This is a genomic window from Thermogemmatispora onikobensis (genome assembly GCF_001748285.1).
In the GTDB taxonomy this organism is placed as follows: domain Bacteria; phylum Chloroflexota; class Ktedonobacteria; order Ktedonobacterales; family Ktedonobacteraceae; genus Thermogemmatispora; species Thermogemmatispora onikobensis.
In genome coordinates, this window is the sequence record NZ_BDGT01000038.1 from 1 (window position 1) to 52,565 (window position 52,565).

Annotated in this window: 38 protein-coding genes and 1 riboswitch; of the genes, 26 read left to right on the top strand and 12 right to left on the bottom strand. The window is 59.6% G+C overall.

The window, feature by feature from the left end; translation table 11 throughout:
• Complete coding sequence (locus BGC09_RS15935; protein WP_084658995.1) at positions 1-846, top strand: ABC transporter ATP-binding protein; 846 nt, start codon at positions 1-3, stop codon at positions 844-846.
• 13 nt (positions 847-859) lie between these two features.
• Positions 860-2,632 carry a permease-like membrane multi-spanning protein gene (locus BGC09_RS15940; protein ID WP_069805140.1) on the top strand — a complete coding sequence of 591 codons (1,773 nt, stop codon included), beginning with the start codon at positions 860-862 and terminating at the stop codon, positions 2,630-2,632.
• Between the two features lie 134 nt (positions 2,633-2,766).
• Here BGC09_RS15940 and BGC09_RS15945 read toward each other — a convergent pair whose 3' ends face one another.
• The 3 genes from BGC09_RS15945 to BGC09_RS15955 are packed head-to-tail and all read right to left on the bottom strand — an operon-like array spanning position 2,767 to position 7,259.
• Complete coding sequence (locus BGC09_RS15945; protein WP_141727815.1) at positions 2,767-3,978, bottom strand: YncE family protein; 1,212 nt, start codon at positions 3,976-3,978, stop codon at positions 2,767-2,769.
• A gap of 57 nt (positions 3,979-4,035) precedes the next feature.
• Positions 4,036-5,229 carry a WD40/YVTN/BNR-like repeat-containing protein gene (locus BGC09_RS15950; RefSeq protein ID WP_141727816.1) on the bottom strand — a complete coding sequence of 398 codons (1,194 nt, stop codon included), beginning with the start codon at positions 5,227-5,229 and terminating at the stop codon, positions 4,036-4,038.
• A 17-nt stretch (positions 5,230-5,246) separates the two neighbouring features.
• The gene (locus BGC09_RS15955; protein ID WP_176728950.1) at positions 5,247-7,259 is read right to left on the bottom strand and encodes a copper resistance CopC/CopD family protein; all 2,013 of its coding nucleotides are present in this window, start codon (positions 7,257-7,259) and stop codon (positions 5,247-5,249) included.
• A gap of 279 nt (positions 7,260-7,538) precedes the next feature.
• Between BGC09_RS15955 and rnc the strand changes: the two genes are divergently transcribed.
• From rnc to BGC09_RS15975, 4 genes are all read left to right on the top strand, one after another.
• The gene (gene rnc / locus BGC09_RS15960) at positions 7,539-8,261 is read left to right on the top strand and encodes a ribonuclease III (RefSeq protein ID WP_069805147.1); all 723 of its coding nucleotides are present in this window, start codon (positions 7,539-7,541) and stop codon (positions 8,259-8,261) included.
• Between the two features lie 325 nt (positions 8,262-8,586).
• Entirely contained in the window at positions 8,587-9,009 is a 423-nt protein-coding gene (locus BGC09_RS15965; RefSeq protein ID WP_069805149.1) for a cobalamin B12-binding domain-containing protein, read from the top strand.
• A 7-nt stretch (positions 9,010-9,016) separates the two neighbouring features.
• Entirely contained in the window at positions 9,017-9,979 is a 963-nt protein-coding gene (meaB, locus tag BGC09_RS15970; protein ID WP_218104069.1) for a methylmalonyl Co-A mutase-associated GTPase MeaB, read from the top strand.
• Positions 9,980-10,085: 106 nt separating this feature from the next.
• Positions 10,086-11,501: a DEAD/DEAH box helicase gene (locus tag BGC09_RS15975; RefSeq protein ID WP_084658996.1), complete on the top strand. Its 1,416-nt coding sequence runs from the start codon at positions 10,086-10,088 to the stop codon at positions 11,499-11,501.
• A gap of 121 nt (positions 11,502-11,622) precedes the next feature.
• Here BGC09_RS15975 and BGC09_RS15980 read toward each other — a convergent pair whose 3' ends face one another.
• Positions 11,623-13,842, bottom strand: a complete 2,220-nt coding sequence (locus tag BGC09_RS15980; RefSeq protein WP_069805151.1) for a serine/threonine protein kinase — start codon at positions 13,840-13,842, stop codon at positions 11,623-11,625.
• Positions 13,843-14,357: 515 nt separating this feature from the next.
• Between BGC09_RS15980 and BGC09_RS15990 the strand changes: the two genes are divergently transcribed.
• The 4 genes from BGC09_RS15990 to BGC09_RS16010 all read left to right on the top strand — a co-directional run bounded on the left by BGC09_RS15990 (position 14,358) and on the right by BGC09_RS16010 (position 21,918).
• Positions 14,358-16,412: a DUF790 family protein gene (locus tag BGC09_RS15990; RefSeq protein WP_069805155.1), complete on the top strand. Its 2,055-nt coding sequence runs from the start codon at positions 14,358-14,360 to the stop codon at positions 16,410-16,412.
• Positions 16,413-16,496: 84 nt separating this feature from the next.
• Positions 16,497-18,461: a serine/threonine-protein kinase gene (locus tag BGC09_RS15995; RefSeq protein ID WP_069805157.1), complete on the top strand. Its 1,965-nt coding sequence runs from the start codon at positions 16,497-16,499 to the stop codon at positions 18,459-18,461.
• A 182-nt stretch (positions 18,462-18,643) separates the two neighbouring features.
• Positions 18,644-19,492, top strand: a complete 849-nt coding sequence (locus BGC09_RS16000) for an FG-GAP repeat domain-containing protein (RefSeq protein ID WP_069805159.1) — start codon at positions 18,644-18,646, stop codon at positions 19,490-19,492.
• Between the two features lie 1,055 nt (positions 19,493-20,547).
• Positions 20,548-21,918 carry an AI-2E family transporter gene (locus BGC09_RS16010; RefSeq protein ID WP_069805163.1) on the top strand — a complete coding sequence of 457 codons (1,371 nt, stop codon included), beginning with the start codon at positions 20,548-20,550 and terminating at the stop codon, positions 21,916-21,918.
• Positions 21,919-21,937: 19 nt separating this feature from the next.
• Here BGC09_RS16010 and BGC09_RS16015 read toward each other — a convergent pair whose 3' ends face one another.
• Both BGC09_RS16015 and BGC09_RS16020 read right to left on the bottom strand, forming a co-directional pair.
• Positions 21,938-22,600, bottom strand: a complete 663-nt coding sequence (locus BGC09_RS16015) for a potassium channel family protein (protein WP_069805164.1) — start codon at positions 22,598-22,600, stop codon at positions 21,938-21,940.
• A gap of 11 nt (positions 22,601-22,611) precedes the next feature.
• On the bottom strand, positions 22,612-23,130 hold the full coding sequence (locus BGC09_RS16020) for a potassium channel family protein (RefSeq protein WP_369695693.1): 519 nt from the start codon (positions 23,128-23,130) through the stop codon (positions 22,612-22,614).
• Positions 23,131-23,312: 182 nt separating this feature from the next.
• Between BGC09_RS16020 and BGC09_RS16025 the strand changes: the two genes are divergently transcribed.
• Positions 23,313-24,359 (top strand): lipid II:glycine glycyltransferase FemX, encoded by a 1,047-nt coding sequence (locus BGC09_RS16025; RefSeq protein ID WP_069805168.1) that lies wholly within the window; start codon positions 23,313-23,315, stop codon positions 24,357-24,359.
• Positions 24,360-24,694: 335 nt separating this feature from the next.
• Positions 24,695-24,937 carry a PLD nuclease N-terminal domain-containing protein gene (locus BGC09_RS16035; protein ID WP_069805172.1) on the top strand — a complete coding sequence of 81 codons (243 nt, stop codon included), beginning with the start codon at positions 24,695-24,697 and terminating at the stop codon, positions 24,935-24,937.
• Here BGC09_RS16035 and BGC09_RS16040 read toward each other — a convergent pair.
• Positions 24,934-25,584, bottom strand: coding sequence for a GNAT family N-acetyltransferase (locus tag BGC09_RS16040; protein ID WP_084658997.1), 651 nt, complete (start codon positions 25,582-25,584; stop codon positions 24,934-24,936). The genes BGC09_RS16035 and BGC09_RS16040 overlap by 4 nt on opposite strands.
• 209 nt (positions 25,585-25,793) lie before the next feature.
• Positions 25,794-25,903, top strand: a riboswitch (SAM riboswitch).
• Between the two features lie 498 nt (positions 25,904-26,401).
• Here BGC09_RS16040 and metX point away from each other — a divergent pair.
• From metX to asd, 4 genes are all read left to right on the top strand, one after another.
• The gene (gene metX, locus BGC09_RS16045; protein ID WP_069805176.1) at positions 26,402-27,550 is read left to right on the top strand and encodes a homoserine O-acetyltransferase MetX; all 1,149 of its coding nucleotides are present in this window, start codon (positions 26,402-26,404) and stop codon (positions 27,548-27,550) included.
• Positions 27,551-27,672: 122 nt separating this feature from the next.
• Entirely contained in the window at positions 27,673-28,998 is a 1,326-nt protein-coding gene (locus tag BGC09_RS16050) for a homocysteine synthase (protein ID WP_084658998.1), read from the top strand.
• A 55-nt stretch (positions 28,999-29,053) separates the two neighbouring features.
• Positions 29,054-30,535 (top strand): aspartate kinase, encoded by a 1,482-nt coding sequence (locus BGC09_RS16055; RefSeq protein ID WP_069805178.1) that lies wholly within the window; start codon positions 29,054-29,056, stop codon positions 30,533-30,535.
• 52 nt (positions 30,536-30,587) lie between these two features.
• Positions 30,588-31,655: an aspartate-semialdehyde dehydrogenase gene (asd, locus tag BGC09_RS16060; RefSeq protein ID WP_218104070.1), complete on the top strand. Its 1,068-nt coding sequence runs from the start codon at positions 30,588-30,590 to the stop codon at positions 31,653-31,655.
• 141 nt (positions 31,656-31,796) lie between these two features.
• Here the strand turns inward: asd and BGC09_RS16065 are convergent, their stop codons facing one another.
• Complete coding sequence (locus BGC09_RS16065; protein ID WP_069805180.1) at positions 31,797-33,146, bottom strand: S53 family peptidase; 1,350 nt, start codon at positions 33,144-33,146, stop codon at positions 31,797-31,799.
• A 411-nt stretch (positions 33,147-33,557) separates the two neighbouring features.
• Between BGC09_RS16065 and BGC09_RS16070 the strand changes: the two genes are divergently transcribed.
• From BGC09_RS16070 to mdh, 3 genes are all read left to right on the top strand, one after another.
• Positions 33,558-34,610 carry a CHAP domain-containing protein gene (locus tag BGC09_RS16070; RefSeq protein ID WP_084658999.1) on the top strand — a complete coding sequence of 351 codons (1,053 nt, stop codon included), beginning with the start codon at positions 33,558-33,560 and terminating at the stop codon, positions 34,608-34,610.
• 503 nt (positions 34,611-35,113) lie between these two features.
• Positions 35,114-36,043, top strand: a complete 930-nt coding sequence (locus BGC09_RS23135) for a CHAP domain-containing protein (RefSeq protein ID WP_084659000.1) — start codon at positions 35,114-35,116, stop codon at positions 36,041-36,043.
• Positions 36,044-36,431: 388 nt separating this feature from the next.
• The gene (mdh, locus tag BGC09_RS16080) at positions 36,432-37,358 is read left to right on the top strand and encodes a malate dehydrogenase (RefSeq protein ID WP_069805186.1); all 927 of its coding nucleotides are present in this window, start codon (positions 36,432-36,434) and stop codon (positions 37,356-37,358) included.
• A 110-nt stretch (positions 37,359-37,468) separates the two neighbouring features.
• Here the strand turns inward: mdh and rsmI are convergent, their stop codons facing one another.
• Positions 37,469-38,236: a 16S rRNA (cytidine(1402)-2'-O)-methyltransferase gene (rsmI, locus tag BGC09_RS16085; protein ID WP_069805188.1), complete on the bottom strand. Its 768-nt coding sequence runs from the start codon at positions 38,234-38,236 to the stop codon at positions 37,469-37,471.
• A 1,069-nt stretch (positions 38,237-39,305) separates the two neighbouring features.
• Between rsmI and BGC09_RS16095 the strand changes: the two genes are divergently transcribed.
• The 3 genes from BGC09_RS16095 (at position 39,306) to BGC09_RS16105 (ending at position 43,136) form a co-directional block, all read left to right on the top strand.
• Complete coding sequence (locus BGC09_RS16095) at positions 39,306-40,688, top strand: helix-turn-helix domain-containing protein (protein WP_069805192.1); 1,383 nt, start codon at positions 39,306-39,308, stop codon at positions 40,686-40,688.
• Between the two features lie 407 nt (positions 40,689-41,095).
• The gene (locus BGC09_RS16100; RefSeq protein ID WP_069805194.1) at positions 41,096-42,034 is read left to right on the top strand and encodes a hypothetical protein; all 939 of its coding nucleotides are present in this window, start codon (positions 41,096-41,098) and stop codon (positions 42,032-42,034) included.
• Positions 42,035-42,083: 49 nt separating this feature from the next.
• Positions 42,084-43,136 carry a hypothetical protein gene (locus BGC09_RS16105; RefSeq protein WP_069805196.1) on the top strand — a complete coding sequence of 351 codons (1,053 nt, stop codon included), beginning with the start codon at positions 42,084-42,086 and terminating at the stop codon, positions 43,134-43,136.
• 58 nt (positions 43,137-43,194) lie between these two features.
• Here BGC09_RS16105 and BGC09_RS16110 read toward each other — a convergent pair whose 3' ends face one another.
• Complete coding sequence (locus tag BGC09_RS16110) at positions 43,195-44,571, bottom strand: helix-turn-helix domain-containing protein (protein WP_084659002.1); 1,377 nt, start codon at positions 44,569-44,571, stop codon at positions 43,195-43,197.
• A 491-nt stretch (positions 44,572-45,062) separates the two neighbouring features.
• On the opposite strand from BGC09_RS16110, the gene aroC reads away from it, so the two are divergent.
• Positions 45,063-46,226, top strand: coding sequence for a chorismate synthase (gene aroC, locus BGC09_RS16115; RefSeq protein ID WP_069805200.1), 1,164 nt, complete (start codon positions 45,063-45,065; stop codon positions 46,224-46,226).
• A 93-nt stretch (positions 46,227-46,319) separates the two neighbouring features.
• Here aroC and BGC09_RS16120 read toward each other — a convergent pair whose 3' ends face one another.
• A complete protein-coding gene (locus BGC09_RS16120; RefSeq protein ID WP_069805202.1) occupies positions 46,320-46,817 on the bottom strand; it encodes a Fur family transcriptional regulator in 498 nt (165 codons plus the stop codon).
• A 311-nt stretch (positions 46,818-47,128) separates the two neighbouring features.
• On the opposite strand from BGC09_RS16120, the gene fdhD reads away from it, so the two are divergent.
• The 3 genes from fdhD to BGC09_RS16135 all read left to right on the top strand — a co-directional run bounded on the left by fdhD (position 47,129) and on the right by BGC09_RS16135 (position 50,796).
• Entirely contained in the window at positions 47,129-48,010 is an 882-nt protein-coding gene (gene fdhD, locus BGC09_RS16125) for a formate dehydrogenase accessory sulfurtransferase FdhD (protein ID WP_218104071.1), read from the top strand.
• Positions 48,011-48,044: 34 nt separating this feature from the next.
• Positions 48,045-49,493: a tRNA uridine-5-carboxymethylaminomethyl(34) synthesis GTPase MnmE gene (gene mnmE, locus BGC09_RS16130; protein ID WP_218104072.1), complete on the top strand. Its 1,449-nt coding sequence runs from the start codon at positions 48,045-48,047 to the stop codon at positions 49,491-49,493.
• Between the two features lie 61 nt (positions 49,494-49,554).
• Positions 49,555-50,796, top strand: a complete 1,242-nt coding sequence (locus BGC09_RS16135; protein WP_069805206.1) for a hypothetical protein — start codon at positions 49,555-49,557, stop codon at positions 50,794-50,796.
• A 139-nt stretch (positions 50,797-50,935) separates the two neighbouring features.
• Here BGC09_RS16135 and hisS read toward each other — a convergent pair whose 3' ends face one another.
• Positions 50,936-52,234, bottom strand: a complete 1,299-nt coding sequence (hisS, locus tag BGC09_RS16140) for a histidine--tRNA ligase (RefSeq protein WP_069805219.1) — start codon at positions 52,232-52,234, stop codon at positions 50,936-50,938.
• Positions 52,235-52,565 lie beyond the last annotated feature (331 nt).

The following is a 52,565-nucleotide window of genomic DNA, read 5'->3' on the forward strand; positions in this document are numbered from 1 at the left end:
ATGTACTCCGATTCTCGACAGTTTGCTGTGGCCAATCCTTTTGGACAAGGAGTAGGAGAAGTACCGCAGGAAGCAGCGATTGTCGCGCGTGATCTCGTGCGTGTTTTTGGCCAGAAGGTAGCGGTCAATCATCTCAACCTGGTAGTGAGGCGTGGCGAGTTCTTCGGCTTTCTCGGTCCCAACGGAGCCGGTAAATCGACCACTATCAAAATGATGGTGGGCTTGCTGCGTCCGACGGCGGGTCAGGTCTGGGTGGCTGGTGTTGATGTCTGGCAGAGGCCGCTGCAGGCCCGGCGCCTTATGGGTGTTCTGCCTGAGCAGCTCAACCTCTATGAGCGTTTGACCGGGCGTGAGTTTTTGACTTTCACCGGTCATATGTATGAGCTGCCGAAAGAGGAGGTCAAGCGGCGCTCCTCCGAGCTGCTGCACTTGTTGGCCTTAGAGGACGATGCTGATAAGCTCATCATTGACTACTCGGTTGGCATGCGCAAGAAAATTGCCCTGGCGGCGGCCCTCATCCATAATCCCCAAGTGCTTTTCCTGGACGAGCCATTTGAGGGGATCGATCCAGTTAGCTCACGAGTGATCCGCGATATCCTGCAAGATCTGACCAGACGAGGGACAACCATCTTCTTTTCCTCCCACATTATGGAGCTGGTCGAGCGCCTCTGCTCGCGTGTAGGAATCATCAATCAAGGGGTGCTCGTAGCGGAAGGTACCTTACAGGAGTTGCGTGCGCGAGCGAGTGGCGCCGCAGATATGCCACGTGACGCCACTCTTGAAGACATTTTCTTGAACGTGATCGGGGTGCGCAACGAAGAACATAACCTGAGCTGGCTCGAGTAAAGAGGAGTCTTGTATGTCATCTCGCCAAAACACGAGCAGCCTGAGTGAATTCAGACTTGATTCGCATAAGCTTCGTTGGCTGCTTTGGCTGCGTTGGCGCCTCTTTGTGCGCGGCCTGACGCGCAATCCGCAAAGCGCCATTTCATTTGTTGTGGCGGCCCTGTTCTTGGCTCTGTGTTGCGGCGGCTCAGCCTTTGGTCTGACCATGGCCTATCGTCTGATGGCTCCGCCGGGCAATGTAGAGCTGCTCTACGTGTCGCTGACTGTGATCACCTTCTTCTGGATTCTCCTGCCTGTCTTCCAGTACGGTCAGAACGAGGGCCTGGACATCTCAAAGTTGCTCCAATTCCCCCTGACACGTGGGGAAATGATGGTTGGCCTCCTCATTGCTCAGTTTATTGATTTGCTGAGCTTTGGGCTGCTCTTGTGGCTGGCTGCCATTATTCTGGGCTTCACGCTCTCCCCCGGGCTGTTGCTTGTGAATATTGTGGCCATGCTCATCTTTTTTGGATTTGCTGTAAGCTGCAGCCAGCTGGTGATGGCCCTTCTCTCAGGTCTCCTGCAGAACAGGCGCTTCCGTGACCTGAGTTATATGATTGTTATCCTTGGTTTTGCCCTCTTTTACATTGCTCAGCAGTTCTTACTGCGTGGCATCTTTGTCCAGAACTTCGCAAAGGGGTTAATGCAGCGTCAGTATTCCCACTATCTGGCCTGGTTCCCTCCCGGTTGGATCGCCCGCGCGATCGAGGCTGGCCTGGGTGGCAACTGGCTGGCCAGTCTCGGCTGGCTGCTGCTGGCGCTGTTCCTCACGCTGATCTTGCTCTATCTCTGGCTGTGGGTACTAGAGCGGGTTGTTACGCAGCCTGAAGTGGGAGGAAGGAACCAGGCCGGACGTAGGTCGCAGCGAGTGGCGCCTGTTGTTTCTGGCTCTGGCCTGATGCCGCCTGCTACCGCAGCGGCAGCGATCCCGACTCTTGCCCAGGGCCAGACCGGAGCCGCCTCCTCCTGGCTCGCACGTTTCCTCTCTCCTCAGACGCTGGCCATTGCCGCCAAGGATCTACGCTACTTCCGGCGCGATCCCCAGCTGCTGGGACAATTGATCATGCCCCTGGTCGTGGCCTGTGTGGCTCTAGTGGCCCCTTTCCTTGGCAGGGATGGCGTTCGCGTCACAGGAAATGACTGGTTCTTTCTCTTCTATCCCCCTTTCATTGTCTTCCTCTACCTCTCTATGCTCTCGATCAACGCTCTAGGGCTGGAGCGCAAGCCGCTGACGGTCCTGCTCCTCTATCCGATAAAGCCAGAGCGTCTCTTCTTTGGAAAAAACCTGGCTGTTCTTGTGCCTGGCATGATTCTCCTACTGGCAATGCTGCTGTTTGAATGCCTCTTTCTAGGCCTGTGGCATCTCTTGCTACCGTTCCTGGTGTCTGGATTGGCAAGCATGGGCATTGTGCTCGGTTGGGGAAACCTGACCTCTGTCTTCTTCCCTCAGCCTGTGATCCAGAGGCGCGGCATGCTGGTGTCAGGCTCCGCCAGCTACAGTGGAGCCGGCTGTACGCGAGGTCTGCTCCAGCTGCTGATCCTGGCTATTACCGTGATCTCGCTGGCGCCGGTCATCCTGGCCATGATCCTCCCGATCTGGTTCAACATGACCTGGATCTGGATTATCAGCATCCCTGCCTCGCTGGTCTATGGTCTCGCTTTTTATCTCCTCCTCACGCGCTTTGTGGCTGCTCCGGCTCTGCTGCGTCGGGGACCAGAGATACTGGAGGCTGTGGTCCGCGATTAGGTAGGAAGGAGAAGCTGTTGAGAGGGCGAGCCGGGTGAGGGGGGGCAGTTGCTGCCGGGTAGCTGCCGGGCCGTCTCCTGCCTTCTTCACGAGAGGGGAGACGACCCGGTCTTCCGGGTCCACCTCGGCCTTAGTTAGCCACTCCGAGACTCGTCCTTGGGCTGCTGTCGCTGTCCCTGTCCCGAGCGCTGACGCAGCCAGAAGAAGAGTATGGGCGCAATGATCACAAGCCCGGTCAGGGTGTAAAGGGCCACCGTAATGAAACGATTGCTTGACTCTGTTGTGGCTGGAGTTGTCCCCAGGGCGGGAGGGTAGAGGCCAGTAATGATGAAATGTGGTGAGCCACCGACGTGGAAGACCTTGACGATCTGGCGCGCTGGTACGTCGAGCATAGCTACATCGCCGTTGGCCAGGGCCACAAAGCCAAACTGGCCATCGCTGGTGATGGCCACCGCCTGGGGGGCTGCGCTGAGCGTGAAGCTGTGGTCTGGCTCCGCTGGCGGTGGACTGCCTGGGACAATTGGGGCCAGGACGGCGAGCTGTCGGCTCGTCTTGTCTGGCACGTAGATATCGCCCGTGATGGCGTCGTAATCCATAGTGCCGAAGTCACCACCCCGGAAGAGCGTCGGATAGATTTCGCGCGTCCCCAGGTTGACCGCAATGATCGTGTGCTGGCGTGTGCTGACATAGGCGATGGAGCCGAGCGGAATGGTAATGGAGAGCGGCCCCTGGGGAACAGCGACAGTGGCCAGGCGCTGACCAGAGGAGTTATAGACTGCCAGGGCCTGGCTCTCCGAAACCCAGAGCTGGTTGCCCGTGCCGCCCGAGATGCCACTCCCGACTACAGCTACTGCCAGACCAGCGACGTTGCTCGCCGCGTGTATCGTTCTCAGCAGCCCACAATTCGCAGGATTGAGCACACTAATGAGAGAGGCCTCGGGACCAGCAGCATAGAGCAGATTGGCCCCTGGATCAAAAGCCATGAAGGAAGGTGCGCCGGGCACATGGGCCGAGCAGACCACCTGTCCTGTGCGGGCTGCGATCATGGTGACTGTGCCAAGCGTGGGCTGAGTCACGTAGAGGAAGCGCCCATCCAGACTGAGATAGGCCATGTGGGGATCTCCCGCCAGGCGGATCGAGGGCTGGACCTGCTGCTTGACAATGTCGATCACGCCGATACCGTTCCCCCCACCAACGACGTAGGCCAGGTTGGGCGCTCCCCCGTCAGCTCTGGCCGTGGGCAGCTCTGCTAATCCTGGAAGAGCAGCGAGGCTCAGGACCGCCAGTAGCAACAATGAGAGAGACCTCAAAAAAGCTGATCCTCGTCCGACAAATGACATCCGCATAGTGCCTGTTCCTTGCTTGGCTTGGCTTGATAGAGCGGCAATGGCTCAGCAGGCTTATCAGGTGCTGGCTGGGGTCAGCGACTGCCAGTGCGCTCCGTTTCCCTGGCCGCTGAGCACGTAGACCGCCGTTGGGTAGGAGAGCGAGAGATAGAGCTGGAAAGGATCAGCTGGATCGACAGCCAGCTCGCTCAAATTGCCGCGGATCGTTGGCAGGCTGGTCCAGCTCTGGCCGTCATCGGTGCTGCGGTAAATGCTAGTGGCGGTTTCGCCGTAAAGTACGTGTGGGTTGCTGGGTGCAGCGACCAGGGAAGTCAGGAGAAAGAAGGAGCGTGCGCTCGCGTCGCGGGTAGTGGGTGTAAAGGTACGGCCTCCGTCGCGCGAGATATACATGCCAGCATCGCCACTGGCATAGATCGGCTGGTTGGGGCCGGCGGTCGTGGCATCAAAGATGCCGCCTTTGATGCCAGCAATCAAGCGCCAATGGACCCCACCGTCGCTACTCAGGGCCATCCCCGCGCTGCTATAGACCAGCAGGTGACCGGGCGCTCCCGGCAGTGGTAGCAGACCGCTGATCACGGAGAAAGGCAACGTCCCGGCCTCGCGGAAATGGCTGCCGCTATCGTGGCTGACAAGCAAGCCATGCTCCTGGCGCTCCGAGAGGTAAATATAGACCTCGTCGGGACTGTCGTTGCCGGCGGCGGCCAGGAAAATAGTGGTTCGCGTCAGACTGGCGCTACTCACCATCAGGTGCCAGGTCCTGCCCTGATCCTTGCTCATATAGAGGCCCGGCGTGCCACGAGCATTGCTCACGCTGGGATAGGTCAGCACGTAGAGGCGCTGGGGATCGCGGGAGCTGACCGTGAGCGAGTAGGTCATGAGGTCCTCCATGATTTGCCCCTGGCCACCAGCGACCTCCTGCCAATGCTGGCCGCCATCTTCCGAGCGGAAGAGGCCATAGTGCGTGGCCAGGAGCAGGACGTGAGCAGGAAGAGCAAGCAGGGAATGCACATGGTTGGCGGCGCTTCCAAAACCATTGCCCGCTGTGACGACTGTGGGGGTTGAGGACGCTGAACCTGAGCCGCTGCCCGGCGGGTTACAGGCCAGCAGGCCCGCTGGCAGCAGCCCGAGCAGCAAGATAGCCAGCGCCATTGGTCCGATGTTCCGCCGCAGGCGTCGCCGTGGGCCGTTCCCAGCACCTCCTCTCTCTCTCTGGGAGCGGCCTCGATACCATTCAACCAATACAACGGCCATGCTCTTTCGTTTCCTCGCTAGAAAGGAGTAAAAAACTTGATCTGTGCCTCGTGCAGCTTATTGTCCAGCGTCCTGACCTGGATGCGGGCTAACCAATCGCCGCTCATGGTCAAGTCACCGTGACCGCTAAAGCTACCGTCAGCGGCTGGCTGGAGGTTCAACACCTCGGTACCCATATCCATATCGAGCATATTCAGGTAAAGGGTCACGCCGATCTGGGTCGCGGGACGCTGCGTTTGGCGATCGCTAACCTTGACGGTAAAGGTATTGGTCCCGAAGCGGTTCGGCGAGATGGTCAGCGTCACCGTAAAGCGACCGTCGCTGGTAGTAGCGCTGGTCGTCAAAGGCTTCGGAGTAGCGGTAGAGCTGGCCGTGGGAGCTGTTTGATTGAGCGCCGTAGTAGTAGGGGTCAACGTCCCAGCGAAGATATTCATCAAGCCGACGCAGATCAGCACTCCCACGCCAAGCAGCGGCTCCCAACGTAGCACAGTCATCAGGCGAGCAGTCAGCCTGGTCAGGCGCTTCTCTCGCAGCTTCAGCTGGCGTGTCCAGCGTCTCTGCTGAATGGCGGTCTCAGAATCATCGGGAGCCTGTTCGATCTGCTGCGCTATCGGATGCGCCTGTTTCTGCTCCAGGCGTTCAAGGCCGTAGGCATATTTGCCATATTCTTTTTTCAAGCGGGGACGCAGGAGCAGCACATGGAAAGCACTGGTCGCCAGCAAAGCGGCCACCAGCACAATCTTGATCAGCAGCGCCCGCCCGTAGGCCGTCGTAATCAGCTCCGCAGGGCTGGTCAAATGGAACGAGGCGCTGAAGGGACCGGTGACAGTCAGTAAGACCACGCCGGCGATCGCCCACGGAGAATAGTAGGGCAGAACTGTGGTTAAGGATTGTGCGCGCAGTGGAGGGGCATGCTGCTCTAACAGAGGCAGATAGCATGTGACAATATAGAACATGCCCCCGATCCAGAAAGCCGAGCCGAGCAAGTGCAGCCAGTCAATCAGCACTGAAAAGAGGAAGATGTTGCTGCTTACCGCAGCGGCGTGGCTGGAGAGCGTCATGGCTCCAAAGAGAGCCAGGCCGAGCAGCAGATTCAGCCAGGCGCAGGCGCGCTCGAAGGGTGCGGGAAGCCGGCGGGCCAGGAGCTGGTAAAGCGCCACCGCCAGGGCGAGCAGGATGACCACCTCGCGCCCCAACCAGAAGGTGCCAAAGCGGCTGCTGGTGACCATACTCAGCAAGAGGGAGGGAGCCAGGGCGCCGCTCCATTGACCGTTACTCAGAAAGAGGGCCTGGCCGATGAGTACGCCCAGGTTGGCCACCAGAAGCAGCAGGAGAGTGGGTACAGCAAAGCGGCGGCTGAAGCGTGAAGGCATCGCCTCTACGAGAGAGGCCGCCACGGGGTCGTCGCTGTTCTCGCCAGAGGGAACCGCTTCCAGCACAAAAAAGCGCCACAGCTGGGCGCCGACCCAGAAGATCGCTCCCAACTCGCTCACGGTCACCGCAACCAAATTGAACAGCCCGACGGCATCGATTTGTCCCGTATAAAGACTGCTGGTATTGCCGCCCCCAAGCAGGTCCTGGCCGGGAGGGGGAGCGTTCCCGTTCAAATGGGGCACCGTCCCGTTGGGTTCGACAATGGTAAAGAGGAACGAGCCGCGAAGGACATGCCCATCGACGTTAGAGACGCTGCGCCAGACAACCACGTAGACGTCAGGGGGCAGGTTCGCTTTTAAGCCGAGATCAAGCTCATGGTGATCGCTGGACGAAACATGAGCATCTCCTGCATCGACGCGCTGATTATGACTATTGACCACGGCGGCGCTGCTCAGGGCCGGATTCAGATCCTCGCTAAACCAGAGGCGAACCTCTCTCGGAGCGGTCCGCAAGAGGGCATCCTGCGAGGGATCGGAGCGCAGGAGCACAGCGTGAGCTTCAGCTGTTCCGGGCAAGAACAGGAAGAGAGCCAGAGCCACCAGTGCCGCTACCGTTGTCGGGCGCCAGCGGGCCGGGAGGCGCAAATTCTTGCTCATCAGCATTGTCCTGTCCTCAGCTGTATAGGCATGATCATAGCCTTGCTTGGCCTCTCCTTACTACCTACTCTATGGATACGCGAACAGAGCGGGAAAGATCCTAGTCAAGAGGAAGAAAAGAGATCTTCACTACCCCTGGTCAGTTCCCATTGTCCGATGATTACCACGGGGTGTCAAGAGACAAGGGGCGTCGCTGCGGCCCGAAGGCGTGTCCAGAAGCGTCGATCTGCAAGAGGGAGGCTCGACGCCTGCGGCTCAGGTAAGCTATAATAATACTGTATGACGGAGAGCACCAGCGATCTTGCAGAACTCGAAGCTCGATTACAGATTACCTTTCACGATCGACGATTGCTGGAGCGCGCGCTGACGCATCATTCCTGCTGTCCTGAGACGGCCATTCGTGACTCGTACGACACGCTGGAATTTCTAGGTGATGCGATCATCAGCGCCCACGTCGTGGAGTATATTTATCGCAACTTCCCGGAGGCCTCCGAAGGAGAAATGACCTCGCTCAAGTCGGAGGTAGTCAGCCGGCGGGTGCTCTCGCGCATTGGACGTCAACTTGGCCTCTTTGATTTCGTGCGGGTCGATACTGCCAGCCTGCGCACCTTCAATGAACGCTCGCGAGATTCTCTGTGCACTGATGTCCTGGAGGCGCTGGTCGGGGCCATTCACATCGATCAGGGGCCGGAAATCGCCCGTGAGTTCGTAGCCCGTTGGATTCTGCCAGTTGTCAAAGAGGTGCACAGGCAGCTCTTCAATAGCAATCCCAAAGGACGCCTGCAAAATATCGTTCTCCAGCGCTCCGGCTGCCTTCCTCGCTATCGTGTCCTGGAGGAAGGTGGCAGCCGGAATGACCGCACCTTCACCGTCGGGGTCTTCGAGCATGATCTGCTGCTCGGTGTTGGCACAGCTTCCAGCATCAAGGAAGCGGGGCGTCTGGCAGCGCTCGACGCTCTCCGCTCGCTCCAGCAAGAGAGGCCTCCCGAGACCCCGGCCTGAAGGAGGCATTGGCTCCACACTTGTGGCCTTGCTCCCATTGACTGGCTGCCTCGCTCAGTCAGGCAGGCTGAGCAGACGCGGCAGCTTGCAGGGACTGGTGGCCCGGTGTAGAATGGTAGTGCTCAATTGGAGATAGGTGAGTAGCGTACCTGGGGCCTGGTCCTGGGCGGCTTCCGCTACGGCGCGGGGGCTTCCTCCTCGGCCTGCACGGCTACAAGCTGAGCGCGAGCAGTCTGGGCTGCTGTCTCTGCTCTGTGGCCAGGCTGCCGGGCCATAGGGGGGCCAGGCGCAGGTCTCAGTGAGGTTGGACAAAGGAGTCACCTTTATGGCTGCAACTCGTCCCATTCGCGTGTTGGTTGCCAAACCAGGACTGGATGGGCATGACCGTGGCGCGAAAGTGATCGCCCGTGCCCTGCGCGACGCAGGCATGGAGGTTATCTATACGGGCATTCGACAAACGCCAGAGATGATTGTTGAAGCTGCCATTCAGGAAGATGTCGATGCCATTCTTTTGAGCATCCTCTCCGGCGCCCACATGGCCCTCTTCCCCCGCATTATGGAGCTGCTGAAGCAGAACGGCGTCACCGATGTCCTCGTGGCCGCCGGGGGCATCTTGCCCGACGAGGACGTCCCCGCGATCAAAGCAATGGGAATCAAGGGGTGTTTTGGGCCTGGAACCCCCATTGAGCAAATCATTCAGTTCGTGCGTGAGAACATTCACCCTGAGCGTCTCCAGGTAGAGGTGTAGGTGCGGCTTGCAAAACCAGCATCACAATCTGATCGAACGTCTTCTGAGCGGCGACCGGCGCGCGCTGGCTCGTATGGTGACCCTTATCGAAAATGGGGTAGCTGGTACGCGCGATGCTCTGGCTGAGCTGCATCGACACGCCGGACGCGCTCACATCATAGGCATCACGGGGGCACCGGGGGTAGGCAAGAGTACCCTGGTGACGCAGCTCACGCGCGAATTCCGTCGTCGTGAGCAACGTGTAGCGGTGATCGCTGTTGATCCCACCAGTCCGTTCTCTGGCGGCGCCTTGCTTGGCGATCGTATTCGTATGATGGAGCTGGCGGGTGATCCGGGCGTCTTCATTCGCAGCATGGCCAGTCGTGGCAGCCTGGGCGGTCTCTCTGCCGCTACGCGCGATGTCGTGCGCGCGATGGACGCCGCTGGTTACGACCCGATTCTCATCGAGACCGTCGGCACTGGACAGGCCGAGGTTGAAATCATGCGCGCCGCCCATAGTGTCATGGTGGTTTGTGCTCCTGGCCTCGGCGATGAGGTCCAGGCTCTCAAGGCCGGTATTCTGGAGATTGCCGACCTATTTGTCGTCAGCAAGAAAGATAAGCCGGGTGCCAACCAGACTGCCGCCGAGCTGGCCATGCTCTTGAGTCTGGCTCCCGATCGGCGCACGGCGGCCTGGCGCATTCCGATTGTCCTGACCAGTGCTCTCAAAGGCGAGGGGATTGATCAGCTAGTAGATGCTCTGGAGCGTCATCGCCGCTTTCTGCAAGAGAGTGGCCTGCTCCAGCAGCGCGCCCAGCGTCAGATCCGTAGCGAAATCGAAGCGCTAATCCTACAAAAGGTGCTCCAGCAACTTGAAGAGGAGATCAGCCCTGGTGAGTGGCAGCGCCTGCTGAGCGAGGTCGGCGAGCGAGCGCGCGATCCCTATAGTGTTGCACGCGAGCTAGAGGAGCGTCTCGGCCTGGTGCGCTAAGTGTCGCACCAGTCATCAGGGAGTCAGGCAACCGCAGTGGTGAAGGAAAGAGGCAGGGGCCTCAGATGGGAGAAGCAGCGGGAGAAAAGAGAGGAGAAGAGCAGGCATGGTTGTAATCGATCTACGCGGACGTGATCTTGTCTTGCTGCCACCTGCCGACTGGGGCGCCTTATCGATGGACGAACTGCGGCGGCGCCTCTTTGGGCCGCACCTGCCGGAGCGGGTGGCGGCCCAGCTCGGGCGTGATCGTCGTCATGGCTTCTTGCGTACGCTTCCTATCCATCTCACAGCCGTCAAGCAGGCTTTGAGTCAGCAGAGAACCCCTTTTCAAGTCGTCTTCGATGAGCGTCCGGCTCTACCATTCGTCCCGCTCCCCGCAGTAGAAGCGCGACCTTACCAGCAAGAGGCCCTGGAGCGCTGGCTGGCGGCGCAGGGAGCGGGTGTCGTAGTTCTGCCGACCGGCGCAGGTAAAACGGTCGTAGCGGCTCTGGCCATCCATTCTCTGCAGCTTTGGACGCTCGTCGTGGTTCCCACGATTGACCTGCTGCAACAATGGCGGCTGGCTCTGGCCTCCATGCTACAACTGGCGCCGGAGAACATTGGGCTTTTTGGGGGTGGCGACAAGGACCTGCAACCGATCACCGTCATCACCTATGACTCGGCGGCCCTCTATCCCCTGGAGCTGCGACGCTTCGGACTGCTCGTCTTCGACGAGTGCCACCATCTGCCGGCGCCGACTTATCGTCAGATCGCGCTCAGCGCTTTTACGCCTCACCGGCTTGGCCTCAGCGCCACCCCCGAACGCAGCGACATGGCACACCTGGAGCTAGAGGAACTCATCGGCCCCGAGGTCTACCGACGTGGTCCGGCAGAGCTAACCGAGGACCGCTATCTGGCCCAGTATCGGGAAATCCGTATCGAGGTAACGCTTCCCCCCGAGGACCAGCAGCGCTATGACGAGCAGCGAGCTATCTATCGCTCCTTCCTGCGCCGCCGCAGGATTGCCATCCGCTCACCGGAGGATTTCCAGCAAAAGCTGATCTTTCTCAGCGCTCGCGACAAAGATGCCCGGGCTGCCATGCGCGCCTGGCGGGAAGCGCGTCACATTGCTCTCAACTCCGCCGCTAAATATGAGCAGATCGAGCAATTGCTCAAACGCCACGCCTGTGACCAGGTCATTCTCTTCTCCGAATACAACCAGGTTGTTGAAGAGATCAGCCGGCGCTTCTGCCTGCCGAGCGTCACCTACAAAACTGCCGCCGAGGAGCGCCAGCTCATTCTAGAGCGCTTCCGCCGAAGGGAATACACCAAGCTCGTCACTGGGCGCGTCCTCAATGAAGGGGTGGACCTTCCTGACTGCCGCGTGGCCATCATTGTCAGTGGGAACAGCACCAGGCGTGAATACATCCAGCGCCTGGGTCGTGTTCTGCGCCCCAAAGAAGGGCAGGCCATCCTCTATGAGCTGGTCACCAGTGGCACCACCGAAGAGGAAATCGCCCGCCGGCGGCGCCAGTCATCCTAGTGCCAGAGAGCAGCCGGTCTGTCTGACCTCTCTTTCGTCTCAGGCGCTAGCTGCGAGGCGCTACCTTCCGGCCTGTGAAAGAGCAGAAGGACTGACCTGCCTCCCACTGATGGGGACTGAGCTAGACCTTTTGCAGTGGGACTGCGGCCAGATACTGGCACTCGATGTAGGCTTGATACATCCCTGCCGAACCCTGATCCAGAGTAGGCTGATCGTTGGGCGGAATCACCCGTCCCGTATAGGAATCGGCTGCGGCCTTCTTCAACTGCAGTGCCAGGTCGAGTGCGCTTTGACTGCCCATCTGCTGCAAAGGTGTCTGAGCGAGCTTAGCACTGTAGGTACGCATATTGGCCACCCACTGGCGCAGATCGCTCAAGGCATTATTAATATGCTGGATATGCTGCAGCATCGTGCTATTCTGACCAGCGATCTCCTGCAGATGGCTGATCTCGCTGGCCATCATATCCAGGTAACCCTGAGTAGAAGGGGAAGAAATGAGACCGATCGGAATCTGGAGCAGCGTAGGCTGATCAGCGGGAAGATCGCCGCTACTGCGAGCGTAATCGCTGCCGTCGATCATAGTAATAATGCGATTGGCCTGACGCCAGGCCAGACCGTAGTCGTGGGGACCTTGCAAATCGTCGACGATGCTGCCGGCCTTCTCGTTGATGGACTTGATCGTCTCGAACATTTCCACTGCGATGCCCACCTTCTCGGGCAGGCCCGGGGCCATATAGAGCAAGTGCTGCAAATAGGGGAGGGCGGCCCTATTCAGATTGCCGGCATAAAGCCTGGACCCACTGGGGGCCTGGGGCTGTTGCTGAGCATCCTCCAGAGTAATGAAGAAGCTCACGGCCTGCGAAAGCAAGTTAGTATGCTGGGCATCGCCTGGGTAGACGAGGCTTGCCTTGCCGTTGCTAAGCGCCAGCTTGCCGAGGGGAATAATGCGGGTGCCGCTGGCCTGCATCCAGGCATAGTAAGCCTGGTTCGCCGCCGGTGCGGACAGGCCGGAAATCTCGATACGGAGCACATCGGCGTGGCCCAGCGCGTCGTCCTGGAAGAAGACATAGCCGGGCACACTCGGCGTCGCCGCTGGTTGGCTGCTTGGCTGGCTTTGACGAGGCCAGAGGCTGGCAACACTGGCGCCCAGAATAATGATACAGAGAACAACCCCACTGATAATAGCATAACTAAGAGGAAACTCCTTCCCGCGTCCGCGCGCTGGAACGGCAGGCAGTACCGCCGTAGTCGCGGGAGGCAAGGCCGGCACCGGAGGCGCGGGCGGGAGAGGCTGAGGAAAGCGAGCGGGAACAGGGGCCGGCAATGGCGTACTGGGGGCCGCGCCGCTCTCCGGGGTCACCACCGGGATGCGCCGTGTTGTCTGGGCGGTAGCGGCGGGCAGCGGACCAGAGAGAGCACTGGGGGCCTCCTCGGAGCCGTGGCCATCGCGGAGCAACTCCTCACCCAGCGAAAGCTGACCCGTGGGGAGGGCCGCACAGGCTTCGGCGACCGCCTCAGCCAGCGCTGAAGCACTGCGGAAGCGCGTCGCCGGGTCCTTAGCGATCGCCCGAAGAATCACCTCTGAAAGCCCTGGCGGGATGCTCGAATTAATCAAGATCGGCGGGGTCGGCAGCACATTAATATGCTGCATCATCAGCGCGACGGCGCTCTCGCTGCGGAAAGGCTGCACCCCAGTGCACAGCTCGTACAGGATGACACCGAGCGAGTAAATATCGCTTCGCTCAGTAGGGGGCTGGCCACGAGCCTGCTCGGGCGAGATATAGAGGGCACTCTGCAAGCTGCTCGTCCCTTTGAAAAGCGTAGCGAGGCCGAAATCAGTAATGCGCGGCTCGCCAATCTTACTGTGCAAAGCATGGCGCTGATCCAACAGAATATTGGAGGGCTTCAGACCGCCATGAATAATCCCCTGTTGGTGAGCGTAATCGAGGGCGGCTCCGAGCGCTTTGAAAAGATAGACCAGGGCAGAAATAGGAGGAAAGAGTCCCTTGCGCAGAGTATGCTGAATATAATTGGCCAGCGTCTCCCCCTCTACATACTCCAAGGCCATACAGGCCGTTGTGCTGTTGGTCTCCGGCACACGGAGCACCTCGAAGCCGAGCAGCGACACAATATTGGGGTGATGCAGGGCGCTCAGCATCTGGCCAGCTTGCTGGAAGCGCGCCAGGAAGTTGGGATCAGCCTGCAGATCGCTGTGGAACAGCTTGAGCGCGACCACCTGGTTGCGCTCAAGGTCATAGGCCATCCAGACCTCGCCCAAGCTGCCACTGCCCAGTTGCTGCTGTAATCCATATCTGCCAATGCGGCGCGGGATGGTGCTCATAGCAACCCCCCTCTGTTCAGGATGGTGGTTGTCCTACAGTGTGTATGCTCTCTCCCTTACATAGAACACGGTGGCAAGCGCCCATTTTGTGAGGACAGCGCTGCGCTGCTTCCTTGCCCAACCAGAGCGCCCGAGGGCGAGAGTTGCCGCCAGCCAGCCCAATGCCCATCCATTGCCTTCCCGTCTGTACTATACCAGATGCGGGACAACCATGCAATGAGATCATACCAATGTCTCTGGGTCAGCTTCTTTACAACCTTCACGACAAAATTCTTTTGAATAGGAATGATTTTATCGATCATAATGATATTTTATTGCTCTTTGCTCGGCAGAACCCCCGATGTCCCTCATACCCTCATGAAATGGGAGAAAGGTCCCGCAACTCGCGCGGCTGCAGACCCCCGCACTAGCCAGCGTGGAGCGAGGAGGTCACTGCTAGGCAGTGCCGCTTGTTTGCGATATAATGCCTCTGTCCGTTAGAGAACGACGGGGGCGAGAAGTCAGGGAGATCGTGTGTGCGTCTCAGTCTACAAGATGTCAAGAAGCAGGTCTATCGCCGCGGGGGAGAGCGTTATCTAGCGCTGCACTGGCTGCAGCCGGGAGAGCTGCGCGCTGAGATCGCTCGGCTCCTTGCTTACTATGAAGGGCTGCGTGGGCAGCCACGGCGTGCCTTTTCGCTGGATGAAGCCCGTGCCTGTATTGGGGACTACCGTCTTGCCGATGGTCTGATTGCCGTTCTTGGAACCTGGTACACCTGGCAACAGCCGGCCTGGGCCGACGAGCTGAATCGCCTTGCTGTCGGCGAGCAAGCGCTGGTGGCCCTCCAGCAAGCAAGAATCTCCTCCTCCGTTCAGCTCCGTCTCGCACTCTTCGACTATGTCAACAGCAGCTACGATGGTTTTCTGGCTGGCAGTGAGCGCACAGCGGCCCTCACGGCCTTTGCGGCGCGTTTCTCTCTCTCGCTCTCCGAGCTAGAGCGACTGCTTGCTCTTGACAACGAAGACGAAGCCTGCCTGGTGCGGGTGAGCGAAAGCGCGCCCCCGCCTGAGCTGATCATCGCCCATTACAACCAGGCTATCTTTGAGGCGGCTCTCAGCAGCGCAGCTCAGGTGACCTTTCTTCTCGATTCTCGGGTGTTGCCTGCTGCCGAGCCGGTTGGTCTGGGAGCGGTGATCAAGCGCTTCTGCTATCTGGCCCGCCGTCTTGGCGTCTATTATGATCTGGACTACGCCGAGGAGCTGGAAGGTGATCCTCTGCCACTCTCCGAGAATGGCCAGCCCCCGCGTCTGCGCCTGACCTGTTATGGACCCCAAGAAATGACGGGCCTCCCTCAGCAGTATGGGCAGCGGCTGGCGCGTCTCTGTCGCCTGCTCCTGGAGTACGCGCCCTCTGCTGGACCGGGAGGAGCGAGCAGCCGACGACGAGGGCGCGGCAGCGGCAGCGGCCAACGACTGCGCAGGGCCATTGTGGCCGCCGAGGCCCTGGTCTATCTGGGGGAACGAGCCTATCGCCTGCCCCTGGACTCTGCGCTGCTCTCCTTGCTAACCCTGCCGGGGGCGGAAGAGACGGGACGGCCAGCGAGGGTAGACGAAGCTCTCTTTGACAGCGAGCTGGAAAGCGCCTTTGCCGCTGCCTTCCAGGCGCTCGAGCGCAGCCCTGGTCAAGGACTAGAGGGCTGGTATCTGGAGCGTGAACCTGAGCCACTTCTGCTACGAGAGGGCATCTTTATCCCCGATTTCGCCCTTTCACGAGGGCAACAGCGCCTTTATGTCGAGATCCTGGGTTTCTGGACACCTGCCTATCGAGAACGTAAAATACAGAAATTGCAGCAGTTACGAGAGCGTAGCGATATTATTCTTCTCGTACCTCGCGAGGCGCGGACAGCCTTCGCTGCCCTGGAAGGGGCCTTTCCCATCGTGGGCTACGACGGCCAGGTGGCCCTCAGCGATCTCCTGCATCTGCTCCGCAGCCGTTACGATGACTTCGCCAGGCGCCTGGCTCTCCTCGACCGCGAGGCCATACGGCAGCAGATTCGTCGGGAGCACTTCGTAGCTGAGCGTGACTGCTATCCGTTGCTGCACTGCTACCGGAGAACCGAGCTGGAGCAGGCAGCAGCGGTCATGAGTGATCAGAGCATTCGCTTTCTTCCCGGCGTCGGCCTCTATACGCAAGAGTGGTTTGAACGCTTTGCCGCCTCATTCGTAAAGTGGATAGAAGAACGTGGCACAACGGCCTGGAGCGCTGTAGTGGCTGAGCTACGCCGGCAATGGCCATGCCTGGCAAGCTGTGATGATGCGGCTCTGGAGGCTCTGCTTGAGCAGCTCGAAGGAGTGAGCATTGTGCACAGCTCCATCTTTGAGGCGCAGATCACCTATCGAGATATGGGGAGCGCAATCACGACCGAAGCCAGCAGCACGAGCAGCGAGTCGCCATCGCTCGCTGTTATAACGAGGGAGCGGCCAGTGCGAGAAGGCAAGCCGCGTTCTGGCCCTGGAAGCCGGGGCGAGAAAGAGCGTCGCTCGCGCACCTGCGCCTCCCAAGATGTCGCGCAGCCTGATCTCTGGGCCTGAGCAGGGCACAGCAGCGCCACCATCTCTGTTCTCTGCTTGCTTGGTAGTAAAAACAACACGGGAATTGCTTCTTAAGGATAGAGAATGGACGTCAATGAGCTTCTAGGCGTGACGCTTGGCACATGTACACTAGAGCGGATCATTGGACGTGGCGGCATGGGAGCGGTTTTTCTGGCGCAGCAATCGCGACCTGTACGCACAGTCGCCGTCAAGGTGCTGATTCCTTCCCTCAGCTACGACCCCGAGGAGCAGCGCAATTTCTTAGAGCGCTTTCGTCGCGAAGCTGACACTGTTGCTCGCCTGGAGCATAAAAATATTCTTCCTATCTATGAATACGATGAAGCCCTCGTCGGTAATGAAAGACTGGCTTACCTGGTTATGCCCTACATGCGCGGGGGAACATTGCGCGACCGCATCGATGAGATGAAGCGCGAAGGCCGCCACTTTGACCTGCGCATCATCGTCAGCTACATGAGCCAGCTCGCTGATGCCCTCAACTATGCCCACAACTTTGGCATCGTCCACCGCGATGTCAAACCCGCAAATTTGCTCTTCCACCTGGATGGGCGCTTACTCTTGAGCGACTTTGGCATCGTGCGCCTGGAGACCTTGCCGGCCTTGACCGCTATTGGTGACTTCCTGGGCACCGTTGAGTACGCCTCGCCCGAGCAGGTCAGCACCAGCGAGGTTGATCAGCGCTCCGACATCTATTCAATGGGGGTTGTGCTCTACGAACTCCTGACCGGCGACGTGCCCTTTACCGGTACCACGCCTTTCATCGTCATGAACAAGCATTTGAGCGAACCTGTCCCCTTGCCGAGCAAGAGGCGTCCCGACCTGCCGCCAGCGGTCGAAGAAGTCGTTCTCAAGGCCCTGGCCAAGCGTCCCGAAGATCGCTATCAGAGCGCGCTAGAGCTAGCTGCCGCCCTGCGCAGCGCCGTGCTGGGGGCCTCGCCTGCCCCTGCTTCGGGCGTATTGCGCATCAGCGGCAATGCCGACAATAGCGATCTGACCGTTGCCGAACCGGTGAGGGAGGCGGTGAGCGAGGTTGTTGGAGCAGGACCAAAAGGCCGGGCGGGAGGCCCCTCCCCAGAAGGGCGCACTCCCTGGCAGCAAGGGCCACGTCCCTGGGAATGGCCTTCGCAGCAGCAAGTTCAGGAGCAGCTCACGCCGCCTGTTTCGCCGGATGAAGAGACCGAGCCTGCCCCGATCTTCCACGAGGGGCGGCGTCTCTTCTACTATAGCCTGATCCTCATCGCCCTGGTGGCCCAGTTCCCGATTCTCGCTCTACTCTACGGGCTCAGCAGCGGCAAGGGCCTGCTGCTGGCTGACCTCGGGGTCTTGCTGGCCACGGGTGTCAATCTGCTAACCCTCGCCGCTCTCGGATTCTGCGGCGTGACCCGCTCCTCTCTGCGCAATGTCAGAGGAGCCATCTACCGCACCAGTGCAGCCTCCCTGATTGCCCTGGCCGGCGCCACCCTTTTGGTTGGGCTGACTGATGCCGCCGCTCCCTGGCTGCCGCTGCTGGCCTATATCCTGCTGTTAGGCAGCAACATCTACGCCGTGCGTCAGCTGGGGCAAGTCGATGTGGCCCACGATCAGGTCGAAGTCGCGCCCGTCCATTGGCGGGCCGCTGCCGAGGCAGCTCTCACCGGCCTTCTGCCCCTCACCATCATCTTGATCCTGACTTTCGCTACCTCAGCCCAGCACCTCTTTGCTTCTCATCTGCTCAATATGCTCGGTTTATTGCTCATAGCTCTTGTGGCTGCTCCGACGCCAGGCGCGGTCGTAGCCATAGAGACGCGCAAGCTCTCCACGGCCTCCTTCATACGCACCAGTGCCTGTGCTGGTCTCTTCATGTTTCTGGCGGCCTTTCTGCTTGCCTCTGCCTGGGGGCTACTCATCGCCAGACAGAGCTGGTTCTTTGTCCAGTTTAATCCTCCCTGGATCGCCCTGCTCCTCTGGGCAGGTCTACTGGCCCTGATCGGCTCCCTGCGCGGCTTACTCGATGCCTATCTCTACCTGCGTATGACCCCGCGCAGCCCTTAAGGCCGACCAGGCTGGTGGCAATGGCCCATCTCCATTGAATTGAGTGCTGGAATCTACCCCTCAACATCGAAAAGCGTAGCTTGACGAAGAGGGCGCTGTAAGGTATACTGTCCCTCAAAACTAGAACAAAATTTCTAATTCATCCCCGAAGCCTAAGCGGAAGAAAGGAAGCAGGTGACAGTTTGAACCCGAGCCATCTTCGGCGAGAAGCGGAGGTTCTCCCTCTGCGTCAGCCCCCGCGCAGCGATGACGAACTGGCGAGTGCGAATCACGAGGAAGATGACGCCTTTTGGAAGGAGGCGCGTCCCACCAGCGTTGTGCGTCGCTATCAGGCCCTGGTCGATGTAAAGACTGAGGTTGGCCGGGCCCGCGCCGATGCCCTACCGGAGAGCAGCCTCGTCAGCGCACGGCGTGGCACTGCTCAACGCCAAAGCGAGATGAGGACACCCGGACCTGCGCGTCGCCGGGCCAGCGAGCGTCAGCCTGCACCAGGCCCGACAGCCGCTCCATCGGAACGGGCCCGCGAGCGGCGCACTGAGGAGCCATTGCGGCCAGCACTGCCATCCCAGAAGACCGCCAGGCGCTATCACTGGCTCATGTGGCTGGGCCTCTTCTGGCTCACGATGGTCGTTGGCTGGGTCGTTCTGAGCGCCCTGGCCGGCTGGTGGCAGACTACGCTCGACGACTGGCGCTATGGGCGTCCACGCACCTTTCAGGTCGATGCTGTGGTGGGACATGGCGATTCCTCTGCGAACCCAAGCCATTTTATCGCCTTGAATCTCAATCGCCACGTGGAGATTATCGAATTTCCTGGCGGCGATGCTACCAAGGCTCGCATCTACGTGGGGCCAGTGCTGGTCGGGCCTGGGCAGGATCTGGCACCGGTGACGCTCAGCTTCCAGGACGTCAACGGCGATGGCAGGCCCGATATGGTTGTGACCATCGAGGACAGCCACTTTTTCTTTATCAACGAAAATGGTTCCTTCCGCCCCGCTCGCCCTGGTGAGCCGCTCAGGTTCACCTCCCCCTGATACGAGAGCGCTTCCTCGTCCCCAGCCCCAGGGCAGCAGGGTCCACAACCACCCTCTCATCGGGAGAGAGCTGGCCAGGGCCAGCACCTCTCCCCGGCCAGGAAGGCCACAACCGACTGGCTGGCGCTGCTTTGCACCCTGGCTGGCCTGCCCCCTTTGCGGAAGAGAGCAAAACAGAGCAGAGCAGACGCGGTCAGACTCAGCTGTCGCGCTCCGATTGCGCAGCTGCCCCCACGGTTTGCAGCGCCGGCGACTGCTGACGCAGCTGACCTGAAAGCTGAAACTCGGGCACAACACTGACTTCCGCGGCAGCTGGGAGGGAATAGGCGCGCCCTTCAGTCCCTTCTTTAGTGGACGGTTCTGGGCGTAATGCGAGAACAGCGAAAACGATTATCCATGCAATGAGTAGTATCAGAAGTGTCCAATATATAATAGTTTGGCTTAGCAGAATAGCGAGACCGCTCATGGGCACATCCCTTAGAAGTTTAGATACGCCGACATTCTCGTAGACGATAACCAGACGACAGTTTAACGATGGCTAGACCAAGGTACCGCCGTAGTTGTTGGCTGCAGGCTGCGAGGATCTTACAAGGACAGAGACAGGCTGGCCTCGCTCTGTCGAGCGTGATGCCTTCTTCTCCCTTCTGGCTGATAACCTCTAGAGAAGCAACCGACCGTACAGACTCCCCAAGGTTTACAAACGTATCCTGCTCTAAAAAGTTACGTTGGAGGAAAGGATTTTTCTCCCCTCGATCTCTGGCGAGGTTAGCGGGCGGCATCCGCCCCATGCTCCTGGCAAAAGGGAACTTGACCTGCGTAGACAGCCGTGGCCTGGCTGGCCTCAGCATCTACTCACCTGGCAAGCAAGCTGGCTCTCTCTAGTAAGATAGCCCTGGAGAAAAGCGCAGCTTTGCCGGGCAGGCGCTCAATCCAACCCGATCGAGTCTCCCTCCCCTGCTTGTCTTCCCATCGGGAGAGGAGCATAATAGAAGCGGACGATTCCGGTGGAAGATCGCTTGAGCCAGCGCTAGCTGAGCCTGGTAAGGAGAGAGTGCATGGAGCGTGTCAACTGGCAACGTGTTCGTGATGTCCTCATTAGCATTGTTTGCATCTGTATTCTGGGCTGGTTAGGGTGGAGCATTTCCGGTCTCTTTTTGCATGCGCTGGTGCTGCTCCTGCTGGCTATGGCCATAGCTTTTCTGGTCTCGCCCCTTGTCGACAGGCTCCAGCGTTTTGGCCTGCCGCGCTCGCTAGCCACACTGCTCGTCTACGCGGTGGTCCTGGTGGTAGTTGGGAGCCTCTTCTACGCCTTACTCTTTGCCCTCATTCGTCAGGCCCAGACCTTCTCGGTGACCATCCAGAATTATGCCTATCAGCTTCCTGAGCTTTCGGCAAAGCTGCAAAAATTCCTTGTTGACCAGGGCATTCCGCAAGAGAAGATCGACAGCGTCTTGACGCAGATCGAGGTGCAGGCGACCGACTTCGCGCGTTCGCTCGTCAACAACATTGTCGGCTTTCTCTTCACCCTCACCGATCTCATCGTCAATGTCGTTCTGGTGACTGTCCTCAGCTTCTACCTGACCCTGGATGGCAAGCGAATCCGCGACAGCCTTTTCAAGGTAATGCCGAGGCGCTCGCTCCCTCACTTTCTCCTCTTCGAAGATGCTCTCAACCGCGTCGTCGGCAACTATATTCGCGGTCAGTTAACACTGGCAGTCATCATTGGAGTCCTGGCGGGTCTGGGTTGCGCCACCCCCTGGCTGGGACTCAGAGACTACGCCTTGATTGTGGGGGCCCTGGCCTTTCTCTTTGAGACCATTCCTATGGTAGGCCCGGCCCTGGCCTCATTGCCGGCGGTGGCCATCTCCCTGCTCTTGCCCGAGCCGTTTCCGCGCACCTTTGTGGTCATCGGCTACTTCGTGATCATTCAAATTGTCGAAAGCAATGTGCTGGGTCCGCGCATCGTGGGGCATGCTGTGGGGCTGCATCCAGTGGCCTCGATCCTGGCCTTGATCATCGGAGCCCAGCTCTTCGGAGCCTTTGGCGCCCTGATCGCCACCCCGATTGTTGCCGCCGCCTGGGTGGTGGTAACCAGCATCTACCGCTCCCTGGTGAAAGGGGAGAGCGCCGAGCAGATCTTGACCTCGCGTCGTCAGCCGTGGGTCTTACGCCGGCGTCGCACTCAGCAGCAGCCGGGCCTGACCGGTGAAGCCAGGGCCGCTCAAGGTCTGCCGGTGACAAGCGAGGAGATACTTGAGCGAGGGATGAACCGTGTCAGCGCCGCTCCGGCTATCAAGAAGGGGATCGATCTGGAGGAGAAGATCGAGCAGCTCGACCTTCTGCGCCCCTTTCCCGAGCCGCAAGAACAGCGCCACACGGTTGTTCAGGGTGAGCAACAGGAGCAGGATGAACCCGTCGAACGCTAAGGAGGGCAAGCGGCCAGCTTTAGCCTAGTGCCCCAAAAGCTTTGCGAATGGCGTCCTCGCCTTCTGGACTCACCAGTGCGAAGATCTCGTCATCTTCCTCGATCACGGTGTCGGCGTTGGGGATAATGGGCTGGTTATTCCGCACGATCAGGGCCAGGTTGCTATTGCGCGGCAGGTTGATCTCGCGTAGGGTCTTGCCGATCGTGGGCGACTCCGCGGGAATGCGCAGTTCGACGAAGTCAAGGCCCGCCCTGCGTAGCTTCATGAGCGGCACAAAGCGTGTTGTTGGTATCTCCGCCTCGATGAGCGAGAGAATCGCCTTGGTTGGGCTGACAGTGATATCGATGCCAAGCTTCTGAAAGATCTTTTCGTGTTTCGGGTTGTTGAGCCGGGCGATGGTGCGATTAACGTTGAAGCGTCGCTTGGCCATCTGGCAGATGACCAGGTTGTCGTCGTCTTCACCGGTGACGGCGATGACCACATCGGCGCGCTTGACACCGGCATCTTCCATAACGCGCGCTTCGCAGGCGTCGCCACGCACGACGGCTTCCCCCAGCTCTTCGCTCAGCGCCTGATAGCGCGCGGCATCCTTCTCAAGGAGCAAGACCTCGTGTCCCTGGTTCAGGAGCGTTTTGGTGAGGTAGTAGCCGATGTCGCCACCGCCTCCAATGATGATATACATAGAGCTATCCTCTATTGTTTCTCGTCTTGTTGCGCTGCTTTTGCTGCTGCAGGCTCACCGAGGAGTGCCTCAGCCAGCATCTGCGCCCCTATCGTCGTAGGACAGAAGGTCTCCAGTCCCAGCTCGTGATAGGTGCGCTCCCGAATCGGGTCGTAAATACGGCAGACGACCTTTTTGACGTGGAAGATTTCCTTGGCGATCTGGCTCGCCATGATGTTGCGATTATCGCCATTCGTGACCGCCGCGAAGGCGTCGGCTTCCTTGATACCGGCGCGGATCAGGATGTCCTCATCGACCCCATTGCCCAGGATGGTCTCGCCCTTGAAGTCGGGGTCAAGACGCTGGAAGGCTTCGCTGCTATAGTCGATGACCGAGACCTGGTGACCCGCGCGATCCATCATATTGGCCAGCGTTGCGCCAACGCGGCCACAACCGAGGATCACTATTTTCACCTGTTGCCTCCTGATCTGCGGTGAGGGCTGGCGTCCCTCCCGCCAGTAGTACCAGCCTTGACTTGCTGACTGACCGATGCCTTACCTCTCCGCTTGTGGACAGGTGTGCATAGTGGGGAAACCCACCAGACGATATTATATCATTGCTGTGCCAGTTCGCACGCTCTCCCTGACCGGGCCTCCTCGTGCCTGTCCATCGGCCACCTTTCAGGGCAGGTGTCTCTCTTGTCGAAAAGGCTGGGCATGATACAATAAGGCCCATGAAGCAAGGCTATATCTTGAAGACGATTGGCGAGCGCCGGGTCTGGGATAGCTTTCTAGAGCATCACGATGGCCATCTGCTGCAGAGCTGGGGCTGGGGTGAGCTAAAGGCCGAGGCGGGTTGGCGACCGCTGCGCCTGGCGCTCTGCGAGCGGGCGACGGGGCGCATGGTGGCCGCCGCTCAGGTCCTCTGCCGCGGCGCGCCCCAGGTGCCATACTGGTGTGGTCATCTGGCTTACGTTCCTCGCGGTCCAGTGCTCGACTGGTCTCATGAGGAAAGCTGCTCTGCTTTCTGGACGGCCCTCCACCGCCTGCTCCGCCGGCGTGGAGCCTTAGCCCTGCGCCTGGAGCCACCGCTCCAGGCCGGTACCGAACTGGGAGAGACGGTGACCCGTCGCCTGCTGACTTGCAACTTCCGTCCTGTGCGCACCATCCAGCCTCTGCGCACCATCATGGTTGATCTCCATGCCGATGAGGAGACGCTCCTGGCGCGGATGAAGGAGAAATGGCGCTATAATCTGCGCCTGGCTGCCCGACGGGGTGTCAGGGTACGTGAGGCGCAGACCCTTGAAGATGTGCGCGCCTGGTACGAGCTATTGAAAGTTACAGCGGCGCGCGATGGCTTTGGCATCCATCATTACGAGTACTATGAGCACGCCTGGCTGATTCTCGCTCCTCGCAACCAGCTCGATTTGCTCCTGGCCGAGTATGAAGGGCGGCTCTTAGCGGGGATCTTCGTGGGACGGATGGGACGCGAAGCCGTCTATCTCTATGGGGCCTCCAGCAACGAGCTGCGCCAGCTGATGCCCAATTATTTGCTCCAGTGGGAAGCAATGCGCCGCGCGCGCGCCGCTGGGGCTCTCCGCTACGATCTATGGGGGATTCCTGAAACGGAAGACGAACATGAGCCGCTGGCGGGGGTTTACCGCTTCAAGCGCGGCTGGGGTGGCCAGCTAGTCCGCTTCATCGGCGGCTACGAGTATGTATATCGTCCACTCAGTATGAACCTGGCGCGGCGCCTGCTTGGCGAGCGTCTTGCTCTCTAGGGAGGCGCTCGCCCCCTCCCCACGCACCTACTTACACACCTGTACTGCTTCCTCCGCTCTCTCGCTGTGCTCGCCTCACTTTGCCCTCTCGGAGCTGTCACCTTCAGGCCGGCTGATCCGTGTCTCTGGAGGGAAGAGCCAGGTAGAGAGAACAGGCTCTTTGTGATTGGGCTGCCAGTGGGTATATAACATACGTTCTCTCGCTCTGGATATCTTCCCCCTCAAGAGATGCAAGTCGTTTGCGAGCCGTATGAAGGTCAACAGCAGGCTCATTTTCCGAGTGGCCTGCTTTGCTCTGTTGCCCTGCGCGGGCAGGGTAGTACTAAGGAGGCGCCATGTCCGGTGAGCGTGGATGTTTATTCAATTCGCTGCTCTTTCTCATAATCGTCTTTGTGCCGATTGTCGGGCACATTATTGAGACGTTCATGATTCTAGAGGATGATCATTCAGCTGCGGGCAAGCTCCTCTGGCTGGCAGTCATCTGGCTCATCCCCTTCCTTGGGCCATTGCTCTACCTGCTCTTTGGCCAGAGGCGTCATCATGTTGCCTTGGGCCAGCCAAGTTATGGGACGCGCTAAGACCGGGAAAGGGATGAAGGCGCAGTAGTCCGGGCTTCGCGCAGCATGGCCCACAGGCGCAAGCCCTGGCTGTGGGGAATGGGCGTCTCGCTGGCCACGCGAAAGCCATGCTTTTCGTAAAAGCCGACGTTGCGCGGATTCTGGGTTTCCAGGTAGCAAGGGAGATGGCGAGCGTCGGCCTGCTGGAAGACGACTTCCAGCAAAGCGCTGCCGATTCCCTGGCCCTGGTAAGGGGGATCAACGCCCAAGGCCCAGAGGTACCAGTGTGGCCCATGAGTGTGGAGCGCATGCTGGCGGGCGGCATAGCGCTCGGCCAGGCCGATCCGCCAAAGACTACCCAGGCCGAGGCGCAGAGGAGGAAAGCGCAGGCCGATGCTCAGCAGGCGCTCCAGCGTTGGGGTCGTCTCTCCCGGTGGCAGCCAGCAAGCGATCCCTTCCAGGCCAGAAGTGGTGTAGACCTGGCCGTAGCGCAGACAATACTGCACCGTCATGGTAAACAGGCCGGGCAAGACAACGGCCCGTCGCTTCTCCTCGGGAAGCACAAAGACCATCAGTGGATCGCGTTGGAAAGCCCGGGCCAAAACCTGGCAGGCCTCGGCTGCCTTCTCCGCTGGTAACAACATGGGTTCAGACCTTGACTGATTCATAGCCTTCCTTTCGTCCTTCTCTTCTTGTTCAGGCAACCTGCCCTACTTCACACCTCTCTGGCCAGCGGGCGAGCGACCTGGAGTGGTCATGAGGCCAGCCAGGCCACGTCGCAGCCATCGCCACGCTGACCCTTGACAGCGCCAGCCATCTCCGCTATACTAACTAACAACTATAATGTACCCGAACAATTGAACCGACGCGGTTAGCGCTCTCATCAAGACGGGTGGAGGGAGACGGCCCTGTGAAGCCCGGCAACCCGCCAGCAGAGCTGCTGGCAAGGTGCCAATTCCGGCGGAACACCGTTCCGCAAGATGAGGGGAACCTGGCAATGATGCTAAAGACCCCTTTTCACAAAAAGGGGTTTTTTCTTGCCCCGCGTACCGGTACCGGGCGGGTACGAGTGTGCTCACCAGTCGTCTAGCGGTCAATCGAATCGAGAATGACGTTGACGAGGACGAGTAGACGTCGTGTGCGGCTACAGAGAGTCGGTGGCGCTGAGATGCCGGCGCTGCGGCGGCGTTGAAAATGCCCTCCGAGTTGCAGGTTGAAGGCCCGCGTTGGCGGGCGAGTAGACTGTGCCGGGTGGCTCCGTTACAGGCTGCAGTGTTGCGAGCAACAAGATAGGTCCCAGGCAAGGCAAGGCTTCTGCTGGAGAGGAGAGCCGCGGTCGAGCCTGGGGCGACGTGACTCGGCAACACTCCAAGGCCAGCGTCGTGAGGCGCTGGCAAAACAGGGTGGTACCGCGAAGAGACTGTCCCTCGCCCCTGGGTAGGGTGAGGGTTTTTTTGTTCCCTTTTTGTTGCAAGGAGTGTGCACATGGTGGCTCGCGTCGAGCACAGCGTGGTGACAGGTACACAGCCTGCTCCTGTGAATCACTTGCAAAGCTATACCTTCGACTCGTTGCCGCTTCAGTACGGTGGCCAATTTGGCCCCGTGACGCTGGCTTACGAAACCTGGGGGCGCCTCAACGCGGCAGGCGACAATGCCATCCTGATCGCTCATGCCCTGACGGGCAGTTCGCATGCCCACGATCCTGAGCACCCGGACGACCCGAAGGCCGCCTGGTGGAACCCACTGATCGGTCCTGGCCGGCCCTTCGATACGTCGCGCTACTTTGTCGTCTGCTCAAACGTGCTCGGCGGCTGCTATGGCAGTACTGGCCCTGCCTCGATCGATCCGAGCACGGGGCAACCCTACGGCATGCGTTTCCCGCTGGTCACGATCCGCGATATGGTCCATGCCCAGCGCCGCCTGATAGAGCACCTGGGTATTCGCCGCCTGGTTGTGGCCGGCGGCTCGATCGGGGGACAGCAGGCGCTGGAATGGGCAGTCTGCTACCCGGAGCTGGTGGAGAAGGTCATCGTGGTGGCCGCCACGGCGGCTTTGACTGCTCAGGCTATTGCCTTCAGTGAAGTGGGGCGCCAGGCCATTATGCTCGACCCGCGCTGGCAGGGCGGCGATTATCCGCCCGGCCAGGGACCCGATGCCGGCCTGGCCATCGCGCGCATGCTCGGCATGATTACCTACCAGAGCGAAGAGGCAATGGAGCTGCGCTTCTCCCGTCGCCCGGCTCGCTCTTGTGAGATTCCTACACCGACCCGCACCCCAAGCCTGGGAAAGCGCTTCGATGTAGAGAATTATCTGTATTATCAGGGCCAGTCTCTGGTGAGGCGCTTCGACGCTAACACATATCTGTATCTGAGTCGCGCAATGGATCTCTACGATGTCAGCGAGGGCTACCCTTCTCTGGATGCAGCTCTTGCTCGTATTCGCAGCCGTGCGCTCTTTATCGGCATTCGCTCTGACTTTCTCTTTCCGGCGGCGCGGGTCCGCTGGCTGGCCGGGCGAGTGCGGGAGCTTGGAGGAGATGCCTCCTATATCGAGTTGGATTCTCCTCATGGCCACGATGCTTTCTTGAAAGAGTGGGAGCAGATGAGCGCTGCTCTGCGCTGGCTGGAAACCTGAGCACGTTCCGCCTTGCTGGGGGCCCACCCATTTCCTTGCCCGAAGCGCCGTTGATTTTCCTGTCCGCCTCTACGGTGGCGGTCTGTCGTTAGATCTGGTTTGTCTCAGGAGTAGATTCTCTCATGGCACTGAACAGCAATCGTAGTTATGGTTTTGAGACGTTGGCGTTGCATGCAGGTCAGGAAACGGCTGATAGCGCCACAGGTGCCCGGGCCGTTCCTATCTACCAAACAAGCTCGTTTGTTTTCGATAGCCCGGAGCACGCCGCCGATCTTTTCGCCCTGCGCAAGTTCGGCAATATCTATACGCGCATTATGAATCCCACTCAGGACGCCTTCGAGCGTCGAATAGCAGCCCTGGAGGGCGGTGTGGGGGCGCTGGCAACCGCTTCCGGCCAGGCGGCGGAGACGCTGGCCATTCTGACTATTGCTGAGGCAGGCGATGAGGTGGTCTCCTCCACCAGCCTCTACGGCGGCACCTATAATCTCTTCCGCTACACCTTGCCGAAGCTCGGCATCACGGTGCGCTTCGTCGACAGCCGGGACCCGGAGCAGTTCCGCGCTGCGATCACCGAGCGCACCAAGGCGATCTACACCGAGGCCCTGGGCAATCCCCGGCTGGATATGCTTGACATCGAGGCAGTAGCTGCCATTGCCCATGAATACGGTGTTCCTTTAATTGTTGATAATACCTTACCTACGCCCTATTTGTTGCAGCCGCTCAAGCATGGGGCTGATATTGTGGTGCATTCGGCCACCAAGTTCATCGGCGGACATGGCACCTCCATCGGCGGGGTAATTGTTGATGGCGGCAAGTTTGACTGGGCCAATGGCCGCTTCCCGGCCTTTACTGAACCGGACCCCTCTTATCATGGTCTGCGTTATGTCGAGGCTTTTGGGCCGCTCGCCTATATCATCAAGGCCCGCGTACAGTTGATGCGCGATATTGGCGCCGCTGTCAGTCCTTTCAATGCCTGGCTCTTCCTGCAAGGGCTGGAGACGCTTCCCTTGCGCATGGAGCGCCATAGCCAGAACGCCCTCCGTATCGCTGAGTTTTTAGAGGAGCACCCAGCGGTGAGCTGGGTCAGCTACCCTGGCCTGTCCAGCCATCCTCAGCACGAGCTGGCGGCGCGCTATCTGACGCACGGCTATGGGGCTATTCTGGGCTTTGGGATCAAGGGAGGACTGGAAGCCGGTAAGATGCTGATTCGCCATGTAGAGCTGTTCTCTCATCTGGCGAATGTGGGCGACGCCAAGTCACTGATCATCCATCCGGCCAGCACCACTCACTCGCAGCTGACCCCCGATGAGCAGCTCGAAACGGGCGTAACCCCCGATTTTATTCGCCTGTCGATTGGCCTGGAGACAGTTGAAGATCTGATTGAAGATCTGGATCAGGCGTTGCGTGCGGTCTCGACCAAACTTGGCGAGCCGCTTGGTGTTGCGTAGGAAGAAGCGAGGCCAGCAAGTGGTGCCTCGCCTGGGAGATAAAGGGTGATTGTCAATGGATGTTGAGTGTTCGCTCTGTGTGCTAAAGTTTGGTGGTACCTCTGTTGGCAGTGGCGAGCGTATTCGCCGTGTTGCTCAGATTGTGGCTCAGGCGGCCAGTAAAGCTCTCAACGAGGGGGCGCCTTTCCCCGTCGTGGTGGTCTCAGCGATGTCGGGCATTACAGATCAGCTGCTGCGCATTGCCCATTTTGCCCGGCGGGGCGAGAGCCTCGAGTGGCGCCGCGAGTTGGCGGCTCTACGTGATCGGCATCTTCAGGCCGCTGAGAAGGCTGTTCATGATGGAATGCGCCTGGCGGAGCTGCGCGCCACTCTCGAAGAGGCGCTGGCCGGGCTGGAGCGTGAGGCCGCTGGCTGTGAGGGCTATGTCGACGCCGTAGCGGCCTGGGGTGAGCGTCTCTCGGTGCTCTTGCTGGCTGCTGCCATCAATGATCTCAGCCTGCCGGGAGTAGCGGCTGCTCCAGTGCGTGAAGAGGTTATCGTAACGGGAGAGCCGCAGGGCCATGCGCCGAGCGAGCCGGGCGCTGTCATTGGCGCTGAGCCGCTGGAAGAGGAAACGCGCGCGCGGGCGCAGCAGCTGCTGCTGCCTTTGCTCCAGGGGCGGGGGCGGACGGTCCCGGTGGCCCCGGGCTTTATCGGGCGCACACCTGCTGGTCTGGTCACAACCCTGGGGCGCAACGGCTCCGACTACTCTGCCACTGTCATTGGGGCCGCGATCGACTGCTGCGAAGTTGCCATCTATACCGACGTGGATGGGGTCATGTCCGCCGACCCGCGCATCGTTGCCAATGCGCGTCTACTGCCGGCCTTGACCTATGCGGAGGCGGCGCGCCTCTCCTGGTTTGGGGCAAAAGTCTTGCATCCGCGCACCCTGATCCCGGTAGCCCAGCGCAATATCCCTGTGCGTGTGCGTAACACCTTCCGGCCACAGATGCACGGCACGCTCATTGGGCCGGAGGGCAAGTATCACAGTGGGGCCACGGCCATCACCGTTCGGCGGCGCCTGGCCCTGGTGACCGTTGAGAGTACCAACATGTTTGGTGCTCCCGAGAACGCTGGTCAAGTCTTTGCTCTGGCGGCTCGCGTTGGGGCGGCCCCCGTGGCCATCTGCTCCTCTTCTGGTCATCATCTCTCGTTTATGGTCGAAGAGCAGGCCGCGGCCTCTGTTGTCTCCTTGCTTCAGCATGACCTGGGTCACTGGCGAGTTAGCTGTCGCCCGGGTCTGGCGGCCTGTGCCTGCCTCGGCTCTGGTTTTACGAGCGATCCGATGAGTCCGGCCCGGGCGATCAGCGCGCTGGCGCGCGAGCGCATTCCCGTTATCTCCCAGGGTGCTTCCGAGCAGGGCATTATTCTCATCGTTGAAGATGGTGACAGCGAGCGTGCTCTGCGCTGCCTCCATCGAGATTTGATCGCGCCGGTGATTCCTCTTGTACGCCATCCGGCCCATGAAAAGCGTCTGGAAGCGCTGAAGGCCCGCTAGAATCGAGAGGACGCGCGAGTAGAAGGCATGGGCAAAGGAGGATGCCTTGACGATGCAACAGATGCAACAACGTCTCCCGGTGGCGGTGCTCGGGGCGACTGGCATGGTAGGGCAGCGCTTCATCGAGCTATTGCAAGGCCATCCCTGGTTCGAGCTGGTAGCTCTGGCGGCCTCTGACGTGCACGGGGGGCGCCCCTATGGCGAGGTAGCGCGCTGGCGTCTTGGTGGCAGCATGCCCGAGCAGGTAGCCCGGCTGCCGGTCTTGCCTTGCCGCCCGGAGGCCCTGCCAGAGATCAAGATCGCCTTCTCGGCTCTGCCAGCTGAGGTGGCTGGTGAGGTCGAGGCTGCTTTTGCACGGGCCGGCGTGGCCGTCTTCAGCAATGCCAAGAGCTACCGCATGGAGCCTGATGTACCACTGTTGGTGCCCGAGGTCAATGCTGAGCATGCCCTGGCCATTCAGCAGCAGCGCAAACGTCGGGGCTGGAGCGGCTGCATTGTGACGAATCCGAATTGTTCGGCCACGCCGCTGGTGATGGCGCTTAAGCCCTTGCAGCAAGCCTTTGGCCTGCGCAAAGTTCTGGTGACGACCCTGCAAGCGATCTCTGGGGCTGGCTATCCAGGTCTGCCCTCCTACGATATTCTCGACAACGCCATTCCTTTCATCTCTGGTGAGGAGCCGAAGGTTGAGAGCGAGACGCTCAAGATGCTGGGCGAGTGGCGTGAAGAAGAGGGTTTCAACTGGGCGCCACTGGTTGTGAGCGCGCACTGCAATCGTATCGCCACGCGCGAGGGCCACCTGGAGTGCGTGAGCGTCGAGCTAGAGCGCCAGGCCTCACCCGAAGAGGTGATCTCGGCCTGGGAGCACTTCCTGCCTGAACCGCAGCGTTTGCAACTGCCGAGCGCTCCTCTGCCACCGCTGATCTACCGCAGCGAAGAGGATCGTCCACAGACGCTGCACGATCGCGATGCGGGTCGGGGAATGGCGGTCACCCTGGGGCGCCTGCGTCCCTGCCCCGTCTTGAGCTATAAATTTGTCGCCCTGGCCCATAATACTATCCGCGGTGCAGCGGGTGGCTCCCTGTTAAACGCAGAGCTATGTGTCAGGAAGGGCCTGCTCTGACCAGGGTCTGGGGAGGAGGGTCTGGCCCCTGCTGAGGTCAGCAGCCGATTGACAGACGGACTGGCGCACCTGGGCAAACCTATCCGTTCAAGGTGCGCCAGCTTTGTCTGGCAGCCCGCCTGCTCCCTGGCCGGCGGCGGATTACTGACCTGCTGCTGCCAGGGTTGCCTGGGTGCGAATCAGATCGGGAATGAGGTATTGTGCATTGGGGCTGCCCAGCCCGGTCACAGCATCCCAGCCTGCTTCGGCGGGGTAACCGGGCACATTCACACCCTGGTCGACGCTGTTATCTCCCACAGTAATATCGTGGAAATCGCGCTGGTAGTTCGCTGAAGCAGCAATGGTATACAGGGCTGGGTTCAGAAAACCGAGTGGATGACCGGCCATCTGATTGGCAATCGCCGCCAGGGCTGCCCACATTGGAGCGGAGGCGCTGGTCCCACCGACCGTCTCCCAGACGCCGTTGAAGTAGAAAGCCAGGTTGGTTGCCGGGTCAGCAGCAGCGGCCACATCGGGAATGCCACGTCGGCCCTGGAAGGCTGCCTGAGTAGCGGCAGGCAGGGACTTCTGATAGGCTGGCTCCGGGAAGAAGCGACTGAAGCCGCCACCGCTCTTACTCCAGCCGATCTCATGGACCTGCTGCCCCTGGCGCAGCAACGTTGTCCCCCCCACGCTAGTCACCCAGGGCACGTCGGCGGCGAAACTGGTCGTGGCCTTGGGCGAGAGCCGCGACATATTCAAATCGGCGTAATCGGTGGCGCCGTTGTCTCCCGAAGAGCTGAAGAAAGTCATATGCTCCTCTAATGTCGCCCGCTGGAGCAGGGCGTTCCACTCTTGGATCTCCTGCTGACCAGCAGCATCCTCCAGCGTTACCTCGGAAGCCCCCCAGCTTTGGGAGACGATCGTGCCCAGGTGGTGATCGATAGCATACTGAATCAACTGGCGAAACTCGGGCAACCCGACCGTGCCTTCCGTCTCCGCCACGGGGCTGACCAGTACCACAATCCTGGCGTCGGGAGCCAGCGCATGAATGATCTCCACGTCGAGTTCGGTTTCTCCGGCCCAGCCGCTCTTATCGTGATGGGGATCGTATTCCGGCTTCTGGACCGGCTGAATCACTTGAACCCTGGTGAGAGGCAGGTGAAAACGACGACTGAAGACATCGAGATCCTGCTGCAGGGTGGGGCTGCCAAACGAGACGATATCGATAATGGTCTGGCCCTTACCGGTATAGCCACGCTGGATCAGCGGCTCGAAGCCGTAGTATTGGCGAAGCTGGAGAGGAGTATAGCAAGTGACTGCAGAGCTGAAGAGGACTGGGGGACAGCTCTCGGCTGCTGCGCTGGGAGTGGCTGAGCGCGGCGTGGGGGTCGTCGTGGCAGTGCCCCCAGTTCCAGGCAGACCCGCGCAGCCACTGAAGGCGAGTGCGAGGGTAAAGGATATCAGTAGCCATAGCTTGAGGAAAGGCTTGTATTGGCCGTGGCCTTGCATCCAGCTCTCCTTCTGGAAAATATCCCTGTCTGCCCTGCTAATCCATGACATGAGCGGGCACAGACAGCGCAGCTCCCCATAGCGGTTCACTGCGGCCCAATGCGAAAGCAGTATATCGTGATGGCTCAAAAAGGTCAATTCTTCCTCTGAGTGGTTCGTCTCCTCTCAAGCGATCTCAGAAACTCGACAGAAGGAAGCGACTGCTCCAAAGGGCGCAACAGCGGTGGTGAGCCGATAAGAAGCAGGCGGTTAAGAAGACTCCTACCTCGCGGTACTATGGTCCTAACAGTAGCAAGGCGCGCTTGACCGCTCTCCTCCTTTCAGAGTACATTCAGGCATGATGACATAGAAAGATATCAATGAGAAGGCGCGCAACAACGCGGCTCATAATTTCAACGATAGGAATGCAGCATGCTATCATTTAAGGACCGTCAAGACAGAGTCGCAGAAACGCAAGAACGAGTTGAGGAGCCGATTCGCATCCCTGGGCTAGTCACCCAGTTGTCGCCGGTTGAGCAACTCGCCTTTCCGGATCAGTCGGTCTCCCTACCTGGTGCGACTGACCTGAGCGATGGCCGGCAGACGCCTCTCCCGGAAGTGGCGGGTGAGGAAGAAGAGAAGCAAACGGCCTTGTTGCCAGTAGCCAGGGCGGAGGAGGGGACAGAGTATGCCGTGCCCGAGACCGGGCAACTGCCAGAACTGCAGACGGCCCTGCTGCCGTTGGTCAGCTCCACCAGCGCCAGCGCGGCGCGTCCCCCGCTCATCATTCGTGGCGATGGCAAAAAGGCGCTCAGGCGTCAGGATGGGGCGCTGCGGCTTCCACGCAAGCGCTGGCATGTCCATGCGGCGGTCCTGGTCCTGGTTGCGCTGATTCTCACTGGCACCCTGCTCACGGTGCTGCCCGAGAGTCCGGTCGGGGCCCGGAGTGGGGGCGGGCTATTCCAGTCCATTATGAACATGATCCCGAGCAACAGCGGCAGCTCCAGTACCCTGGATCTGGCCGCTATGCGTGCTGCCACGGCGACGGCCATTGTCCGCAGTGGAGTAGGTTACGATCCCGGTCCGAGCAACCCGACTGGCACGCAGTCGGGGCCGGTCGTTGGCAGCAGTGCGGGTGATCCTTTCCCCTATGGCCAGTGCACCTATTGGGCCGATTATCGCTATCACCAGCTGACAGGGGTGTGGGTGCCCTGGGGCGGTAACGCCGATGAGTGGGTAGCGGGAGCCAGAGCCAATGGCTGGATGGTCTCCACCCAGCCGCACATTCCTTCCATCGTTGTGCTGATGCCGGGCGTCCAGGGAGCCAATATCTACTATGGCCATGTGGCTGTGGCTGAGAGCCTGACCTCCGATGGCGGTGTCTATACAAGTAATATGAACTGGTACGCCAATGGCGGCGGCTGGGGAATCGTCTCCTACTATACATTCTATCCCGGCAGCGGCGTCTATTTTGTCTGGATCTAGCCGCCAGGCTTGATGTAGCTAACCTGGCCCACGCTGCCAGATCTAGCTCAGCTCGCCCGCCTGGCAGCAAGGAGGAGAGGCCGATCTGACAGGAGAGACCGGCTTCTCCTCGTTCTGTCCTCCTCACTCGCTGTAGTCTCAGGCGCCTCCTTCTGTGAGTACGTGCTCCAGGAGCACTTGCTCTGGTTAGCTCTCTCCCCTTTCTATGTCCCTCTGGCCGTCCACCCTCTTCCTGGCCGTCTACTGACGTCACTTGACTCCATTTGCTCCTCGCGCTTGCTTCACGGTTGCAGGCTGCTCAGAGCCTGACAAGACTGGCCCTCAACGACATTCTTCTCAAAACGGGTGTGAAAGACGATTACTGTTTGCTTGCTCTTTAGAGGTGTTTAGTACAATATTCCCATGTAGGAGCAAGAGCGCCTTGACCGTCAGCGGTCCACTGAGTAGAGTCAAACACATACGGAAGGCAACAGGTTTGACTCTAGCCAGATCGGGGAGCGTATATGTCATGGTTGAAGGGTCGTCGAGACGGTACCAGTGGAACGGGGATGGAGCAGCAGCAGCACACTGCCGGGCAGGCTGGAGTGAGTGGAGGGCCAGCGGTGCTTGCCGAGCGGCAAGCGCCACTGCTGGCCTCGGCTGTAGCGACTAAGGCTTGCCCGCTCATCCAGACTCCAGAAAAAGCGCCGCGAAAGCCACCGACGGAAAGAGAAAGGCCGTCCGCTGCTTCGCCGGTGGTGCATAGTCAGGGGCGCCCACCGCTGGTCATTCACGGCACATCAGCGGGGGGCACTGGAGGGGGGCCACCAACGCGGCGCCGGCGTTGGTGGCTGCAGCTTGTCACCCTGAGTCTGGTCATATTGATGCTTCTGATAACGTTAATAACTGTTCTGCCTGTTGGCCCGGGCGACAGCGGCCAGGGCTTCAACCCGTTGCGCTCGGTCATCAGCTTTATTCGCACTGGCCAGGACAACACCTATCAGATCGGACCCCAGGCGGCCACGGCCACGGCTGTCACGCAGGACGGCTATGATAGCGGGCCACTGCACTATCCAGGGTTGCCTTTACAGCCGACAGAGGGAGATTTGAACCGTTTTGCCTATGGCCAATGTACCTACTGGGCCAACCTGCGCTATCACGAATTGACTGGCTACTGGGTGCCCTGGCAAGGGGATGCCTACCAGTGGGTAGCGGGGGCGGCACAATACGGCTGGGTAGTCTCTTCGCAGCCGCACGTCCCCTCGATTATCGTCTTGCAACCCGGCGTCCAGGGAGCGAGCGCCTATGGTCATGTAGCTGTAGTAGAGCGGATTAATCCCGATGGCAGCGTCTATACCAGTAACTACAACTGGTATGCCAATGGTGGTTGGAATCGTCTTTCCTATGCGACCTTCTATCCTGGTCCTGGTGTTGCCTTTGTCTGGCATCCATAATACTCGCAAGATCGGCCTGGCTGTGTGTCTGGCTATGCATCGGCTGACGCCATGCCTCTATGGCCCTGCCAGCGGCTGGCAGCCGGCCAGAGCGAGCGGCACAGCCAGGAAGGAGGGGGGTGGCGCGCGCCGGCTGGTGCTGGTCGCTCATGTCGTCTTCGGGCAAGGCTGATGCATCGACCTTCCCTGTTTGCCAGCCAGGAACATTGCGCATCCTTGCGAGAGAGACATACAATATGGCTGGGTCCGCTGTTATCAGGCGGGCGCAGACAGAAAGAAGGTCAGGCGAGCGAGCCAGCTAGCAATGCCGCCTGCCTGGCAGTGCCGCCGACAGTCGGTGGCATCCTCAACTCGCACACAAAAACTGATCTGGAGAGAGGAAAGCCCGATGCGCACCAAGATAACCATTGTTGGCGCCGGTTTTGTTGGAAGCACGCTCGCGCAACGTCTGGCAGAGCGCGACTATGCCGACGTGGTGATGTATGATATTGTGCCCAATATGCCGCAGGGCAAAGCCCTGGACATGCTCCAGGCTGGCCCCATTCTCGGCTATGATAGCCTTGTAGTGGGCACCAATGACTATGCCGACACTGCCAACTCCGACCTGGTGGTAATCACCTCTGGCTTCCCGCGCAAGCCTGGCATGTCGCGCGATGATCTACTGCGCAAGAATCAGGAGATTGTCACCCAGGTAGTGCAGGAAATCATCAAGTACTCGCCCAACTGCATGCTCATCGTGGTTACCAACCCGCTAGATGCCATGGCTCAGCTGGCCTATCATGTCAGCGGCTTCCCGCGCAATCGCGTAGTAGGAATGGCTGGCGTTCTCGACACCGCGCGTTTCCGCACCTTCATTGCCCAAGAGCTAAACGTCTCCGTACGCGATGTTCAGGCCTATGTCCTCGGTGGCCACGGCGACACCATGGTCCCGCTGGCTCGCATGTGTACGGTCGCGGGTATACCCATCTCGCAACTGTTGCCCGCCGAGCGGATCGAACAAATTATTCAGCGCACACGTGACGGCGGAGCTGAGATTGTCAACCTGCTGGGGACCGGTAGCGCCTATTTTGCGCCGTCGGCGGCAGTGCTGCAGATGATCGACTCGATTGTCCTGGACAAGAAGATGATCATGCCCTGCTCGGCCTATCTGCAGGGCGAATATGGCATTCACAACCTCTTTGTCGGCGTGCCCGTGAAGCTTGGAGCCAACGGTGTGGAACAGATCATCGAGCTGGAGCTGACAGAGGGCGAGCGAGCTCTCCTGCAGAAGTCTGCAGCGGCTGTGCAGGAACTCATTCAGGTCATGGGCATTTAGCCACCCTCACGCAAGAGCAGTATCGGCCTCACAGGAGTGAGCGGCAGGGCCGGCCGTCTGGGTTGCCAGCGGGGCAACGAGCAGGCGGCCCTGCCTTGCTAACAGGCTGGCTACACCTCTTCAGCCTCATCCTCGTCTGGCTCGTCCACCTCCTCTGAAAAAGGCTCTGCCAGAGTGGTGTCCTCCTGATTGACTGCTGCTTGCTGGCGCGAGGCACCAGCAACCACCAGAACATACTCCCCGCGGGGCTTCTCCTGAGCGATCATCTCGATCAAAGAAGAGAGCGTTCCGCGATAGACCTTTTCGAACATTTTGGTCAACTCATTGGCCAGAGCTGCTGGTCGGTCGCCAAAGACCTCCAGGGCGTCGCGGAGAAGGTCAGTAAGCCGATAAGGGCTTTCATAATAGATGAGCGTATAAGGTGAGAGACGGTCGGCCTCCAGAAAGCGCCGCCGCCGGCCCGCCTTGCGGGGTGGGAAGCCCCGGAAGGTAAAGCTGTGTACCGGAAGGCCAGAGAGCACAAGGGCCATGACAAAAGCGGCAGGTCCAGGAATCATCGTCACAGGGATCGCTGCCTGGATGGCGCGCTGGACCAGCGTGTAGCCCGGGTCAGAGATGCCGGGCGTGCCCGCGTTGGTCACCAGAGCCACTGACTTCCCCTGCAGGAGAAGGGCCTCGATCTGCCGTCCTGCTCGCTCCTCGTTGTGCTCGTAAAAAGCGAGCAGTGGCTTGTGAATATCGTAATGCCTCAAGAGGATGGCCGTCTTGCGAGTATCTTCAGCGGCAATTACATCGACGCTGCGCAGAACCTCTAAGGCCCGCAGTGTAATATCGCCGAGATTGCCGATTGGAGTCGCAACGAGATAGAGAGTGCTCATTGAACGTGTCCACCTGTTCTGAAACTGACAGAGAGTTCGAGACGGCGACCGGGCCAGTCGCTGCTCTGCCCAGGCCGGGTCAAGAGCCGCCAGAGCGTCTGGCGGCAAAACTCCATTAGTAATATTGGGATGGTCAGACAGGAGCTGACTAGCCTGAAGCGTTGTACTAGATGGAAGTTTTGTAGCCATGCCAAAGGGCATGGCTGCAGGAATAGGGCCAGTTGCTTACTTGCCGTGGGGGATGCGGCAAGAGGATGATGGTCACTGCCAGTGCTGGCATAGTGGGTGAGAACAGCGGCGGGTGGGTGGGAGGGAGAGATCCAATCGCGCGCTGATGGCCATAGAAAAAGAGCATGAGCATTGCTCATAAGTCTAACTTAGAACCGATCCTTAACTGCTCAAAAGTATGCTGAAATGCTGGCCGGCCAGAGAGATTATAATCGAGAGAGAGACTGTTTCGCTAGCACTGTAATCGTTGAAATTATTCCAGGCTGAAATGTGGGAAGGCTACCCCCTCTGAAGATCAAGGCGCTGGTACTCGCAAAGCATTTAGCTATTGTTGTATAATGATAGAAGAGCTAAGCTTTGCCAGCAGCGTAGTTGCATCTCAAATATGTGAATTTTGTATTCAAATCAAAAGGGAACGGGCCGTATTTTTGCTGCTCCTGAATCAGGCAAAAAATTAATCCCCTAGGGACAATCAGGCTAGAGAGAAGTACCCATACAGAGAGAACCTATCTGGCTACTCCTTAAACTAATAATGCACGATATATTGACCTCGTGCCCTAAGTATGATAGAGTAGACTTGATGTTTTGCTTAGACTGCTCATCCCTGGATGTTGATACATCCCTTGCTTACTGATTCGCTGCAGCTTGTACAAGCCTGCTGAAAAACCGCTGCTCAGCCAGCCAGGGATGGCAGTGCGGCAGCATCGGACGGGCCTGGTGCATGGAGCGACCTTCGGTCAGGCAAGGCTGGGGTTTCCTGCGTGGTCTCGGCCAGGAAAGCAAGCAAGAAAGCAAGCATACTTTCGAGAGAGCAAGCGGAATCTCGGAAAGGAAAGTCCTTATGCCGTCGACAGAAACTGCGAACGTGGGTAAAGCGGTTGCTGCCCGAGTGGGCACCAATATCCGTGAGGTGCGCACGCGGTTGGGCCTCACCCAGGCGCAACTGGCGTCGCCCGAGTTCTCAATTTCATATATCTCTGCCATTGAGAGGGGCAAGATTCGTCCCTCGCTCAAGGCGCTCTCCATTCTTGCCCGGCGGCTCGATGTCCCGCTCACCTTCTTGTTAGAAGGCTCGCCCGCGGGGGCGGCTGAGGCGCGTGCTGTTGGTTACTCGCCGGCGGACTCTGGTCCTGACCAGCGAGTTGAGGTTGATCTATTGCATGCTGGCATTCTCATCCAGCAGCAAGCCTACGAGCAGGCGGCCCAGTTGCTGGCGCCGCTCCAGCCTGAGCGCCTCACCACCGATCAGGCTTTCCGTCTCTATCTCTTGCGGGGTCTGATCCATCTGGGGGCTGGGGAGTATCAGGAGGCTGTGGTGGATCTGCGTGCTGCGGTCAACCAGGGCGAGGGCATGAATGAGATCGAATACAGCGAGCGTGCGCGCAACTATCTTGGCAAAGCGTACTTTCTCCTCTATAACTACACGCTGGCCTTAGAGAACCATCAGCGCTGCCTGGAGGTCATCGAGGCTGGCCAGATTAAGGACCCAATCTTTGCCCTGGAAGTCTTTAGCAATCTGGCCAACGACTACTTCCGTCTCGGTGACCTGGAGAAGGCGGTGATCTTCTATCATCGTGCTTTAGAAACGCTGGACGAGGTCTATCGCGACAGTCGGGCCTTTGCCCGTCGTTATATGGAGATCAGCCAGCAGTATCGTAGCGCTGGCAAACTGGCGATGGCGCGCGACTATGCGATGCGCAGTCTGGCCATCTACGAGATGCGCGACGAGCAGCGTCTGATTGGTCTGACCCATCAGCAGCTTGGCAAAGCACTGGAGAAGCAGAACGATCTGGCGGGAGCTGAGCAGGAGTATCGCCGTGCTATCGAGATCGAGCGTGAATTAAGCGATGAGGTGGCTGCCTCGCTCTGTCATACCAGCCTGGCAGAGCTGCTACTGAAGGAAGGGAAGCTGGCCGAGGCCGAGCGTGAGGCTCAAGAGGCGTTCAACCTGGCCCGCGCCAGTCAGGACCCGCGCACGCAGGGGCAGGCCCTGATTGCTCTGGCTCAGATTCGTCACCAGGAGAGCGATTTCTCTGGCGCTGATGAGCTGTTCCATCAGGCGCTGGACCTGCTCGATCGGGCCAATGCTCATGAGCTGGCGGCCAGTGCCTACTTCCGCTACGCCAATCTTCTGGAGCAGCGAGGTGAGGTGCAGCGCAGTCTCAATGCCATTAAGAAAGCCTATGAACACCAGCGCCAGGGCAAATTGGGTGATCTAGAGTAGCCTGCCCGGCCCGCTACCGCCCGCGTCAGGCGAGCAGTGGGACCGGGAGCTACTCTACGGCTGCCTGCTGTTTCCCTCTTCGGAGATCCTTATTGCCTTGAAAGCGGGCCGGTCGCTGCTTGTTCGGACTCTTCCCTGGCCTGCTCGCCCCGGGCGCTTCCACCGCGGCGCTGCTATTGCGCGCCACGGTGGTCCTCTCTCCCCTCTTTTTATCCCTGCTCTGTTCTCTTTCCGATATGAGAGAAGATAAGGGGCATCATGTTCCACAGAGTTGCAGTATGCTGCTCTGTGCTCAGTCTCCTTGCCGGATGGCGCAAAAGCAGATATACTGCTGTGAGATCCTGCACACGCTGCCTTTGGGAGAGAGGTGCGCCTGATCCTACAGTCTTTAAAGGGGAATCTTGAGCATGCCATTCACGGCCCGTGATCTAAGATATGAGCCCGAAAAAAGCCTGCCTGCGCTGCAAGCTTTCCTCCGGCAGCGGGCTCAGCGCTACCTGGGGCCGCTGCAGTATGATGCTGAAGAAGTCGATCTGGTCGTCAACCATGTGGTCGATCGTCTGGTAGCTTTGGGCCTGCTGGGAGGGGGAAATCGGCAGCCGGAGACCGTGCTGGACCGCCTGAGCGAAGCTCAGTTCTATGCCTTCCTCAATAACTGTGTGTATCATAAGGCAATCGATCGCCTTCGCCTGCGTCAGCATCAGCGGCAGGTGACCCTTTTTTCTGCCCTGGAAGAAAGCGAGGAGCGCCAGGGCGAGGCCAACCCTTTGAGCGAGATCACAACATCGCTGTGGGGCAGTCCTCCCTTCGCTCATCCTGAAGAAGCAGCCCTGGCTGCGGTAACCCGGCAGGAGCTGCGCATTCTGTTGAAGCACTGTATTAAAGCGCTCGCCAGTGCACCACGCCAACTGCGGGCAGTGTTGCAGGAATTGGAAACGTTAGGGGCTGTGGATCTGGCTCGCGAGGTGGTGGAGGAACTCCAGGCGATGGCTATCACTCTCCTTCCTGCTGAAACCCCGCTGGCTCACCTGAGCCAGCATCGCGACCACGCTTATAAGAAGCTTCGCTCCTGCCTGCAGTCGCAGAGTTCCAATTTGGCGGTTATTGTTGCTCTGCGTCTAACAGAGTATGAGGCTTTGCTCTCGTCTCGTAGCAACGAGGCTGCCGGCGAGGTAGCGGTCCCGGTGCAGGATCTGGCGCGCAAGGGGCTGACGCTAGCTGAGATCAAGCAAGGGCTGAGACAACTGGCTTTCGAGGGCTTGCTGGACTGGCATGATGGGGATGAGGTCGTGCATCTCGATGCTGCTCGCCTTCGCCGGTTGGCCCGTTACTATCGGGCTGAATAGATACAAATCGTGATGACCCCCCGATCCAGAGGAAGGAAGGAGGTTGTGAATGAGCAACCGCAGCAACTATGAGTATGAGATGAACCAGCCGCATCCGGATTCTTCTGGGGGACTGGCCCGTTGGTTGCAGGAGTTGATGCTACCCCCCAATGCACCGGCTCCTTCCCCCTCGTCTACAGGCGACCAGCTCGCTTTGCTCCAGAGCAATGACGACCATCTACGCTTCTATCAACAAATTCCCGATTTTTGCGAAGCACTGCTGCAACATGATGATCAGGTCTACCTGCGCTATGCTGGATTCATCTATCATCTGATTGGTTGCTCGCTCTGCCGAAACGCCTATGTGGAAACCTACAGCGCGCTGGGAAAAGCCCTGGCGGATCAGCCGCACTCCCCTGAGCAGGAGGCCATTATGCGCCCCCCGACCACGGTTTCACCAGTGCCAGCCCGCTCGCTCGTGCATCTCTGCCAGGCCCTGATTCGCCAGGCGGAGCTGTTGTTGCGTCGGGCGGAACGCGAGCCGGAGCGCGAAGATCCCCTTATCGCTGCCCGACAGCTGTTGCAACGGGCTATTCGCTTGAGCGCGGGCCTGACTCAGCAGCGCGAGCAGGCTTTACGCGATCTGGTGCGGGTGGCAAGTCTGGTGACGGAGCGCGAAGGGCCACCCCGTGAGCCGCCGCTTTATGCCTACGAGCTACGCCAGCCCAGTGCTGCGGCGCGCTCGGTTCGCAGGAGCGCGGTCCCTTTGACGAGTGCAGGGCTGGCTGACCAGCGCGGGAGGTCAGCTATTCTCTTGCAGGCTGGTCCCTATGAAGGCAGAATAGAGCAGGAAGGTGACCTTCTTGTTCTCTTCCTTCAAGGATTGCCCCCGCAACTGCGCGGTCAATTCCTGGAAGCAGCTCTGCCTCTAGGCGCTCTGATTGAGGCAGTGGACTGGTTGGGAGGCAATCCGCAGGCCATTCGCTCTCCGGAGGAGGTGAATTCTCAGGGCCGGCTACGCTTCCCATTAGGGCGCACCTCCCTTCAGCTCAGCAAGCCAGAAGAGCGCAACATGCTGGAGGTGGCTTTCATGCGCCTTGAGTTACGTCCCTGCACGGTCTGATGAGGAGCCGCCGCTGACCCTGAGCGCAGGTACAAGAGGGGAGCAAGTCGATCTTCATTCAGGGGCGAGTGCGGCGCTGGGCGATCTCGTAAGCGCGGCGGAAGTAGAGAAAAGCTTCGCGTGCCTCTCCTCGTCCCTCAAGCAGGCGAGCATAAGTGCTGTAGTATTCGGCGAGCTGGTCGCGGTCGAGGTGGAGGCGCTCTAAAAGGGCAAGCGCCTCACGACAGAGCTGATCGCCGTGCTCATACTGGCTCTCCTCGTAAGCGAGCTGACCGAGAAGGAAAAGGGCCTCGGCCTGAATGAGGTTGTCCCCAAAGGTGCGCGCCAGAGCCAGGGCTTGCTCACTGTAGCGCCTGGCCTCGGTGAGCTGGTGCTCGTGGTGGAAATGCCAGTGCGCCAGGTGAAAGGCGACGCTGGCAGCCTGCAGCGGTTCTCTTGCCCGCTGCTGCAGGTGTTCTAAGGTGGCGAGGGCTTGCCGACGGCTGGCCTCGTCTGCGCTTTGCAGCCGGGCGTGGTAGAGCAGATGAGTGATCTCTCCTTGTAGGCGGCTGAGACGACGCTGAGCCTGCATAGCCAGGGCTTTGTGGGCGCTGAGCAGGGCCAGTGGATAGCTGCCCTGTCGCGCATAGCCAGCGCTTAGCTCATAGTAAGCCTGCTCTGGCGGTGAAGCGGGCGCTGCTGCCGCCCTCTCGCTCAGTGCTGCCGCCTGTCTCAGTGCGGCGATCGCACGTTCGGCCTCACCGCGTCTCAGATAGTGCTGCCCAAGGCCGAGATAAGATCGAATTAAAAGAAAGTAGTCTTTCGGAGTAATTCTGTCAGCAATGCTGATACTTTCATTATAGAAAAATTCTGCTAAATAATAATTTTGCATAGAGAAATGTACAAGACCAGAAAGATATAAAATACGAGCTTTTAGGGAAGAAGGCTCATAGTCTGCAAGAAGCTGACGGCACTCTTCGAGGGAGCGCTCAGCCTCGGAGAGGTGCCCGCTGGAGAAGGTGGCAAGGGCGAGAAGATAATAGACCCGCGCCTTATCCTGGCGCGGGAGTATGGCGCTGATCAAGTCCTGCAAGGCGGCGGTGGCCCGGGCTAGCTCGCCCTCATGAATCCAGATCTCGCTCTCCAGTAGTCGCAAGTGCAGCTCGCTCTCGCTTGCGAGGGCGTGTCGCCCGTCGCGAGCGACGGCGGCTGGCTGGCCGAGTGGTCCTCCTCCAGTCTCGGCCAGGAGCTGGGCAGGAGAGACGTTCAGCCGGCTGGCCAGAATCTCCAAGGCCCGAATAGAGGGTTGAATCTGTCCGCGCTCAATCGCTGAGATATAGCTTATGGAGAAGTCTTGACCGGCCAGCTGGCTCTGAGTCAGTTTCCTGGCTTGTCTGATCGCTCGCACTCTTGCCCCTACTGAAGACCCGAGGTGGTTGGGCGTCTTTGGTGACATAGAACCCTCCTACGTACAGCACACTCGTGAACATGAATGGGGAGTCAATAAATAAATAACTTCCTCATAAAAGAGATTGTAAATTCTTTTTATTGTTGTGTCAATAGCAAGAAAAAATCGGCACGCAAAAAAGTCCCTTTCTTGTGTTACAACTAAAGCTGTCCAAAGCTGATGGTTCTCTGAATGAACAGCGTATTGCAGCAGTCATCGCAATGCTATGCACAGTTTAATTGAAATTCAAGCAGGGGCTACTCTCCGTTTTAGAAGCCCTGTCTGCCAGCCAATCTGCTCGAACTGTATATATCAGTCTTTCTCTATGAGAAAATGGCGTAGAAGCCCGCCGCGGCTGGTACTATCTTCCTGTGCTCCTCGGCCTGAGTCTGGTCGTTGTCTCCTGGTGAAAGCTGGGGGGAGAGACATCTCCTACTGACGGCCTGTCTTTTTCCCTGTATAATCAAGGCAACCTGGACTTCTGGGAGGGTGAGTCTCTCATGTTTCGCTTTCTCACCGCGGGTGAATCGCATGGTCCCTGTCTGACTGTTATTATCGAAGGGCTGCCTGCCGGGCTAGAGATTGATCGTGAAGCTATTGACCGTGATCTTCGTCGTCGTCAGGGTGGCTATGGGCGTGGGGGACGCATGAAGATCGAGAAAGACAGTGTGCGTTTTCTCTCTGGTATTCGGCATGGGCGGACGCTTGGCTCGCCGGTGACCATGCAGATTGAGAACCGCGACTGGGTGAATTGGCAGCAAGCTATGAGTGCTGAGCCGGTGGAGGAGCCGCCCGAACCGGTGACGCGCGTGCGCCCTGGTCACGCCGATTTTACGGGGGCCATCAAGTATGGCCATCGTGATGTGCGCAACGTGATTGAGCGAGCCAGCTCGCGTGAGACCGCGGCGCGTGTGGCTGTTGGGTCCCTTTGCCGCCAGCTGCTGCGGCCCTTTGGGGTCTCCATTCACAGCCATGTCCTGGCCATTGCCGATGTAGGCTATGAGGAGCCGCGTCCCCTGACGCGGGATGCCTATCCTCCCAGCCTATGGGAGCAGGTCGAAGCGTCACCGATGCGCTGCGCTGATCCTGCCTTGACCGAGCGCATGATTGCTCGTATTCTAGAAGCAAAGCGAGCCGGTGATACCTGTGGTGGGGTCTTTGAGGTTGTGGCGCTTGGGGTTCCGATCGGGCTGGGCAGCTACAGCCAATGGGATCGGCGTTTGAGCGCGCGTCTGGGCCTGGCCATGCTCAGCATTCCCTCGGCCAAGGCGGTCGAGATTGGCGCGGGGCTGGAGGCGGCGCGGCGCACTGGCTCTCAAGTCCATGATGTGCTGCGGCATGGTGCTGACGGTAGCTGGTACCATGTGACGAACAACGCTGGAGGCCTCGAAGGGGGGATTACCAATGGTGAGCCACTGGTGGTGCGAGTGGCCCTCAAGCCCATCCCTTCTTTGGCCCATCCGCTCCCTGCTGTTGATCTGGCCAGTGGCGAGAATATCGACCAGACCCGCTACGAGCGCAGCGATGTCTGTGTGGTGCCTGCCGGTGGTGTGGTTGGTGAGGCCATGATGGCCATTGTTCTGACCGAAGCCCTGCTAGAAAAGTACGGAGGCGATAGTCTGGAGGAGATGCTGCGTCATTTCCAGGCCAGTCAGTCGGCTTAGGGCAGGGCCTGCCAGGTCAGCGAGCAAGTGGCGAGAAGGCGCAGCTACGGACGTGCTGGTTCACTGGCTTCGATCCGGCGGGGGATGCTTCGCTCAGGTCTCGTCTTGGGTGCTGTTGCTCTTCATCTCCGCGGTCGCCTCGCCCGCCGGGAGAAAGGACTGCCTTTTCTGCCAGCAGGCCGGGCAGTAACCGCTGGCCACCAGGTCCAGTGTCAGGCCATGAAAGCCATACTGCTGCTGCAGGTCTTCATGCAGGTTCCCAAGGAGGTTCTCGTCAAGATGGATAATGACGCGGCAGCCACGGCAGATCAAATGGTGATGGGCCTTGCCTGGTGCGCGCTCATAGCGTGGCGGCTCGCCCGGAAGGCGGTTCTCTCGCACCAGCCCTAGCTCCTTGAGGAGTTCGAGGGTGCGGTAGATGGTCGAGAGGCTGACCGCGGGATTCTGCTGCTGAACACGCTCGCTGATCTGTTCGATACTGAGATGGGCGTCGGCTTCGTGAATAACGTTCAAGATCATCGAGCGCTGCGGCGTGAGACGGTAGCCGCGCTTGCGCAGAAACTCGCTCGACGACTTGACAGAGTGATGCATTGCTCAAACCTCGATGTGCAATTGACCTGAGCTGGGCTGTCTTCAGCTCGCCAGGGATAGTCTGACAGCTCTCTTTGCTCTGGGTGAGAATGCATGAATGGCTGGCTGGATCGATCGATCGATCGATTGGATGCGCAATCTTGCCTGAATCCTAGCATGGCCAGAGGCGAGGCGTCAATCGGGATGGGTAGAGACGATCTTGAATGCTTATAGAATAAGAGAAGAACGGCGTGGTCTTCCCGCTTGCCGTTGTGAGCAAGCCTGCTCAGCTGATGAGTGCACAGTGCGACGAAGCGAAGGAGGATGGCCCTATGACTGCTACCCAATTTTGGCGCTCTATCGTTGATCCTCTGCGCGTCATGAGTGCGCGCGTGCTGCACTGGGAGGGAGAAGATGCTCAGTCGCGCGACGAGGCGCTGGCTGTTGAAGAGCCGCTGGAGGTCCGGCTCAACCAGCGCAGCCTCGCGATCATCATGCGCACCCCGGGCCACGATCGCGAGCTCGCTCTGGGCTTCCTTTTGAATGAGGGCCTCATTCGCTCGGGGCAGGAGGTGCTGCGTGTCGAGGAAGCTCTCGACGCCGATGGTCTCCCGCTGCCCAACGTCATCGAGGTCACTTTGCGCACCAGCGAGGCCCAGGAGGAACAAGCCGATGGTGGTGCCGTCTGCCAGGCTACCTTTGAGCGCCACTTTGCGGTCTCCTCTAGCTGCGGGCTGTGTGGCAAGAATAGCATTGCGGACCTGCTGAGCTCGCTTGCGCCGCTTGAGCCAGATACGCTGCGCCTGCGGGCCGAGACCCTCTACGCGCTGCCTGAGCGGCTGCGGGTGGCTCAGGCTGTCTTCTCCCATACTGGCGGCCTGCACGCGGCGGCCCTCTTCTCGCTCCAGGGTGAGCTGTTGCTCCTACGCGAGGATGTCGGGCGGCATAATGCGGTGGACAAGCTCGTGGGCTGGGGACTGCTTCAGGGCAACTTTCCCTACCGCGAGCATATTCTCATGGTCAGCGGGCGGACCTCGTTCGAAATTATACAGAAAGCTCTCTCTGCCCGTATCCCTTGTGTTGCGGCGATCTCGGCCCCATCGAGTCTGGCGGTGGAGCTGGCGGAGCAGGCGGGCATCACGCTCGTTGGCTTCCTGCGAGGGCGTTCAATGAACGTCTACACGCACCCTGAGCGTTTGCTCGCCGCGGGCTGAAGTCCTCTTGCGTGCTGGGAAGGACGGGGCTATAATGCGGACTATGCGAGGAGCCATGCAGAGTGACACCATAGCAGCGATCGCTACCCCTCCTGGTGTGGGAGGCGTAGGCATTGTGCGTGTGAGTGGGGAGGCAGCTTTCTCCATCGTGCTCCCGCTCTTCCGCCGTCCCGGTGGGGAGCAGACGCTCCCTCCTTCGCACCAGCTGACCTATGGGCGGATTGTTGATCCGCGTAGCGGTGAGGTGCTCGATGAGGTGCTGGTGGCTTTCATGCGTCGGCCCCACACCTATACGCGCGAAGATGTCGTTGAGATTCAGGGGCATGGCGGGCCGCTCGTCTTGCAGCGCATGCTGCGCCTCGTGCTGGAACATGGGGCCCGACTGGCGCAGCCGGGGGAGTTTACGCTGCGCGCCTTTCTCAATGGACGCCTCGATCTGGCGCAGGCGGAGGCGGTCATGGATGTCATCAGCGCCCGCACCGAGGCGGGGTTGCGGCTGGCCATGCAGCAGCTGCAGGGGCGCGTCTCGGTCCGTTTGCGCGAGGCTCGACAGACAGTGCTGGGGGTCCTGGCCCGTATCGAGGCGAGCATTGATTTCCCCGAAGATGATATTCCTACTCCACGCGCCGACGAGTTGCGTCCCCCGATGCTGGCGGCCCTGAGCCTGATCGATGAATTGCTGGCCGGGGCGGAACAGGGGCGCCTCTATCGTCACGGCCTGCGCACCGTCATCATCGGTCGTCCCAATGTTGGCAAATCAAGCCTCCTGAATGCCCTGCTGCGCAGTGAACGCGCCATCGTTACGCCGATCGCCGGCACAACCCGCGATACCGTTGAGGAAGTGGCCAATCTTCGGGGCATTCCTCTACATCTGATCGACACCGCTGGAATCACCCCTACCGATGACCCGGTCGAGCAGATTGGTATTCAGCGCAGCCGCGCCGCGGCGGAGAGCGCTGACCTGGTGCTGCTGGTCTTCGACGGCGCTGAAGATTTCACCGCTCAAGATCGCCAGGTCTGCGAGGAACTCCAGCGTCTGGGGTTTGGCCACGAGGGCAGTGAGGCGGCCAATGGCCGCGCTGGACGCCCGGTGATTCTGGTGCTGAATAAGATCGATCGCCCGCGCTCGTTGCCGCTTGAGCAGGTGCGCCGCTTCTGGCCCCAGGCTCCACTGGTGATGACCTCAACGCTGACAGGCGAGGGACTGAGCCAGTTGGAGGAGACGATCGCCAACCTGGTGCTGGCTGGCAGAGCACTGCAAAGCGATAGCGTGCTGGTGACAAACCTGCGCCATCAGGAGGCCCTGCGCCTGGCCTCGCAGCACTTGCAGGCAGCCCTGGCCACCTTGGAGCAGGATCTGCCCCTCGACTTTGTCTCCATCGATCTGCAGGCTGCCTGCCAGGCCCTCGGCGAGATCACTGGCGAGACGGCCAGCGCCGACCTGCTTGAACGCATCTTCAGCGAATTCTGCATTGGCAAGTAACAAACGCTCTTTTTGTTTGATCATGTATTGATTTATTTGTAATAGTCTCTGAAGAAGAAAGATGATCTTTAGAAACAGTCTCAAGCGCTCGACGCTGCTCGTCGTTGTTGCTATCGTTCTGAGCAGTATCGTCCTGACCGCCCTGGCCTACCGGGTAGCGCTGGCGGGTATGGTAGGGAGCGAGGCCACGCCAACGCCGGTGCCGGTGGCGCAGCGACCGACGCCGACCCCTTCGCCAACGCCGACCTTCACGCCGACACCCACTCCTTCGCCAACCCCCTCGCCGACGCGCGATCCGGCTACCGTCCTTGGCGTTGAGGGACGTACTGCTGCCGCGGCTGGAGGCATTGCCTGGGTTCGGCTGGGAGACCACAGCTGTGGTGCTGCTGGTTTACAGGGCAGCGCTCTCAAAAATGCCGTTGCCAGCATGCATGCGGCTGGTTTCCATGTCTTGCTGACGCTGTGCCAGCCGAGTGCGGGGCCGCCCCGCCTTTACGATGCCAACATTATCCAGGATGCCGCTTTAGCGGGGGCGGATGCCATACAATGCGGCAACGAACAGATGAAGCTGGACGCCTGGACAACCTATGTCACTCCTGAACGCTTTGCGCGCTTCTATGATCTTTGTGCTCAGGCCGTGCAGACCTATGATCCCGGCGCCAAGGTCATTCTCGGCTCGGTTGATCCTCTGGTTGTCCCGGACGACTACGGCAAGCTCATGACCCGTGTGGCCTACCTGAATGAGATGCAGACCGCCATGAATACGCTTGTCCATCCAGGTGGTCACTGGAGCTGGCGCAGCCAGACCCTGGGCCTCATCGATAGCTGGCACAATGGTTATCCTGGCGATTACGTGAACAATCTCTACGGGCTGCTGGCCTTCTGGGCGCAACAGTTTGGCCTTGATCTCAACAGCGGCAAGCTGGGAGAGCACATCTGGGTTGTCGAGGGCACGGGCTGTTTCCAGGGCTGCGGTCTCAACGTCTACAATCCGACTGAGATCGCCATCGCCCACATCCTGTCATTGATTAGCGATGTGCGTACGGCGATGGGCTACCGTGTCCCCTTCTTCTACTTCAGTGGGCAAGACTTTATCATCGATGGGCAACTCTGGCCGATTGGTGTTGTAGATGTTAGAGGACATCCCAAGCCTTTAAGGCAAGACCTGGGGATGGGAGCCCGTACATTGACGCTCAGCTGTCCACGGGGAGCGGTTCAGGTCCAGACACAGCCAGCATTGCTCGGGGCGCTCTATCGCGGTTGCCGGCTGCCGGCGAACTATCGGAGCATTCTGGCAAGCTAAAGGTCTTTCCTGGGACCAGTTGTCGAGTTGCTTCCGCGCTGCCCGCTCAGTCAGAAAGCTACTTAACAAGAGCCGTGAGCGGGGAGAGCAGGCCGCACGCCAGAGAGTGTAGCGCTCTTCTGCTCCCTCCTCGCTTGCCTCAGCCCTGGAGATAGCGCAGAACCTCCGCGCGAGGAACGGCTACCTGCCGGGCCTCCTCCTCGGCGCCTTCGGCGCGCAGTGAGCGGACAGAGACCAGCCCGTTAGCCAGCTCCTCCTCGCCGAGAATCAGAGCATAGGCGGCGCCCGAAGCATTGGCCTGCTTCATCTGAGCCTTGGGGCTGCGGTCACCGTAGCTCATCTCGGCCTTGATGCCGGCATGCCGCAGCTCAGCAATCAGACGGACCGCCGCCTCTTTGAGTGCTGGCTCCTTGCCCATAGAAACCACAAAAGCCCGTGGTCTCTCGGGTGGAGGTGGAACGATCCCCTGGCGCTTCAGCTCCAGAATGACGCGCTCGATCCCCATACCGAAGCCAATGCCGGGTGTAGGAGGACCGCCCAAGAGTTCAGCCAGTCCGTCGTAACGTCCCCCGCCGTTGAGCGCCGTATTGTCCATCTCCGAAGTAAACTCGAAGACTGTACGAGTATAGTAGTCAAGACCGCGCACCAGCAGCGGATTCAGCTCAAAGGGCACCTCATAGAGCTGCAAGAAGCGCTGCACACGCTCGAAGTGCTCACGGCACGCTTCACAGAGGTAATCGACACTGTGAGGCGCGGCAGCGATCTTGGCCTGATCTTCTGGCTCTTTGCAATCCAGCAGACGAAGCGGATTCTTCTGGAAGCGAGACTGGCAGTTATGGCAGCACTGGTCAAGCAAGGGGCGATAATAGGCGCGCAGAGCCTCCACGTAACGCGGGCGACAGACGGCATCGCCGATGCTATTGAGCTGGACGCGGATACCTCGCAGCCCGAGCTGGCTGTAGACCTGATAGAGCAGGGCAATCAGCTCGGCATCGATCGCGGGATCACTCTCGCCGAGGGCCTCACAGCCAAACTGGTGATGCTGGCGATAGCGTCCGGCCTGGGGACGTTCATGGCGAAACATTGGGACGCTGAGATAGTAGAGCTTGACGGGTTGAGGGAGCTTAAACATCCCATGCTCCAGATAAGCCCGCACCACACCTGCTGTGCCCTCGGGGCGCAGCGTCAGACTCTGGCCGCGGCCCTCCTTCCCCGGGCGATCCTCGAACGTATACATCTGGTGCTCGACCACGTCCGACGTTTCGCCAGAGGTCTTGAGGAAGACCCCTGTCTCTTCTAGGATGGGGGTCTCGATACGGCGGTAGCCGTACAACTCGGCCACGGTCGCGGCGGTCTGCTCCACGAAGCGCCAATAGGGCTGCTCATCGGGCAAGATATCGCGGAAGCCCTGCAAGGCTCGGTACTGCTGTGCTGACATAGTCTGGTTCTTTCGCGCCTCCAGATCGGAAATGCACAGCCTATTATAGCAGATGATGTCTAGAGGAAGGGCCAGGAAGAGTGAGCCAAAGGGCTGGGAAGAGAGGGCCATAAGGAGCAGGCTCAGCTGAGCCGTAATCTGCTGGCTGTTACTCTTGAGCTAAAGCAGGCGTTACACTCATGGTTAGTTGAGGGGAGGACCACTCTATCTATCGGGCGCTCGCAGGAAGTGAGCGATGAGAAGAGGCCGAGACGACGGGGCTTGTGGTTGTGGCGACGCGGCAGGGTGCAGCTTATGGCCTAAGAGCCTGTCCTCTGGACATTCTGCCGGG

Bases quoted from the DNA above. Each gene is read 5' to 3' on its own strand.
- rnc (WP_069805147.1), top strand. From the start codon at position 7,539: ATGACGGAGAGCACCAGCGATCTTGCAGAACTCGAAGCTCGATTACAG.
- mnmE (WP_218104072.1), top strand. From the start codon at position 48,045: ATGCGGACTATGCGAGGAGCCATGCAGAGTGACACCATAGCAGCGATC.
- mdh (WP_069805186.1), top strand. From the start codon at position 36,432: ATGCGCACCAAGATAACCATTGTTGGCGCCGGTTTTGTTGGAAGCACG.
- BGC09_RS15975 (WP_084658996.1), top strand. From the start codon at position 10,086: ATGGTTGTAATCGATCTACGCGGACGTGATCTTGTCTTGCTGCCACCT.
- hisS (WP_069805219.1), bottom strand. From the start codon at position 52,234: ATGTCAGCACAGCAGTACCGAGCCTTGCAGGGCTTCCGCGATATCTTG.
- BGC09_RS15940 (WP_069805140.1), top strand. From the start codon at position 860: ATGTCATCTCGCCAAAACACGAGCAGCCTGAGTGAATTCAGACTTGAT.
- asd (WP_218104070.1), top strand. From the start codon at position 30,588: ATGCAACAGATGCAACAACGTCTCCCGGTGGCGGTGCTCGGGGCGACT.
- BGC09_RS15995 (WP_069805157.1), top strand. From the start codon at position 16,497: ATGGACGTCAATGAGCTTCTAGGCGTGACGCTTGGCACATGTACACTA.
- BGC09_RS15965 (WP_069805149.1), top strand. From the start codon at position 8,587: ATGGCTGCAACTCGTCCCATTCGCGTGTTGGTTGCCAAACCAGGACTG.
- BGC09_RS15945 (WP_141727815.1), bottom strand. From the start codon at position 3,978: ATGCGGATGTCATTTGTCGGACGAGGATCAGCTTTTTTGAGGTCTCTC.
- BGC09_RS16050 (WP_084658998.1), top strand. From the start codon at position 27,673: ATGGCACTGAACAGCAATCGTAGTTATGGTTTTGAGACGTTGGCGTTG.
- BGC09_RS15950 (WP_141727816.1), bottom strand. From the start codon at position 5,229: ATGGCCGTTGTATTGGTTGAATGGTATCGAGGCCGCTCCCAGAGAGAG.
- BGC09_RS16025 (WP_069805168.1), top strand. From the start codon at position 23,313: ATGAAGCAAGGCTATATCTTGAAGACGATTGGCGAGCGCCGGGTCTGG.
- BGC09_RS16100 (WP_069805194.1), top strand. From the start codon at position 41,096: ATGCCATTCACGGCCCGTGATCTAAGATATGAGCCCGAAAAAAGCCTG.
- BGC09_RS16110 (WP_084659002.1), bottom strand. From the start codon at position 44,571: ATGTCACCAAAGACGCCCAACCACCTCGGGTCTTCAGTAGGGGCAAGA.
- metX (WP_069805176.1), top strand. From the start codon at position 26,402: ATGGTGGCTCGCGTCGAGCACAGCGTGGTGACAGGTACACAGCCTGCT.
- rsmI (WP_069805188.1), bottom strand. From the start codon at position 38,236: ATGAGCACTCTCTATCTCGTTGCGACTCCAATCGGCAATCTCGGCGAT.
- BGC09_RS15980 (WP_069805151.1), bottom strand. From the start codon at position 13,842: ATGAGCACCATCCCGCGCCGCATTGGCAGATATGGATTACAGCAGCAA.
- BGC09_RS23135 (WP_084659000.1), top strand. From the start codon at position 35,114: ATGTCATGGTTGAAGGGTCGTCGAGACGGTACCAGTGGAACGGGGATG.
- BGC09_RS16120 (WP_069805202.1), bottom strand. From the start codon at position 46,817: ATGCATCACTCTGTCAAGTCGTCGAGCGAGTTTCTGCGCAAGCGCGGC.
- aroC (WP_069805200.1), top strand. From the start codon at position 45,063: ATGTTTCGCTTTCTCACCGCGGGTGAATCGCATGGTCCCTGTCTGACT.
- BGC09_RS16015 (WP_069805164.1), bottom strand. From the start codon at position 22,600: ATGTATATCATCATTGGAGGCGGTGGCGACATCGGCTACTACCTCACC.
- fdhD (WP_218104071.1), top strand. From the start codon at position 47,129: ATGACTGCTACCCAATTTTGGCGCTCTATCGTTGATCCTCTGCGCGTC.
- BGC09_RS16040 (WP_084658997.1), bottom strand. From the start codon at position 25,584: ATGAATCAGTCAAGGTCTGAACCCATGTTGTTACCAGCGGAGAAGGCA.
- BGC09_RS16035 (WP_069805172.1), top strand. From the start codon at position 24,695: ATGTCCGGTGAGCGTGGATGTTTATTCAATTCGCTGCTCTTTCTCATA.
- BGC09_RS16070 (WP_084658999.1), top strand. From the start codon at position 33,558: ATGCTATCATTTAAGGACCGTCAAGACAGAGTCGCAGAAACGCAAGAA.
- BGC09_RS16095 (WP_069805192.1), top strand. From the start codon at position 39,306: ATGCCGTCGACAGAAACTGCGAACGTGGGTAAAGCGGTTGCTGCCCGA.
- BGC09_RS15955 (WP_176728950.1), bottom strand. From the start codon at position 7,259: ATGAGCAAGAATTTGCGCCTCCCGGCCCGCTGGCGCCCGACAACGGTA.
- BGC09_RS16055 (WP_069805178.1), top strand. From the start codon at position 29,054: ATGGATGTTGAGTGTTCGCTCTGTGTGCTAAAGTTTGGTGGTACCTCT.
- BGC09_RS16065 (WP_069805180.1), bottom strand. From the start codon at position 33,146: ATGCAAGGCCACGGCCAATACAAGCCTTTCCTCAAGCTATGGCTACTG.
- BGC09_RS16135 (WP_069805206.1), top strand. From the start codon at position 49,555: ATGATCTTTAGAAACAGTCTCAAGCGCTCGACGCTGCTCGTCGTTGTT.
- BGC09_RS16105 (WP_069805196.1), top strand. From the start codon at position 42,084: ATGAGCAACCGCAGCAACTATGAGTATGAGATGAACCAGCCGCATCCG.
- BGC09_RS15935 (WP_084658995.1), top strand. From the start codon at position 1: ATGTACTCCGATTCTCGACAGTTTGCTGTGGCCAATCCTTTTGGACAA.
- BGC09_RS16010 (WP_069805163.1), top strand. From the start codon at position 20,548: ATGGAGCGTGTCAACTGGCAACGTGTTCGTGATGTCCTCATTAGCATT.